Consider the following 55,344-nt stretch of genomic DNA (forward strand, 5'->3'; position numbering starts at 1 on the left):
TCTCCGACATCAAGGCCACGCAGCTCGCCCCCGACGTCGTCCATCTCACCTTCGAAACGGACCACAACGGCCGCCGCGCACGCCGCAGTTCGCTGTGGCGTCACACCGGTCAGGACTGGCTTCTCTACTTCCACCAGGGGACGCTGTTCGACCCGGACGAGGAGTGACCGGCCGGTGCGGGCCCGGGACCGCACACCCTTGAGCCCGCGCCCTCAGGCCCCCAGCCCCACCGCCGCCAGCGCCGGAGTCCGCGCCGCGTCGTACCGCTCCAGCAGGACCCGCGCCACCTCGGGGGCCGGGCCCAGCACGTCCGCCAGCACGTCCGCCGCCGCCGCGCCCCGCGCGATGCGGTCCGGGAGGAAGCCCGGGGCGAGCACGTACGGGGCGACGGCGACGCGCTCACAGCCGAGGGCGTGCAGCTCCCGCACCGCGTCCTCGGTGCGGGGGAAGCCCGCGGGAGAACCGGCGGAGGCGAACGCGGGCCGCACGGCGCACCAACCGGTGTGCCGCCACTCCCGCGCGATTGCTGCGATCACCGCGATCGCCTCCGGGTCGGTGGACCCCGCCGAGGCCAGGACGACCCCGGTCGAGGACTTGTCGGCGGGGTTGAGACCCGCCTCGTACAGCCGGCGTTCCAGCGCGGCGAGGAGCAGGGGGGACGGGCCCAGGACGTCCGCCTGACGGACGCGCAGCCGGGCGGGCGCCTCCGCGAGGACCGCCGGGATGTCCGTCTTGGCGTGGAAGGCGCGGGTCAGCAGCAGGGGGAGGGCCACCACGTCGCGCACCCCCTCCGCCGCGAGGGACTCCAGCACCCCCGGCACGGAGGGGATGTTGAAGTCGAGGAAGCCGGTCTCCACCCGCAGCCCCGGCCGCAGCGACCGCACCCGCCGTACCAGGGCGTGCACGGTCGCGGCATGCCGCGGATCGCGGCTGCCGTGGGCGATGACGAGAAGTACCGGTCGGCGCATGGTCGGCTCAGTCCTTCGCCAGCAGGCCGCGGCTGCGCAGGACCCACCGCTCCAACGGGCTGAAGATCAGCAGGTCGATGGCGATCCCCACGGTCAGGATCAGCAGGATCGCCTCGAACACCATGGCCATGTCGCTGGCGTTGCGGCCGTTCTCCAGCAGCTGCCCGAGGCCGATGCCGAGGTCCGGGAACGACGCGATGATCTCCGCGGCCATCAGCGAGCGCCAGGAGAACGCCCAGCCCTGCTTCAGGCCCGCCACATAGCCGGGCAGCGCGGCCGGCAGCACGATGTGCCAGGTGCCCTTCAGCCCCGTCGCGCCGAGCGTGCGGCCGGCCCGCACGAACAGGGGGGACACCTGGTCGACGCCGGAGACCAGGCCGTTGGCGATGGAGGGGACCGCGCCGAGCAGGATCACCGCGTACATCATCTGGTTGTTCAGGCCCAGCCAGATCACGGCCGGCGGCACCCACGCCACCGACGGCAGGGACTGCAGCCCGGACAGGATCGGGCCGAGCGCCGCGCGCACGAATTTCACCCGCGCCACCAGCAGGCCCAGCGGGGTGCCGATCAGCAGCGCGAAGAAGAAGCCGAGCAGTCCGCGCGAGACGCTGGTCCAGATGTAGCCGAGCAGTTCGCCCTCGAGCCACGCCTGCCGCAGGACGTCCCACACGGCGCCCGGCGAGGGCAGCTTGGTGGGATCGTCGACGATCCTGAACGAGACCAGCGCCTGCCACACCGCCAGCACCAGGGCGACGGCGAGGACCGGCGGCAGGATCTTCTCGACGAACGTCCGACGCCACGGTGTGCGGCCCCGCTGCACCGTCTCCAGTGCGTCGAGCCCCGCCTCCAGACCGGCGAGGTCGCCGCCGTCCTTGGTGGTCGTCTCAGTGCTTGCCATGACGGCGGATCTCCCCACGGAGTTCTTCGGTGATCTCGACGGACAGTTCCGCCACCGCGGTGTCCTCGATACGGCGCGGGTGCTCGATGTCCACCGTCCACTGGCGGGCGATCCGGCCCGGCCGGGACGACAGCAGCACCACCCGCCCGGCGAGCCGGACGGCCTCGCGCACGTTGTGCGTGACGAACAGGACGGACAGCCCGCCCGCGGCGGAGCCGCTGGTGTTCGCAGTGCGCCAGACCCGGGTCAGCTCGTCGTGCAGCACGTCCCGCGTGATGGCGTCCAGCGCCGCGAACGGCTCGTCCATCAGCAGCAGCCTGCTCTCCTGGGCGAGCGCCCGCGCCAGCGCCACCCGCTGGCGCATACCGCCGGACAGCTCGTGCACCCGCTTGCCGTGGGAGCCCCCCAGCCGGACCAGTTCCAGCAGCTCCTCGACCCGGCCGCGGCGCTCGGACTTCGGCACGCCCCTCAGCTTCAGGGCGAGTTCGATGTTCTTGCCCGCGGTCAGCCAGGGGAACAACGCGTGCTCCTGGAACATCAGCGCCGGGCGGCCGTCCGTGCTGATCGTGCCGGCGCTGGGCCGGTCGAGGCCCGCGACCAGGTTGAGCAGCGTGGACTTGCCGCAGCCCGAGGCGCCCAGCAGGGTGACGAACTCGCCGGGTGCGACATCGAGGCTGATGTCGTCCAGCACGAGCTGCTGTCCGCCGGGCGTGCCCGGCGCTGGGAAGGACTTCGAGACGTGCTCGATCCGGGCGGCGTGGGTGGCTGCCGTCTCGGTGCCGTCGGCGGCCTTGGCGAGGGTCGTGGCCATGGTCGTCACCTCCTGGGACGTTTCTTCGGGATCAGGGGTCAGCCGGCGCCGAGACCGGCGTCGTCGAAGGCGGGTGCGCCCTCGGCCGCGAGGACCTTGTTGAGGAGCGTGAGGTCGTAGACGCCGTTCAGGCCGGGCTTCTCCAACAGGCCCGCCGCGACGGCGTGTTCCGCCTGGGCCTCGAGGGTGGCGGCCAGCGGGTCGTCGGTGAACCGGATCGACTTCCACGCCGGGTCCAGTACGTCGGCGGGCAGGGCCTTGCCGGAGTCGGCCGCCAGCTGCTCGTTGGCGGCGGCCCTGGCCTCGTCCGGGTGGGCGTTGATCCACCGGTTGGTCTCGACCGACGCCCTGAGCACCGCCTCGACGGCCTTCGGGTGCTTCTCCAGGAACTCCTGGCGCACGACGATGTTCGTGATGACGAACTCCTCCCCGGGCCACAGCGAGGCCTCGTCCAGCAGCACCTTCCCGCCCTCGGCGACCAGTTTCGACGCGGTGGGCTCCGGCACCCACGCCCCGTCGACCGACCCGGCCGCGAAGGCGTCCGGGGTCACCTTGTTGTCGCTGCGGACGACCGTCACATCGCCTTTGCCGCTCTGCGGATCGACCGTCCAGCCCTGTTCGGAGGCCCAGTTGAGGAACGCCACGTCCTGCGTGTTGCCGAGCTGCGGTGTCGCGATCCGCTTGCCCTCGACCTCCTCGAGGGACTTCACCCGGTCCGGGTTCACCACCAGCTTCACCCCGCCGGACGCCGAACCGCCGATGATCCGCAGGTTCTTGCCGCGCGACTTGACATAGCCGTTGATCGCCGGGGAGGGGCCGATCCAACCGATGTCGATGGAACCGGAGTTGAGCGCCTCGATCTCGGACGGCCCCGCGTTGAAGACCGCGTACCGGGCCTCGGTGGCACCGAGCTCCTTCTGGAAGAAGCCCTTCCGGTTGCCCACCAGCGCGGTCCCGTGGGTGAGGTTGCCGAAGTAGCCGATCCTGACCGAGTCGAGGCCGTCGGTCTTCCGCGCCCCGGCGGCGATGTCGGCCGCGCCCTTGTCCTTGGCCTGGGAGCCGTAGCCGCACCCGGTGAGGGCGAGCAGTACCAGCGTGGCCGTCACGGCGAACGCGCGGCGCGGGGCGGATGTGGCAGGCACGACAGGTGTTCCTCTCGGAGGCCCGGCGGTCACGGACTCTCAGGTCGCGGCCGGGCGGTCGGCGGGTTTTCGCCTACGGCGACGGGTGCTGAGGGCGCGGGGGCGGTGCGCGCACGTCATCGCGCACATCGGGCCACCCCGCCCTGCCCGCTCCCCGGAGCCCCACTCCCGACACGTCCGCCCTCCTTGGCGAACGTGACGTGGAAACCGGTGGAGTTCATGTTCAGAAGTCCCATCCCTCGTCCTCGTCCGCGCCCTTGACGGGCTCGGGAGCGGCGAAGGACTCGCCGGCCATGCCCGCGGTGAGCGTGGTGCCGTCGTTCGGATCGATGAGGATGAACGAACCGGTGCGCCGCGAGTTCGCGTACGAGTCGGCCGGCAGCGGCTCGGCGGTACGGATCTTCACCCGGCCGATGTCGTTGGCGACGAGCTGCCCGGGGTGCGGGTGCAGGGACAGGTCGTCCAGCGTCAGCCGGGCCGGGATGTCCTTCACGATCGCCTTGACCGTGCGGGTGCCGTGCTTGAGCAGCACCCGGTGGCCGACGGTCAGCGGCTGGTCGGCGACATGGCACACGGTGGCCTCGACGTCCTGGGTGGTGGCCGGCGCGTCCTTGCTCGGGACCAGCAGGTCACCGCGGGAGATGTCGATGTCGTCCGCCAGCAGCAGCGTCACCGACTGCGGTGTCCAGGCCGCCTCGACGGGCTTGCCCAGCAGGTCGATCCCGGTGATCGTCGTCGTCCGGCCGGACGGCAGCACGGTCACCTCGTCGCCGGTGCGGAACGTCCCCGCGGCGATCTGACCGGCGTACCCCCGGTAGTCCGGGTGCTCGGCGCTCTGCGGCCGGATCACGTACTGCACGGGCAGCCGGGCGTGGCAGTGCGCCAGGTCGTGGCTGACCGGCACCGTCTCCAGGTGCTCCAGCACCGTCGGGCCGCCGTACCAGTCCATGTGCGCCGACGGCTCCACGACGTTGTCGCCGACGAGCGCCGAGATCGGGATCGCGGTGACCTCCGGCACGCCCAGCTCGGTCGCGTACGCCGTGAACTCCTCGGCGATCCGCGCGAACACCGCCTCCTCGTAGCCGGTCAGGTCCATCTTGTTGACGGCGAGGACGACATGGGGCACGCGCAGCAGGGCGGCGATGGCGGCGTGCCGCCGGGTCTGCTCGACGACGCCGTTGCGGGCGTCGACCAGGATGACGGTCAGCTCCGCGGTGGAGGCACCGGTGACCATGTTGCGGGTGTACTGCACATGGCCCGGGGTGTCGGCGAGGATGAACCGGCGCCGCGGCGTGGCGAAGTAACGGTACGCCACGTCGATGGTGATGCCCTGTTCCCGCTCGGCCCGCAGCCCGTCGGTGAGCAGGGCGAGGTCGGGGGCCTCCTGGCCCCGGCTCACCGATACCCGCTCCACGGCCTCCAGCTGGTCGGTGAGGACCGACTTGGAGTCGTGCAGCAGCCGGCCCACCAGGGTGGACTTGCCGTCGTCCACGGAACCGGCGGTGGCGAACCGCAGCAGGGTCGTCTCCGTGAGCGCCTCACTCGTGATCGTGCTCATGTTTAGAAGTACCCCTCGCGCTTGCGGTCTTCCATCGCTGCCTCGGAGAGCTTGTCGTCGGCGCGGGTGGCCCCGCGCTCGGTGAGGCGCGAGGCGGCGATCTCGGTGATGACCTTCTCGATGGTGTCGGCCCCGGAGTCGACCGCGCCGGTGCAGGACATGTCGCCCACCGTCCGGTAGCGGACGAGCCGCTTCTCGACATGCTCGCCGTCCTTCGGGCCGCCCCAGTCGCCGGCGGTCAGCCACATGCCGCCCCGCCGGAACACCTCGCGCTGGTGGGCGTAGTAGATCTGCGGGAGTTCGATCCCCTCGCGGGCGATGTACTGCCACACGTCCAGCTCGGTCCAGTTGGACAGCGGGAACACCCGGACGTGCTCCCCGGGCGCGTGCCGGCCGTTGTAGAGGTTCCACAGTTCGGGCCGCTGGCGGCGGGGGTCCCACTGGGAGAACTCGTCACGCAGGGAGAACACCCGCTCCTTGGCGCGGGCCTTCTCCTCGTCGCGGCGGCCACCGCCGAACACGGCGTCGAACTTCTCGGCGGCGATCTTCTCGGTGAGCGGCAGCGTCTGGAGCGGGTTGCGGGTGCCGTCGGGGCGTTCGCGCAGCACTCCGCGGTCGATGTAGTCCTGCACGGAGGCGACGTGCAGCCGCAGCCCGTGCCGCGCGACCGTGCGGTCGCGGTAGTCGAGGACCTCGGGGAAGTTGTGCCCGGTGTCGACGTGCAGCAGCGAGAAGGGGATGGGCGCCGGAGCGAAGGCCTTCAGCGCCAGGTGCAGCATCAGGATGGAGTCCTTGCCGCCGGAGAAGAGGATCACCGGGTTCTCGAACTCGCCCGCGACCTCGCGGAAGATGTGCACCGCCTCCGACTCGAGGGCGTCGAGGTGGGAGAGGGTGTACGGCTCGGCCGCACCGCCGGTGCCCTCGCCGCCCGTCTCGACCGTGGCCACGGTTGTCATGCCAGTCCCCTTTCGCTCAGCAGGGCGTGCACCGCCGCGGCGGATTCCTGGACGGTCTGGTGCTGCGACTCGATGCGCAGATCGGGCGAGACGGGAGCCTCGTACGGGTCGTCCACCCCGGTCAGCCCAGTGAGCTCACCCGCGGCCTGCTTGGCGTACAGACCCTTCACGTCGCGTGCGGAGCACACCTCGACCGGGGTCGCCACATGCACCTCGAGGTACGACGTGCCGTTCGTCTCGTGACGCTTCCGGACCGAGTCCCGGCTGTCGGCGTACGGCGCGATCACCGGGACCAGCGCGGTGACGCCGTTGCGGGCGAGCAGTTCGGCGACGAAGCCGATGCGCTGCACGTTGGTGTGCCGGTCCTCGCGGCTGAAGCCGAGGCCCGCGGAGAGGAACTCGCGGATCTCGTCGCCGTCGAGCAGTTCGACACGTCGGCCCTCCGCGCGCAGCCGTCCGGCCAGTTCGTGGGCGATGGTGGTCTTGCCTGCGCTCGGCAGACCAGTGAGCCAGACGGTGGCTCCGGTCGTCACGTCGGTCTCCTGGTTCGTGGCGGTCGTGAGGGACGTCGGGGGCGCTGAGGGCGTGGTCATGGTCAGCCGTGCAGTCCGCACTCGGTCTTGGCGCGGCCCGCCCAGCGTCCGGCGCGGGCGTCCTCGCCCTCCAGCACGCGGCGGGTGCAGGGGGCGCAGCCCACCGAGGCGTAGCCGTCCGTCAGCAGCGGGTTGGTGAGCACGCCGTGCTCGGCGACGTAGGCGTCCACGTCGTCCTGGGTCCAGCGGGCGATGGGGGAGATCTTGACCTTCCGCCGCTTCTCGTCCCAGCCGACGACCGGGGTGTCCGCCCGGGACGGGGACTCGTCGCGGCGCAGCCCGGTCGCCCAGGACAGGTAGTCCCGCAGACCCTCCTCCAGCGGCCGCACCTTGCGCAGCGCGCAGCACAGGTCGGGGTCGCGGTCGTGCAGCTTCGGCCCGTACTCGGCGTCCTGCTCCGCGACCGTCTGCCGCGGGGTGAGCGTGATGACGTTGACGTCCATCACGGCCTCCACCGCGTCCCGGGTGCCGATGGTCTCCTCGAAGTGGTAGCCGGTGTCGAGGAACACCACGTCGACGCCGGGCAGGGCGCGGGAGGCGAGATGGGCGACCACCGCGTCCTCCATCGAGGAGGTCACGCAGAACCGCGGACCGAAGGTCTCGGCGGCCCACGTCAGGATCTCCAGTGCGGAGGCGTCCTCCAGGTCGCGGCCCGCCTGCTCGGCCAGCGCCCTCAAGTCGTCGGCGGAGCACTCTTCCTGAGCCACCGTCATATCCGGTCCCCTCCTGTGTCGGGTCCTGTGTCGGGTCGCTCGAGTCCGCGGGCGAGCAGCCCGAGGAACTTCAGCCGAAAGCCCCGATTGCACGCCCCGCACTCCCAGGCCCCCGGTCCCTCCTCGCCGGGACGCAGGTCCTCGTCACCGCAGTAGGGGCAGTAGAAGGGCGCGGCCCGCTCACTCACGACAGCGCCTCCGCATCGGCGCGGGCCGCCCAGACGGCGAACCGTTCGCCCTCCTCGCGCTCCGCCTGGAAGCGCTTCAGCACCCGCTCGATGTAGTCCGGCAGCTCGTCCGAGGTGACCTTCAGACCGCGCACCTTGCGGCCGAACGCGGGGTCCAGGCCGAGGGCGCCGCCCAGGTGCACCTGGTAGCCGCTGACCTGCCGGCCCTCGGCGTCGGTGACCAGCTGCCCCTTGAGGCCGATGTCCGCGGTCTGGATACGGGCGCAGGCGTTCGGGCAGCCGTTGATGTTGATGGTGAGCGGCTCGCCGAAGTCGGGCAGCCGGCGCTCCAGCTCGTCGATGAGCTCGCTGCCGCGTTCCTTGGTCTCCACGATGGCGAGCTTGCAGAACTCGATGCCCGTGCAGGCCATCGTGCCGCGCCGGAAGGGCGACGGCTCGACCCGCAGGTCCAGCGACTCCAGGGCGTCCACGAGCGAGTCCACCCGGTCCTGCGGCACGTCCAGGACGATCATCTTCTGCTCGGCCGTGGTGGAGACCCGCCCCGAGCCGTGCTCCTCGGCCAGCGCGGCGACCTTGGTGAGCAGCGAGCCGTCCATCCGGCCCACCCGCGGTGCGAAGCCGACGTAGAACCGGCCGTCCTTCTGGCGGTGCACCCCGATGTGGTCGCGCCACTGCTGCGCGGGCATCTCGGGCGCCGGACCGTCGATCAGCCTGCGGCCCAGGTAGTCGTCCTCCAGCACCTGGCGGAACTTCTCCGGCCCCCAGTCGGCGACCAGGAACTTCAGTCGCGCCCGGTTGCGCAGCCGCCGGTAGCCGTGGTCGCGGAAGATGGAGATGACGCCTTCCCACACGTCGGGCACGTCCGCCTCGGGCACCCAGGCGCCCAGCCGCACCCCGAACTTGGGGTTGGTCGACAGACCGCCGCCGACCCACAGGTCGAAGCCGGGACCGTGCTCGGGATGGACGACGCCGACGAAGGACACGTCGTTGATCTCGTGGGCGACGTCCAGCAGCGGGGAGCCGGAGACGGCCGTCTTGAACTTGCGCGGCAGGTTGGAGAAGCGCGGGTCGCCGATGTAGCGGCGGGCGATCTCGTCCAGCGCCGCCGAGCCGTCGATGATCTCGTCCTCGGCGACACCGGCGACGGGGGAGCCGAGCATGCCGCGCGGGGTGTCGCCGCAGGCCTCCGTGGTGGACAGGCCGACCGCCTCGAGCCGCTCCCAGATCGCGGGCACGTCCTCGATGCGGATCCAGTGGTACTGGATGTTCTGCCGGTCGGTGATGTCGGCGGTGCCGCGGGCGTAGGTCTCGGCGATCTCACCGATCACGCGCAGCTGCTCCGTGGTGAGCCGTCCGCCGGTGATGCGGACCCGCATCATGAAGTACTTGTCCTCGAGTTCCTCGGGCTCCAGCACGCCGGTACGGCCGCCGTCGATCCCGGGGCGGCGCTGCGTGTACAGGCCCCACCAGCGCAGGCGGCCGCGCAGGTCGTTGGGGTCGATCGAGTCGAAGCCCCGCTTGGAGTAGATCGTCTCAACACGTGTCCGAACGTTGAGACCGTCGTCGTCCTTCTTGAACTGCTCGTTGCCGTTGAGCGGGGTGAAGTGACCCGCGGCCCACTGACCCTCTCCGCGGTGACGGCTCACCTTGCGGCGGGGGGTCGCGGCGGCAGGATTCTGCGGGCTGGCGGCCATGGCTGATACGTCCTTCGGGACAGGCGGGAGACGGCTCTGACCTGCGCATGACGACACAGGCACAAGTGCGCGTCATCACGCGGGAGTTCAGTCGAGGAGAAGCGGGGTGGAACGGAGGGAGGAAGGGCTGTCGGGTACTGCTGAACGTGCTCTCAGCGCGCCGGACAGATGGCGCTGGACATACGGCCGAGGTCGACGTGACGCCGACTCACCAAGGCGATTTCCGTTCCAGGCATGACGGAAGCGTGGCACGGAGATCTGGACACAGTCCAGCTTCATCCATGATGCGGACGTGCCTGTCTCGGAATGAGAGACGCGGGTGTCCTTGGTCCCAGGAGGCCCGGGCGCTCTCGTCCACGCGGTCCACGTGGGGTGGGCGGCGCCGCCCGGGTGGGGCGGGCGCGCCGTCGAGGGGGATGAACGTGCTGCTCAGGCGGGGTGGGCTCCCGGCCACGGGCCCGGTGTGGCGACCTCGGGCTCTTCCTCGACCTTGGTGTCGAACAGCCTGAAGCCCCGGCGCCGGTAGTTGTCCATGGCGTACTCGCCGTCCTTGCTGCACGTGTGCAGCCAGACCCGCCTGGTGGGCTTCAGACCGGGCCGGCGCTCCGCCAGGTCCCAGGCCCGCGCGACGCCGTACGACAGCAGGTGCCCGCCGATGCGCCGGCCCCGGAAGGCGGAGATCAGCCCGAAGTAGACGATCTCCACGACCCCGTCGTCCTGTGCCTCCAGCTCCACGTACCCCGCGGGCGTCCCCCGGTCGTAGGCCACCCAGGTCTCCACGCCGGGCCGGTCCAGGTGCTCCAGCCACTGCGCGTACGTCCACCCCAGCCGGTCGGTCCAGCGGATGTCACCGCCGACCGAGGCGTACAGGAAGCGGCTGAACTCGGGGGAGGGCACCTCGGAACGGGCGATCCGCACATCCCCCTCGGGCACGGCGGCCGGCAGGAGATCGGTGGGCGCGGTCTGCTCCAGGGACCAGGTGGTCACGGCGATGGTCGTCATGCCGGAAAGGGAACCATCCGGCACGGACATCTGTCGAACGCCTGATGGACGAGGTGGAGGGCCCAAGGGAGTGGTCGGGCCGGACCGGGCCCTAGTCGAGGGAGCGGTCGACGGAGTCCAGGGGCAGTGCGAAGAGCATGCGGCCGGACTGGGACCACACCTCGCCGGTCTCCTGCCAGTAGGAGAGGGACGCCGCCGGCCCGCTCCAGCAGCGGTGCGTCTCGTCCGCCCCGCACCGGGTGGGCCGCGCCCCCTTCCCGTCCTGCCGCCACAGCGTCCCGCGCTCCTCCGGAGTCCCGGTCATCCGGCCCAGATACCAGCCCGACCCGTACGACAGCACGCTGCGCACATCCGTCAGTTCCGTCTCGTACGCCGCGACCACGTCCGCCTGCCCCACCGAGTCCGTGGCCAGCAGACCCCCGCGGGAACGGTCGTCGTCGAACGCGTACCGCCACAGCCGGGTCGGCCCGTCGTGCTCCTTCGGCACCGCCTCGTGCGCGACCAGGCTGTCCGGCGCCGTGCTGCGGTCCAGCGAGATACCGCCCGGCTGCGGGGCGTTCACGTCGGCCGTCCGGTACGAGGCGACGGCCGGCAGTACGTACCGCGCCCCGGCCGCCGACCAGCCGCCGGGCACCCGCCCGACCGTCGCACCGTCCACGGTGGCCCGCTGGACGCGGTCCACGTCGTACACGTACAGCGCGCTGCCGTCCCCCCGGCCGGCGGTGACCAGCAGCTTGTCCTGGTACCAGACCATGCCGGACACGGGGGAGACCAGCCCCCGGTAGTCGTGGCCGTCGTCCACCGGGACGGCGAGCTGCGCCCAGGTGTAGCGGAGGTCGTCGGGGTCGCCGGCGTCGATGAACGCGACGCGCGCGAGACCCTGACCCGGGCCGGCGGCCGCGGGGCCCTCCTCCGGGGTGCCGTCCGCCGAGGTGCCGCCCTGACTCCAGCCGGAGAGCACCACACGGCTCGGACCCCAGCGGCCGTCGTCGTCGGCGTCCCCGGACGTGGTGACGGCGCCGGAACGCCAGCCCTCGACGTCGGCGCCGTCCCAGCAGTACGCGCGCGTGGCGGCCGGTTCGACGGGCAGCGCCCGCCTGTCGTCCTCCGGACAGGCCGCCGCGTCCCGCAGGAAACCGTCGGAGTCGTCGAGCACGGCCCGGACGCCGACGGGCCGGCCCATCTCCGCGGAGAGCCGGTCGAGCCACTCCGGGGGCACACTGCCCTCGGTCAGCCGCAGCGGCGCGGTCTCGGCGGACGCGGTCAGCGGCTTCAACGCCCCGGGGTCGTCGGCATCGGTGGCCTGTGACGTGCTGATCATGGTGGCCGCCGCGGTGAGCGCGAGCGCGGTCCCGGCCAGCGTGGCCCGCAGCGCCCTGCCCCGCCTGCGACGGCGATGTCTGCCGCGATGCTTCATAACGTCCTCCCGAGGCAAGCCAACTGCGTCCGGTGGTCCGACCGTTGACCGTGGAGCAGGTGGGGTGGCCCGTAGAGGGATGCTACGGCAGGGGGACCCGCCGAGGGACGAAGACCCTGCAAATACGCGGAACACGTGACCCCGGCGGCCCGGACACGCCCCGGAGCCGCCCCCGGGACGGGGTGACGGGCCGGCAACACCACTCAGGTCTCAGGTCTCAGAGCACAGGCTTCAGGACTCCGGGTGCCGGCGCCCGCCCAGCGCCGGAGCCGTCGAGTGCGGGAGGAGGTCACGCGGGTCGTCCGGAAGGAGGACGTCCACCTCGGCATCCTCCACGAACCGGTACGGGCGGTGTTCCAGCAGACCGCCGAGATAGCGCCGTACCCGGGACATCTCCGCGCGCACCGTCACCGTACGGCCCGGGTCCCCGAACAGGTCCTCGGCCAGACCCGCGGCGCTGCGGCCGGTCCGCCGCACGGCCAGCAGATACAGCAGCTCGGCGTGGCGGGGGCTCAGCCTCCGGGACCAGGAGCCCGCCCCGCCGGACACCTCCACCGACCCGCCGCGCGGCCCCCGGAGGTCCAGCACGATCCGGCTCGCCGCGCGGGTCACCGGCTCGTCCGCCACCCGCACCAGCCAGCCCCCGGCCAGCGGCTCCAGCGAGCACCGGCCCAGCGCCGGCAGCCACCGCGTCCCGGCCGACACCGGTCCGGGCAGCGTCAGCCGTCTCTCGTACGGCATCCCGGTCACCGCGGCCGTCCACCCGTACCGGTCCACCACCAGGGCCCGCCCGCCGACCCGGGCCAGTACCGGCGCCGCGATCGCCCGCAGCCGCTCCAGCGACAGCAGATGGTGCTCCCGCAGCCGGGCCTCGGCGAGCTTGGCCACCGCCTCGACCCAGGCCAGCGTGGCCGGATGCATCGTCTCCAGCGGCCCGCTCACATCCACCACACCGATCGGCCGCCCGTCCCGGGGATCGGTCAGGGGCGCCCCCGCACACGTCCAGGAGGCCTGCGACCGGGCGAAATGCTCGGCGGCGGAGACCTGCACCGGCCGCCCGGCCACCGCGGGGGTGCCCACACCGTTGGTGCCGACGACGTCCTCACGCCAGTCCGCGCCCACCGCCAGACCGATGCCGTCCGCCTTGCGCAGCACCGTCGGACTGCCCTCCCGCCACAGCACCCGGCCGTCCGCGTCGGCCACCACCATGATGTGGCAGGCGACGTCCGTGAACGGCAGCAGCCCCTCCCGCAGCACCGGCAGCACATGCCGCAGCGCCGAACCCTCCCGCCGCCGCTGCACCTCGGCGCGGGACAGCAGCCCGGCCCGGGCGTCGTGGTCCGGGTCGACGCCGCTGCGCAGCATCCGCTCCCAGGACCGGGCGATCACCGGGCGGGGCGCCATGGGTGCGCGCCGCCCGGCGAGCGTCGCGCTGCGGACCTCGTTCAGCATCCGGGCCGTGAGCGTCGTGTCGACGCCGGTCAGTTGCGTCACGTCCGTCGGCGAGAGCACCACTAATCCTCCCGGGCAAGGGCTCGGAGGGCAGCCGCACCCACGGCCCGCGGCCGCGCCCCCGAGATCCGTTCTGACTGTCCGTCCCATAGTGCCGTGTGCCCCCGGCGAGGGCTGCAGTACCGGCACGGACAGCGGCAAGTTGCAACCCTCTGCAACCCTGGTGAAGCGCCCCGCACTGTTTGAAACTTGAGCGACGCCGTCCCGAGCGGCGTCCACGGCTCCACGGGGCCTGTGCGGCGGGGGTGGTGCCGTGTCGGCGCAGCACCACCCCCGCGTCACGCCGGCTCCGGCCGGGCCCGTGCCACGACCGCCGCGAGGTCGAGGGTGTGCGGCAGCGTCCCGAACGACGCGCCCCCGTCACCGCCCAGCCGGGCCGCGCAGAACGCGTCGGCGACCTGCGGCGGCGCGTACCGCACCAGCAGCGAGCCCTGGAGCACCAGCGCGAGCCGCTCCACCAGCCGCCGCGCCCGCCCCTCGACACCCTCCAGATCGGCCAGCTCGGTCAGCAGGCCCCGGATCGCGCCGTCCAACCGGTGATCGGCCCCGCGCGCCTGCCCGACCTCCCGCAGATACGCGTCCAGCGCCCCCGGCTCCCGGCGCAGCGCCCGCAGCACGTCCAGCGCCTGGACGTTGCCCGCGCCCTCCCACACCGAGTTCAGCGGCGACTCGCGCACCAGCCGGGGCATCCCCGACTCCTCCACGTACCCGTTGCCGCCCAGGCACTCCGCCGCCTCCACGACGAGGGGCGCGCACCGCTTCGTCACCCAGTACTTGGCCGCCGGCACCGCGATCCGCAGCAGTGCCCGCTCCTGCTCGCCCCCGTCGTCACAGGCCGCGGCCAGCCGCAGCGCCAGCGTGGTGGCCGCCTCCGACTCCAGGGCGAGATCGGCCAGCACGTTGCGCATCAGCGGCTGGTCGACCAGCTTTCCGCCGAACGCCTCCCGGTGCGCGCAGTGGTGCACCGCCTGCGCGACGGCCTGCCGCATCAGCCCCGCCGAGCCCAGCACGCAGTCCAGCCGGGTCGCCGCCACCATCCCGATGATGGTGTGCACTCCGCGCCCCTCGTCCCCGACCCGCCGCGCCCAGGTCCCCGCGAACTCGACCTCGGCGGACGCGTTGGACCGGTTGCCCAGCTTGTCCTTGAGCCGCTGGAGGAGGAACACGTTGCGCGAGCCGTCCGCGAGCACGCGCGGCACCAGGAAGCACGTGAGGCCGCCGGGTGCCTGCGCCAGCACCAGGAACGCGTCCGACATGGGCGCCGAGCAGAACCACTTGTGCCCGGTCAGTTCGTACGCGCCGTCCTCGGCCAGCGGCCGCGCGGACGTCGTGTTCGCGCGGACGTCGCTGCCGCCCTGCTTCTCCGTCATGCCCATCCCGAAGAGCACGCCGGCCTTCTCGTGGGCCGGCCGCAGGCCCCGGTCGTACACCGGCGACGCCAGCCGCGGCTCCCACTCGGCGGCCAGCGCCGGGTCCGCGCGCAGGGCGGGCACGGCCGCGTGCGTCATCGACAGCGGGCAGCAGGTGCCGGCCTCGACCTGCGTCCACACCACGAACGCCGCCGCCCGCCGCACATGCCCGCCCGGCTGCCCCCACGCGCCCGTCAGCCCCGCCGAGACCCCCTTGCCGAGCAGCCGGTGCCAGGCCGGATGGAAGTCGACCTCGTCGATCCGGTGCCCGTACCGGTCGTGGCTGCGCAGCCGCGGCGGGTTCTCGTCGGCCAGCACCCCCCACTCCTGCACCTGCGCGGAACCGGAGGTCCGGCCGAGCGCCGACAGTTCGGACCGGCCCTCGTCCAGCACCGCCGGGTCCAGATGCCGCTCGACCGCCTCCGTCAGCGCCCGGTCGGCGGCGAACACGTCGTACTGCGTCAGCGGCGGTGCCTGGTTGGTCACGGTGTGGGTGCTCCCTGCCATGACGACGAACCTACCCGCCGCCCCCGCCACCGTCTCACCTCGTGACCCTTCGGGTGAGGACGGCCAGACACGGCGGATACCTTTGGGTCGTGCAGCCAGCAAGCGAACCCCCCGACGCGCCCTCCGGTCGACTTCACAGGGCCCGCGCCCTGTATCGCAATGTCTCCAAACGCAAGACCGTCTGGCTGCTGCTCAAGGACACCGTCAACTCCTGCATGGAGTACCGCATCCTGGGCCTGGCCGCCGAGGCGGCCTTCTTCACCCTGCTGTCGGTGCCCCCGCTGCTGCTCAGCATCATCGGTCTGCTCGGCTACGTCGACTCCTGGACCGGCGCCGACACCATCCAGAGCCTGCAGACCAACCTCCTCGAGGCGTCCCGCACCGTGCTGTCCGACCGGGGAGTGAAGCAGATCGCCGAGCCGATCCTGCACGACGTCACGAAAGGCGGCAGACCCGACGTCATCTCCATCGGCTTCCTGTTCGCCGTGTGGTCGGGCTCCCGCGCGGTGAACGTCTTCATCGACACCATCACCGTGATGTACGGCCTCGACGGGGTGCGCGGCATCGTCAAGACCCGCCTGGTGGCCTTCCTGCTGTTCATCGCGGCCCTGCTGATCGGCTCGGTCGCACTGCCCCTGATGGTGGCGGGCCCGGACGCCGTCGTCCGCGTCGTCCCCTGGTCGACGACGCTCGTGCAGATCCTGTACTGGCCGGTGGTGATCCTGCTGTCGGTCGCCTTCCTGACCACGCTCTACCACGTCTCCGTACCCGTGCGGTCCCCGTGGATCGAGGACGTGCCCGGCGCGCTGGTCGCCCTCGCCATGTGGGTGATCGGCAGCATCCTGCTGAGGATCTACCTGACCAACACCGTCGAGGGCCCCACCATCTACGGCTCCCTCGCGGCCCCCGTCGCCGTCCTGCTGTGGATCGGCGTGTCCGCCTTCGCCGTGCTCGTGGGGGCCGCGGTCAACGCCGCCATCGACCGGGTCTGGCCGGCCGCCGCGACGGCCGCCGCCCGCGAGGCCAACGAGCGGCTGCGGCAGGAGCAGGTCGCCGAGTACGTCGCCCGCACCTCCGCCGCGGCCGCCACCGACGACGACGCCGACCCGGACATGCCCGCCGAGTTCCCCGAACGCTGGTCCCGCTTCCTGCCCCCCGAGGACGTCACGGCCCGCCTGCGCACCCACATGAAGAACAGCCACCACCCGAAAAACGGCGAGGAGCAGACGGGGCCGTCGGACGACGAGAAGTGAGGCCGAACGTCCGGCGGCGACGAATCCCACCAGGAATCCCCAGATCCCGGTTTGGTCACGGAGAACGGACAGAGTTGCTTCTTAGGTAAGGCAAACCTTAAATAGGCCTGACCCTCACCTTGGAAAGGCTTTGTCATGAGACGTCCCTCCCTCCGCGCGATCGGAACCCTCGCCGCCTCAGCCCTGCTCGTCCCCCTGGCGACCGCCTGCGGTTCGGGCAACTCGGACGACAAGGGAGCAGGCTCCGGTACCGAAGCCGGGGGGAAGAGCGAGGGAGGGACGCTCGTCGTCTACTCCGGCCGCAACGAAGATCTCGTCGCGCCGCTCATCGAGAAGCTGGAGAAGGCCACCGGCTCCAAGGTCGAGGTGCGCTACGGGGACAGTGCCGAACTCGCCGCCCAGCTCCTCGAGGAGGGCGACAGGACCGACGCGGACCTCTTCTTCTCGCAGGACGCCGGCGCACTCGGCGCCCTGGGCAAGGAGGGCCGTCTCGCGGCGCTGCCGCAGAAGTCCCTCGACACCGTCGACAAGGCGTTCCGCGCGGAGAACGGCGACTGGGTCGGTGTGTCGGGGCGGGTCCGCGTCATCGCCTACCACGGCGACAAGGTCGCCGAGGCACCGGACAGCGTGCACGAGCTGACCGAGCCGGAATGGAAGGGGAAGGTCGGCTACGCGCCCACCAACGCCTCGTTCCAGGCCTTCGTGACCGGCATGCGGGTCCTCGAGGGCGACGACGCCACGCGCAAGTGGCTGAAGGACTTCCAGGCCAACGACCCCCAGGTGTACGAGAAGAACGGCGCGGTCCTCGACGCCGTCGACGACGGCAAGGCCGAACTCGGTCTGATCAACCACTACTACTGGTACGAGAAGGCCGCCGAGGTGGGCGCGGACAAGCTCAAGGCCAAGCTGCACTTCCCGACGAAGGGCGACCCGGGCGCGCTCGTCAACGTCGCGGGCGTCGGGATCGTCAAGGGCAGCGACCAGAGCGCCGCCGCGCAGAAGGCCGTCGACTTCTTCCTGGCGAAGGAGGCGCAGACCTACTTCGCCGACGAGACCCACGAGTACCCGCTGGCCGCCGGAGTCACCGGCGGGGACGACCTTCCGCCGCTCGACTCCATCGACGCGCCGGAGATCGACCTGAGCCGGCTGGAGTCCCTCCAGGTCACGCTGGAGATGCTCCAGGAAGCCGGGATGGTCTGAGCGGCATGAGGAGTTCGGGTACCCAGGGCCACCAGGCCCCGCCGGCACCCGCCCGTTCCGCCCCGGGCCCGGACGACGCCCCCGCGCCGTCCGGGCCCGGGCGCGCCGGGCGCAGACCGCCGGTCCTCCTGCTGGCCCTGGCTTCGGCAGCCGCGGCCCTGGCCCTGCTCCCGCTGGTCTACCTGGCCGTACGGGCCATGGAGCGAGGCCCCGCGTACGCGTGGAACGTCGTCGCGACCGACCGCACGCTGGAACTGCTCGCCCGGAGCGTAGGTCTGGCCGCCGTGGTGGTGACCGCCTGCCTCGTCCTGGGCGTCTCCCTCGCCTGGCTGACCGTCCGCACCGCGCTGCCCGGCCGGCGCGCGTGGTCGGTGCTGGCCACGCTGCCGCTCGCCGTGCCCAGCTATGTCGCGGCCTTCGCCTGGATCTCGGCGCGCCCCGATCTCGCCGGGTTCAGCGGTGCCGCCTTCGCGCTCACCCTGGTCAGCTACCCGTACGTGTATCTGCCGGTGGCCGCCGCGCTGCGCGGTATCGACCCCGCCCAGGAGGAAGCCTCGCGCGCCCTGGGGCACGGGCCCTGGAGCACGTTCCGCCGGGTCACCCTGCCGCAGCTCCGCCCGGCCGCGGCCGGTGGCGGGCTGCTCGTGGCGCTGTACGTCCTCTCCGACTTCGGGGCCGTGTCGATCATGCGGTACGAGACCTTCACCCGGGCCGTCCACACGTCGTACAAGGCGAGCTTCGACCGTACGCCCGCAGCCGCCCTCAGTGTGGTGCTCGTCCTGATGACGGTGCTGCTGGTCGCCGCCGAGGCGCGCACCCGCGGCCGTGCGGGCCATGCCCGGACCGGCGGGGGCACGGCCAGGCCCGCGCCCCCGATCCCGCTCGGCCGGCTGAGGTGGCCCGCACTCGGCTGGTGCTCGGCCGTCGCCGCGGCCGGGGTCGCCTTCCCGGCCGGGACCCTCGGGTACTGGCTGGCGGTCGGCAACTCCCGCACCTGGGATCCGCGGGGACTGCTGGAGACCGGGGGGATCACACTGCTCGTGGCGGCCCTCGGCGCCGTGCTCACCACGTGTCTGGCCCTCCCCGTCGGCGTGCTCGCCGCCCGTCATCGGGGCCGCGCCGCGCATCTGCTGGAGCAGGCCGCGTACGCGGGCCATGCCGTGCCCGGGATCACCGTGGGCCTCGCGATGGTCTTCCTCGCGGTGCGGTTCGCCTATCCGCTGTACCAGGAGCTGCCCCTGCTCGTCGCCGCCTACGCGGTGCTGTTCCTCCCGGTCGCCGTGGGCGCCACCCGGGCAGCGGTCCTCCAGTCGCCACCCGTGCTGGAGGACGTCGCCCGTTCTCTCGGGCGGGGGCCTCTGGGCGTTCTGCGTGAGGTGACGGTCCCGCTCGCCGCTCCCGGTATCGCCGCGGGCGCCGCCCTGACCTTCGTGGTCTGCATGAAGGAACTCCCGGCGACCCTGCTGCTCCGGCCCACCGGCATGGACACCCTCGCGACCCGCCTGTGGACCGAGACCGGAACCGGCTCGTACGCCGCCGCCGCTCCGTACGCGGCCGTCCTCATCCTGATCGCCGCCGTTCCCTCGTACCTCCTCGGAAGGCACCGCGCATGACCGACCTGCGGATCACCGGGCTCACCAAGTCCTACGGGCCCGGCGCCCCCGTCCTGAACGGGATCGACCTCTCCGTCCCCGCGGGGCGGCTGGCCGCCGTCCTCGGGCCCTCGGGCTGCGGCAAGACGACCATGCTGCGCATCGTGGCCGGCTTTCTGCGGGCGGACGCGGGAACGGTCGAGATCGGCGGGCGGACCGTCACCGGACCCGGCACCCACCTGCCCCCGGAACGACGGCGCATCGGCATCGTGCCGCAGGAGGGCGCCTTGTTCCCGCACCTGAGCGTGGCGCGCAACGTCGCCTTCGGGCTGGCGGGCTCCTCCCCGGCCGAACGCCGTCGGCGCACCGGGGACATGCTCGACCTCGTCGGCCTGCCCGGCCACGGCGACCGGATGCCCCACGAACTCTCCGGCGGCCAGCAGCAACGCGTCTCGCTGGCGCGGGCGCTCGCCCCCGAACCCGCGATCGTCCTGCTCGACGAACCGTTCAACGCGCTCGACAGCGGACTGCGGGCAGGCGTACGGGCCGATGTGCGCGCGGCGCTCAGGTCCACCGGGGCGACGGGCGTCCTCATCACCCACGACCAGCAGGAGGCACTCTCCACGGCAGACCTCGTGGCGGTCGTCAGAGCGGGCAGGGTGGCCCAGTGCGGAACCCCGCAGGACGTCTACCACAGGCCGGAGGACCCCTGGGTGGCTGCTTTCGTCGGGGGCGTCGTCCTGCTTCCGGGCACCGCCAGGGGCAGGACCGCGGACACCGCCCTGGGGCGCATCCCGTTGGCGACCCCGGTGGAGGACGGTGCCGGAACGGTCGTGCTGCGCCCCGAACAGCTCACCCTCGGCGCCCTGTCCGACCAGGCCCCCCACGGCACGGTGGCGGACGTCTCCTTCCACGGACCGGACACCCTGGTGACGGTGGCGGTGACCGGACTGGACTCACCGGTGCACGTCCGTGTTCCCGGGCCGGTCGCTCACCGCCCCGGCGATCCGGTGAGCCCGGCCGTCACCGGCACGGCGACCCTCCACCTCCCCCGGCGGGACGGCAACGAGTGCGTGGCGGACGAGTACAGCCCCGCGGCCACCGCCTGACCGGCGCGGGAGGTCGAGCGGTGCGCGGGGGCACGCCCGCCCCGCGCCTACGCTGGCCCCATGGACGCTCTCACCGGCCTGCTGGAAGGCCCCCGCGCCCGTGGGGCGTTCATGATCGGGGCGTGCTTCGACCCGCCCTGGTCGGTCCGGATCGAGGACCGCGCCCCGCTGACCGTGATGCTGCTCGTCCGCGGTGACGCCTGGATCGTGCCGGACCGCGGCGAACGGCTGCGGCTGCGCCCCGGCGATCTCGCCATCGCGCGCGGCCCCGACCCGTACACCTGCGCCGACGACCCCGGCACCGCGCCGCAGGCGCTGATCCTGCCGGGCGGCGAGTGCCACCACCCCGACGGACGCCCCCTGAACGGTGTCATGGGCCTCGGCGTCCGCACCTGGGGCGACCGGCCCGACGGTGAGACGGTCATGCTGATCGGCACCTGTCGGATGCGGGGCGAGACCGGCGGCCGACTCCTCGACGCGCTGCCGCCGCTGCTCTTCCTCACCACCGACGACTGGCACTGCCCGCTCACCCCGCTCCTCACGGCGGAGATCGTGCGGGACGGACCCGGCCAGGAGGTCGTCCTCGACCGGCTGCTCGACCTGTTGGCCATCGCCGCCCTGCGGGCCTGGTTCGCCCGCCCCGAGGCGGCGCCGCCCGCCTGGTACGAGGCCCTCGGGGACCCCGTCGTCGGCCCGGTGCTGCGCCTCCTCCAGGACGACCCCGCCCACCCCTGGACGGTCGCCGCGCTCGCCGCGGAGGCCGGCGTCTCGCGCGCCGCGCTGGCCCGCCGCTTCACCGAACGCGTCGGCGAACCCCCGATGACGTACCTCACCGGCTGGCGCCTCGCCCTCGCCGCGGACCGCCTCCGCGACACCGACGACACGATCGGCGCGATCGCCCGCCACATCGGCTACGGCAGTGCCTTCGCGCTGTCGACCGCCTTCAAACGGGAGTACGGGGTCAGCCCGCAGGAATGGCGGACGCGGGCCGCGTAGCGTGGGTGACGTGTACAGCGAGCGTGCGTCACGGCTGCCGGGCGCGGTCGTGTGGACCAACACCCCGGTCGGCACCGGAGCGGGCCGGGTACTGCCCGACGGCTGCATGGACCTGCTCTGGCACGACGGCCGCCTGCTGGTCGCGGGCCCCGACACCCACGCCCACCTCACCGAGGGCGACGCGACCCGCCCCTGGGCGGGCATCCGCTTCCACCCCGGCACCGCCCCCGCCCTGCTGGGCGTCCCCGCGCACGAACTGCGCGACCGGCGCCCCGACCTGGCGGACCTGTGGCCGGCGGCGCGGGTACGCCGCCTGACCGCCCGGGTGAACGCGGCGGCCGACCCGGCACGCGGCCTGGAGGACCTGGCCCTGCGACGGGCCGCCGAGGCCGCGCCCCCCGACCCGGTGCTGCTGCGGCTCGTGGCCGCCCTGGACGCGGGCCGTCCGGTCGCCACGACCGCCGACGAACTCGGCCTGAGCGCACGTCAGTTGCACCGCCGCTCGCTCACCGCGTTCGGCTACGGCCCCAAGACCCTGGCCCGCATCCTCCGCCTCCACCGAGCCCTCGCCCTGGCCCGCACGGGCACCCCCTTCGCGGAAACCGCCACCCGCACCGGCTACGCCGACCAGGCCCACCTCTCCCGCGACGTACGGAACTTGGCGGGCCTGCCCCTCACCGAGCTACTGGCCGCCCGCAGTCAGAGCAGGCCCTGTGTGCCGCCCACACGCGAAGAGGTCGCATGTGACGGTTTCGACAACGACGTTCATCCGTCGAGTCGGGATGCCGGGCTGCCTTCCAGGATCGCGGTGTAGGCGGCCTCGGCAGCGCGGCCGGGGGCGGCGCCGTGCGGGGTGTGAGCCAGGAAGGCCCGGGTCTCGCCGGTGTGGAGGATGCGACCGTCGTACAGCACGGTGACCTGGTCCGCCTCCTCGGCGAGGTCGGCGACGTCATGGGTGGACATCAGCACCCTGACCGTCGGGGTGAGTTCGGCGAGGATGTCCCGGAAGACGCGGCGTTGGCGCGGGTCCATGCCCGCGGTCGGCTCGTCCAGGAGCAGGACGCGTGCTCCGTGGACGAGGGCGCAGGCGACGCCGACCCGGCGCAGCTGTCCGCCGGAGAGCCGGCTCGTCTTCGTATCGGCCTGGCCGGACAGTTCGACCTTGGCGAGGGCCTGCGGCGCTTGCTCCCAGGCGTCACGCCGGTTCATGCCCTTGAGCCAGCCGACGTAGGCGACGTACTCGCGGGCGGTGAGCGAGCGCATGGGGGTGATGTTCTGCGGCATCCAGGCCACGGCCTGCCGGTACTGCGTGCTGCCCGCGTCCAGTCCGTCGAAGGCCACCGTGCCCCTGCGGGGCCGTGTCACCGACGCCGCCAGCTTCAGCAGCGTCGACTTGCCTGCTCCGTTGGGGCCGAGCAGGACGGTCAGGCCGTCCGGCAGGCGGTAGCTGAAGTCTTTCAGGATGGGGGGCCTGCGGCGGCCGTAGCCGTAGGTACAGGAGACCAGCTCCAGGGTCATGAAACTCTCCGTGCGGTGAAGAACTGGGCGGCAAGGCCGACGAGGAACAGCAGAGCGGCACCGGTCGTGGCGTACCAGGTGCCGGAGGCTTCGGGGATGACGGTCCAGGGGTACGGGTCCCGGGGGCTTCTGAAGCCGACCATGGTGACGGCCGCGGCCCACAGGACGGGGAGCATGGCCGCAGGCTGGCCCCACAGGGCCCGGCCGCACAGCATCAGGCCGACGAGGAAGGCGGTGTTGCGGCCGAGCTGTTCGGGATGCACCGTGCCGTACCAGTGGCCGACGGACGAGCCGACGGCCTGTGCCACAGCCACGGTGCCCACGCTGAGGGCGAGGTCGAGGACAGCGATCCTGCGCGTTCCGGTCAGTTCGGCTTCCATGAGCCGGGACTCCAGACACACCATCAGACCCGCCAGCAGCGGTATCGGTACGAACAGCATGAGGGGCAGCTTGTTCTCACCGGTCAGACTGAAACTGGGCAGGACGACGTGCAGGTCCTGAACAACGGTGACCAGGACGAGCAGCGCGAACACGGCGACCGGGAGACAGGTGTGAGCCTGCCTCGCCTTGAACCACCAGCTCATGTCCGCCCCGCACAGGCCGCCACGAGGTTCTGTTCGTACCAGTCCTTCTGGGCGCTCGTGCTCCTGGTGAGGATCTCGCCGACCTGGCTCCGCAACTGCTTCTTCTTGCGGCCGGTGAAGCCGCCCTCGGTCTCCAGACGTCGTATGTAGGCGTCCTCCGTGCCGGTCTTCGTCGCGGCCCAGTAGTAGACCTGCCGGGAGATCGTGGTGTTGGGTTCCGCACAGGGGTGGCGGACGGCTGCGCGCGTGATGAGGTACGTGATTTTTCCGTGGTCCGCGCCCTTCGTCAGGGGGACCCGCCAGGTGCTGTCGGTGGAGCGGTGGCCGTAGCGGCCGTCGGCGATGCTGTCGACGACGGTGCGGGGCGTGGCGATGACGTCGGCCGACTCCAGGGCTGCGAAAGCGGCCGTCATGTCACGTCTGACCGCCGGCAGTCTGCTCGCCGTGTCGGCGGGCATGCACACCTTCGGCGACTCACCCTGGCAGTTCCAGGCCACGTTGCCGGTGGAGATGGGCGGGTTGTAGTTCCAGTCCTTCACCCAGTGGTGGGCACTGCCCGTGGTCGCCGCCACCAGGACGCAGGCCACGAGCGACCGCAGCGTCCAGTGTCCCCATGAGGCCCAGAGCAGCGCCAGTGCCAGAGCCACACCGCAGGCGGGCAGTAGATGAGGAATCAGCGTGCTGGGCACGATCTGCTCCCCGTACATCATCATCTCCGGGTACTGGCCGAGGATGTGCCGGACCCAGAAGCTGTCGGTGGAGGCGGAGAACCCGACCAGCAGGTAGACGCCGAGGGCGGTCAGCGGTGCGGCGAACAGTGGCCGCAGCAGCTGTCCCACCGCGAACCCGATCACCGTGTATGCCGCGCTCACGGGCAGGCTCATGACAAGAGGGAGCAGGCTTGCCGCGGTCGGCAACGCGGCGCCGCGTACGAGTGCGACAGTGACGGGGAGCAGCAGCATCAGCCACACGGTGCCCAGTACGGGGGTGAGTGCCAGCGCTGCGATCCGGAAGCGGGAGCGCGCGGGGGCCAGTTCCCACACGGCTGCCTGCCGCAGCCGGCCGGCCTCCCACGCGCCGAGGCACGCCGCCGTGGCGTAGGTGAATGCGTAGATCGGCCGCAGGGCGCTGCTGACCAGTGCCGGCGCGTAGCCGTAGGCGCCGTCACCGATGACGACACGCGTGAAGATCACGTAGTACAGGACGGTGAGCGCGATGACGAACGGCAGAGCCCATCGGGCGCTGCTGCTGCGCAGGGAGGTGCGGAGTCTCAAGTGTGGACCTCGGAGTGAGGGGGTGGCGAGGGCGGAGCGGCTGTGAGGGAGCTCTGCCCGATCGGTGGCGGCCGCTGCTCGGCTGTCGGCCTTGGTGGTGTCCACTCGGTGCGGCTCTCGTCGTCCCGGGAGCGGGACGCCTGTCCGTCGTTCCAGGGCGCGATGCAACTCCGCTAGTCAGTCGAAGAGTCGGTGCCGGACGCCGACATCGCCGTTGCCGCAAGACCGGCAACGGCGCCCCTGCGCCTTTTGCCGAGCCCGAACTTCACGCATCCTCCCCCGTGGCGTGCAGCGTCCTTGATCATTTGTGAGAGATCAAGCTAGGGGATGTGTGATGGTGCGTCAATCAGAAGGTGGATGCAGAGTGAAGCCCGCGTGACCGCACCGCACCAGGGGTCACGGCTTCGCCGAGGTCAACGGCGCCGTCGGCGGGACCCCCGAGGTGCGGCTGCCAAGGCGGTGGGTCGCCTGGGTGCGAGCGCCGTGAACGCGGCGGTGCCCAGGCCGGGCTCATTCGTCCAGCGGGGCGAACAGGTCGACGCCGTTGCCGTCCGGGTCGAGCACCACGGCGTACCGCTGCCCCCACACGGCGTCCCACGGTTTCAGCTCGCTGCCGCACCCACTCGCGACCAACTCCTCGTACAGGGAGTCCACTTCCTCCGGACTGTCGCAGCGCAGCGCGAGCGAGGCCCGCCCTCCGCCCGAAGGCGGCTCCCATCCGGCGTGGAACGACCGGACCACCTCCTCGGTGTCCAGCAACAACCGCAGCCCGCCCGGCAACCCGGCCTCGGCGTGCCCCTGTTCCTCGGCGCCTTCGGGGAACGCGAACCCGAGCCGCCGATAGAAGGCGACGGAGGCGCCCATGTCGGAGACGACCAACCCGATGGCATCAAATCGTGCACTCATACGGCCACCGTAGGTCGGCCCGGTCGGCCGGTCTTGAAGAAAACGGACGCGCTCGTGTGGGGGTCAACCGCATGGCGGTGCCGTGCTCGCGCGTTCCACCAGGCGGGTGGACAGCTCGGTGCGGGTGCTCTCCGGGCGGTGGCCGTCCATGATGCGCAGCAGGAGGCGCAGGGCCGTCGCCGCCATCTCGGACAGGGGCTGGCGGACGGTGGTCAGCGCCGGGGTGAGCCAGCGGGCCTCGGGGAGGTCGTCGAAGCCGACCACGCTCATGTCCTCCGGCACCCGCAGGCCCCGTGCGGCCAGGGCCTCGTACACCCCGAGCGCCATCCGGTCCGAGCAGACGAAGACGGCCGTGGGCGGCTCGGGCAGATCGAGGAGTTCGCGCATGCGCCGGTGGGCCGCCGCCTCGTCGGAACCGGCGTGGCGCACGTACTCGGCGCGGTGCCGGACGCCCGCCGAGGCCAGGGCCGAGCGGTAGCCGGCGACCCGGGCACCGCTGGACACGGTGTGCCGGTGGCCCGCGACCACGGCGATGCGTTCGTGCCCCAGGGACAGCAGATGCTCGGTGGCCGTCACCCCGCCCTGCCAGTTCGCCGCGCCCACCGACACGACGCCCGGCGGGGGTTCGCTCACCGGGTCGATCATCACGAAGGGGATGCGGTGCTGCTCCAGCCAGGCGTACTGGGACATGCCCAGTTCGGCCAGGTTGAACAGGACCCCCGACGACCCACGGGTCACCAGCTTGTCCAGCCAGCCCCGCTCCGCGCGGCCACAGCGGCCTCGGGTCAGGGCCGCCGAGACCACGACCTCCAGACCCGCGTCGTGCGCCGCCTCCTCCGCGCCGTGCAGGACCGCGCCCGAGCCGGAACCCTCCAGCGAGTGCACCACGAGATCCACCAGGCGCGGCGCCCTCGCCCCGTCGAACCGGGGCCTTCTCACATAGCCGAGCCGGTCCAGGGCCTCCGTGACCCGGCGGCGGGTCTCGGGAGCCACGTCCTCGCGGCCGTTGACCACCTTGGACGCGGTCGGCACCGACACCCCCGCCTCGCGGGCCACGACCGCCAGCGTCGGCCCGGCCGCCACGCCCGCACTTCCCGCACTTCCCGCACTCCCCGTACGGACCATCGGGACCCCACCTCTCCGGCCCGCCCGAGGGCCCTGGAAAGTTCCGACCAGCGCTGCTCTCCGGCAGTCCGGGACACGACCGGATAGAAAGCGCTTCCTATCCTAGGTGCGGGGCAACGCGGCGGGAAGGGCGTGGAGATCGCCGGAGAGGGCGGCACGCATGCGGGAGGGTGCATGCCGGGCAATCCGCCGGATCCCGCACACAGGACTTCGCCGACGGCCGCGAAGCCCCTCGTACGTCTACGGGTTCGCCTGGCCATCCAACCGCCCCGGCGTGGGCGCCTGCCACGCCCTGGAACTCGGCTTCGTCTTCGACGGCGGCGACGAGCCCGACGCACGCGGACTCGCGGGCGAGGGCGCGCCCCGGGCCCTGTCCGACGCGGTGCACGGCGTCTGGGCGCGCTTCGTCTCCGACGGGGAGCCGGGATGGGAACGCTGGGACGCGAGCCACCCGGTCCGCGTCTTCGACGAGGCCCCTCCGGCCACCGTGTACGGCCCCCGGGACCGCGAACTGGCCCTGTGGACCACACCTCCGCCCCCACCCCTGCGGAACTCCGCTCGGTCATCAGCCGCCTGCGCCGCGGTGGTGTGCTCCGACGGCACTGAGGGGGCGGGATCCCGACGAACGGGGCTCAGGAGCACTTGCCTGCCGGTCACGGCGCTCCGGCCTCGGCTCCGTTCCTGCACGAGGCCGGTTCTTCCCCGGTGGCATCACGAGGGAATGCGAGGCTTGACCTCCCGCACGGCGTGCCGAGGAGGAGCAGAGAACCATGCGTGAAGTGAGCCGGGCCGATGTGGTGCTCTCCGGATACGGTCCGGTCGGCCAGGCCTTCGTCGAGTACCTGGCCCGGCAGCGGGACGAGCTTGCCCGTCGGCACGGTGTCCGGGTGAACGTCGGTGCCGTCCGGGCGAGTTCCGGACAGTGCCGACTCCGCGAGGGCGAACCCGTGCCGCCCCGCTCGGCGTGGAGCCCGCTGGTCTCGTTGGAGGAGACGCTCGACCGGACCGCTGCCCGCGTGTTCGTCCAGGCGATCCCGTCCTCACCCCGACTCCGCCGGCACGCCGCGGAGGAGGCCATGATCGCCCTGCGCAGAGGGGTCCATGTGGTCACGGCCACCAAGAGCCACCTGCTCAGCCACTGGCGGGACCTCGACGAAGCGGCCCGTGCAGCCGCCGTCATGATCAGGATCTCCGGGGCGACGGGAGCCGCTCTGCCGGCGGGGGACCTGTCCAGGACCTCGTTGCGAGGCTTGGGCTGCACGACGATTCGGGCCTGCCCGAACGGCACCGCCACTTTCGTCCTCGACCGCCTCGCCGCGGGCGACTCGCTGGGTGAGGCGGTTCGGGAGGCTCAGCGCCGCGGGACCGCGGAAGCGGATCCCTCGTCCGACCTGTCCGGTGAGGACGCCGCCACGAAGGTGCGGCTGCTGGCGGCGCTGGCCTGGGGATGGGACCCGGCATCCGTACAGGTGCGGGCGGAGCCGGTGGACGAGAGCACCTCCCGGGCGGCACTGGACGCGGTCTCCCGAGCACGCCGCCTGCGGGCCGTGGCAAGCGTATCCGTGGACACACCCCGCCTGGTCCGCGTCCGACTGGAGGAGACGGAGCCCGGTGACCCCCTGCACGCGCTCGTCGGACCGGAGAAGGCTGTGGTGTTCGGCTGCCCCGATGCCGGCGACGTGATCGTCAGCGGGGGACGCTCGAGTCCCCTGGGCGCCGCGCTCGCCCTGGTGAAGGACACCATCGAGGTCACGGCTCCCCGAGCCGGGTTCCTCTGACACGCGATACGCGGAGGACCTGACGCGGAGGACCTGCGCTGCGGGAGGGGCAGAGCGGGCCGGACGGTCAGCTCTTGACGATCCTGCTCTCGACACCGGGAATCCCCTTGTCCCACCAGTGCCCGTAACGCCGGTAGACGGCGGGATCACGGTCGGCGAGCAGTACGGACAGCTTCTCCGCCTCCTCGGTCAGACCGTGCCACGCGGCCTTCGTGAGGGTGCGGAAGGCGGTCAGTTCCAGCCCGCCGTCAGTTGCGCGCCACACTCCGGCGACCTGCCCGTCAACGAGCAGGCAGGGCAGCATGTCGCCGTTGCGCCGCACGACCGACGGCCGGTACTCCTGCGGCAGGAGCCGCCCGGGGACGGCGTGGGCCAGCATCGTGCTGTCCCACATCGGCAGCAGTCTCGGCGGTGCCGGGGTGTCCTCGGCGGGCACGGTGGCGTCCGCCAGGTCGAACAGCGGGGCGCGGCCCGGACCCGCCACCCGCACCACCCGGTCGCCGAGCTCCCGCAGCGCCTGGGTGACCACGGGGCGCCCCAGCAGGGTGAACCGGGCGAAGTCCTGGGCCGACGCGGGCCCGAACGCCCGTAGGTGGGCGAGCAACAGCCGCCGCACCCCGGCCACCGCGTCCTGGGGCGCGTACCCGGAGGCCGCGAGGTAGGCGTTCCGCTGGGTGAACGACCACGGGCCGCCGGTCGGCGCATGGTGTATCGGAGCGTACGTCCGCAGCGCCCACCACACACGGTGCGCGTGCTCGCCGAACCGCCCCGTGACCTCCTCCTCCACCTCGGCGCCGGTGCGGGGCCGTGCCAGGAACCCGGCAAGTTCCGGCAGCAGAGCGTCGGCGCCGGCGGGGGTCAGCGCTGTCGAGGTGAAGCGGCGGTCGTACAGCCGCGACGCCCGCAGAGTGCTCAGCATGGCGGCGTGGTGGTGCGCGTAGTCCTCGGCGTGGACGGCGTGCAGCGTGATCCGCATGAGGGTCGCCTTGACGATCCGGCGGTCCGCGAACGCCGCGTCGAGATCCTCGGGCGCGAAGTCCTGCAGGCGGTTCCACAGCGCAAGGTACGGTGACGCCGGCGTCTGCGCCTGGATGGCGCAGACCCGCCGGACCGCCTCCGCCACATCGAGACGCCGGCGTTCGAGCAGGAGCTGACGGTCCAGAGTGGCCAGGACGAGCTGCCGCGGGGTGAGGGTCACACCCGGATCATGCCGCGCCCCAGGCCGTCCAGGAAGCCGGTCCTGCCGGATCGCCACGAGCACCTGGGTCCCAGAGGTGACACACCTACCCGAAAAACCGTGAGCACTTCGCCCACCACTGTCCGTACGCTGCTCATTCGAGCGCTCAAGTGACATTCGCCTGCTGACTGTTCACGCTGTTCACGCTTTTTACCGAGGCGTCGGCCATCCTCCGTTGCGCAGGTCCCGTACAGACCCGGCCCCGGCGTGCGCGGCCGAGCCGTCCGCCGGCGCGACGCCGAGCGACTGTACGTCGTTCCTGGCTTCGCCGGGCTGCTCCAGTACCGACACCGACCTCGCGTGCACCACCGGCGGTTCCGGCCTGCCCGCCGACCAGTTGCTGTGCCGCGTGCTGCTGATGAGCGTGTCCTCGGTCCCGCCGGCGACCGCCGACACCGCCCGCCGCCAGGCCGCCGCGTAACCGGTCCTGCATCTCCGCTGTGCCCTTGGAAGGCGCTGTCACCTCCTCCTGAGAAGCCGGGCGCCGGGCAGGACCAGGGGGTCGGGCGGTCAGGGAAGACGCGTCCTTCAATGCGGCCCCCGGGCCTCTGAGATGATCATCGCTGGAGTGATCAAGGGGGGCGCGTGTCCACGTTCTTTCTGGTGGTCGGTTCGGTGATGGCGTTGGTGCTCGGGACGGCGGGGGCGGTGGCGCTGGTGACCGGCCGGATCGTACTGCCCTGGTTCCAGGGCAGTGTGAGCCGTCCCGGACTGTGGGGTGTCGGCGCGCTCCTGCTGGCCGGAGGGCTCGCGGCCACGCGCCGCATGCCTTTCGGGGGCAACATGCCGCTCGTTCTGGTCGGGCTCTCCCTGATGACGGCGTCGCAGCTCCTCGAGGAGCCCCGGCGGACACGCTCCGGCCGGACCGTGGGGTCCGCGAATCGTTCGAAATGATTTCCGAGGATGCCGATGTCGCGCGACTTCACCGAATCCGTGATCCGCATGCTGGGGGAGGCCGGGAATGCTCCCGCTTCCGCTGCGGCATGGGACGACCTGGAAAGGGAACTGGGTGTTCGGCTGCTCGACGACTACAAGGAGATTGTCGGCAGGTACGCCCCGGTTCAGCTGAACTGTCATCCTTTTCTGAAGCATCCGTCCACCGACCGGTGGAACCTGGGGCGATGGATGCAGGAGACGGTCCAGGCGTTCATGTCTCACAGTGACCTGACGGACGTAGAGCGCCAGGGCTTCACCGACCCGCCCTTCGGGGCTCCTTCTGGCCTCATCCCGCTGCTCAACACCGATCGTGGGGAGGATCTGTTCGGGGCGGTCGAGGCGGATACGGGGGAATGGCGGCTGTTCGCCTGTAACGGCGAGGAGGCGCTGTATCACGAGTACCGAATGCCGTTCGCCGAGTGGCTCCACCGGTATCTGGTCGGTGAGGACATGTTCGGTCCGGGCAGTGGCGTCTTCTACCCCGGTCCGATCGTCTTCGAGAGCATGCCGATGAGCGAAACGGACCCCGTGGTCAGCTGGGAAGGCCCTGACCGCGGCATGTGAGGGGCCGGTGTTCGAGCAGAAGCTGACGGTCCGGGGGCCGGGGCGAGCTGCCGCGCGGTGAGGGGCACGCCCGGGTCATGCCGCGCCCCGGCCGCCCATGAAACCGTCCCGACCCTGCCGGATCACCGCGAGCGCCTGCGCCCCAGAGGAGAAGCATCCACCCGCAAAGCGTGAGCACTTCGCCCGCTACCACGATGACACCACCGCCCGTCTCGCCGCCGAGACCGGAGAGACCTGGCACCACTACACCCCAGGCCACCACACAGTGACCGTTGATATCCGACCCGTCCCACCGGCACCCGTGGCGGTCAGGGCGTCAGCGGGCCGGCGAGAACTGCTGCGCCCGCCGCGCGGTCCCCCGACCACGAGATCGACGCAGCGTCAGTGGGCAGCCGACCCCAGAGCATGAGCAGTAGTCGCTCCGCCGTTCCGGAGATCTCGGCCACAGGCTCGCCTGGACCGTAAGTCCAGGACTGGCCGATGTCCGTGACCCGCAGCCGGAGCGCATGGCGTGGCGGTTCGGCCCGTCCGCGCGCAATCTGACGCGGTGCCATCGTGTCGAAGACCTCCGCCACGCCGTCCGCCGCGAACTCCGGGCCGAAGGGGAGAGCACGCCCGAGCGCGTTCTGCGCGTCCCAGCGGTGGATCAGCGTCTCCTGGGCGCGCCGCCGCTGCCAGAAGCCCACGGTGTGCGGCGGGGAGAAGGTCCACGCCTCGATGGCCGGATCAGTGTCCAGCACGGCCAGCAACTCGTCCACCGAGGCGTCGAACCAGCCCTGCACCTCGGCGCCCGCCTGCGGTGCGGGCGGTGCCTCGTAGTCGCCACGTTTGTCGGTGATCGCAGCGGCGGCCCAGCGGTTACCCCGGCCCATGTGCTCGGCAAGGTCGCGCAGCGTCCATTCCCCGCAGTGGGGGACGGGTGTGCTGAGGTCGTGCCCGAGGCAGGCGCTGAACGCAGTGGACTCCTGGCGCAGCAGCTGGAGGTAGGGAAGCGAAGTCACTGCGCTGACCCTACCCACCCTCAGCCCACGACCCTGCGCCTGCCACGTCGATGCCCGCGGCCCCCACCCGGCTCGCCGGCACCCGATCCCAGGCCCAGCACGCGGCAGCCGGCTGATCTTCTCCGACGTTGCTGCACGGCCTCAAGTTCCACGTGAGAATCTCGATCCGGATCGTCAACGGAAAAGGATGAGGCCGTGCAGCCCACCCTCAATCTCTGGCGCCGGCAGCTCGGGGAGGTGCCCGAGTCTGTCTGGCAGTGCACCGAGCTTCGAGTGCTGATCCTGGCAGACAACGGCCTCACGGCCCTCTCACCGAAGATCGGACAACTGGGCCGTCTGACCACTTTGGACCTCGGCCACAACAAGCTCACGTCGCTTCCCGACGCTCTGGGCGACCTGGTCGAGCTCAGCGACTGCCTCTACCTCCACGACAACAACTTGTCCCGACTCCCGGACACACTGGGCAACCTGACGCGGCTGCGCTACCTCAACGTCGGCGAGAACCCTCTCACCGCCTTGCCCGAAACCGTCGGCCGGATGACGGAACTGATCGAGCTGCGAGCCCAGCACAACCGGCTGACCGGATTGCCCGGCAGCATCGGCCACCTCCGCAAGTTGCGCGAGCTCTGGCTGCGGGGGAACGGACTCAGAACTCTGCCCTCCACGATGACTGATCTGCATGAACTACGGCACCTGGACCTCCGGGAGAACGACCTCACCGAACTGCCCGAGTCCCTGGTCGGCCTTCCCCGGCTTCGGCAACTCGACCTCCGCAGCAACCACATCGTCCAGATTCCGGACTGGGTGGTGCAGATGCCCGCCCTGGAGAAGCTGGATCTTCGTTGGAACACCTGCACGCTCCCCCGCCGCGTGCTGACGGGGCTGGAGGAACGCGGGTGCGTCGTCCTGCTGTGAATCGCCGGCAAAGCACTCCGACGCGAAGCCGCCGTCATTTCTCGGGTTCTGGCTCGACTTCTGTGCAGGGTGACGCTCTGTCAAGCCTGGACATCGAAGAGAGCGAAGGAAGGTGGGGGCGGGGCGAGTACTGCGCGAAGGCGGCTGAGCATCGTCCGCCATCGCTTCCAGTCCTGCGGATCGACCCAGTTCGAGGCCGGCCCCGCCTCGTCGTCGGCGATGCGGGCGAGGGCTTCGTCAGCGAGCGTCCGAAGGTCGGTGGGAAGCGCGGGCATGGGTGTTTCCGGGCCGTAGGGCGTGTCGACGGGGTCGCCTCCGGGGCATTGCGCCGCGATCAGTGCGGCGGCGGCCACCGCTTCTTCCGCTTCCGCGAGGTAGCCCGTGGCGTCGATCGTCCGGATGAGGACGCCTCGGATCAGGGCTTCGCGTGCACCGGGTTCGGCGTCGTCGAGAGTGTTGGCGAAGTCCGCAGCTGTGTCGTTGTCGAAGGGGCCGGTGTCCCAGGTGCCCATGCTGATCTCCTTGCGTTGCTTCGGCGGGATCCTCGCATCAGGCACCGACAACACGACTATGAGGCGAGCAGGACTTGTTTGCGCAGGCTTCGCCCTTCTGCGGAAGCGAGTTCTGCCGGCGTGATGTCGGGCCCGGTGGGGTCCACTCAGAACTCCGGTCGTGAGTCACGCATGCGGCTGCCGTCTGCGCCGCCTCTTACCCCACTGGTTCGGCCCGTCGGCTTCGGGCGCTCCGGCGGCGCCTGTCGAAGCGACTGGACGAGCCGCTCACGTCCTGATCACCAGAACCAGAACGGCCGGTGGCCGTGACTGCCGGGGTGGGACGGGGCCGGCCGGATTCGAACCGGCGTCCTCCCCCATGCGGTGAAGGCGCGACACCCCCTGCGCTACGATCCCCATCCCGCCGGGGATCGTACGAGCCCCCTGCACTCCGCCGCTCTTGAACCGTCGAGACGACGACGGATCACGATGGTGCCCCGCAAGGTGGCGCAGGGGGATCTCCGCGGTCCCTGCGCTGCGGGACCGGAGACGGGTGCTGTGCCGAAAACCGTGAGCAGTCGGCGGGCATGTGTCACTCAAGCGCTCAAACGAGCGGCATCAGGACAGTGGCGGCCGAAGTGCTCACGACTTTGGGACAAGATGTCCTCCCCGGGGCCGTGGGCGGGTGTCCGGGCACCGCCACGTCGAGGCCGTCGTCCCACCGGGCGGTCGCGGAACACCCCGCACGAGCAGCCGACCGCCCTGGCAAGGCCCGATGCGCCGTCACTCGATTCCCGCCCACCGGGCAGCACGACCGGCCCCGACCCGCGACGCCACCTTCAGATCCCTTGCACCACCCGCAGGGACACCATCCGGCCTGGCCATGCGAACCGACAAACTCGCCATCGCCCACCAGGCCGCACTCCACCTCGCCGCCATCCTCATCCGGGCCCGGCGATACGCTCGGCGATCGACCACGAGGCCCCTTACGGGCGCGGTCCAGCCGCAGTCAGTTCTCCCCCGGACAGGAACGCGGCCCAGGTCTTCGGGGTGACGGTGAGGTGGGAGGCGTCGGGGGTCTTGGAGTCGCGGATGTGGATGGCGGTGGGGTGGGCGGCGGCTTCGAGGCAGGCGCCGCCCTTGCTGCCGCTGTAGCTGGACTTGAACCATTCAAGTGCGGTGCCGCTCATTGCTCTCCCGGGAGACGGTCCAACATGGCCCTCATGTCCTCAGTGTTGAGGGCCTGCGTTCGCGGCATCGCATATTTCTGGGTCAGGATCCCCACCCCCTCGGGATCGGCGATCAGTTGGCTGCCACGCTGAGTCTCCATGTAAGCCAACCGCTGGTGCTCGGGGGTCTCCAGGAGAATGAACGGACCGTCGAGCCCGGCATGTGAAGTGCGGCCGAGCGGCAGGATCTGCAGGGTGACTGCTGGGACATCGGCGTCTCGCGCAGCTTCTGCAACTGCTCTACCTGTACGGCTGTCCCGCCCAGCTGGTCGCGTAGCGCAGCCTCCCAGATGACGAAGCTTGTGGTGGGTGGCAGCCTGCGGTGAAGGATCTCCTGACGTTCGACGCGGGCAGTCACCAACTGCTCGGTTTCGTCATCGTCGTACACCGGCACGCGGCTGTGGAAGACAGCACGTGCATACGCCTCGGTTTGGAGTAGACCGGGCACCGCGAAACCCTCATACCAAGAGATCACAATGGCCTCCCGCTCCCGGTCCAGATACTCCTCCGCCCACAGCGGGACCAGGTCCACCTCCGGCATATGAGCCAGCGCAGCCGTCAGCGCGCCTTTGGTGTCCAGGAGGTCGTCCAGTTGGTCGGCGAGGTCCGGTTTCAGGGGGCGCCTGCCCTGTTCGATGGAGGCGATCTGCTGCTCGCTCACGACGGACTGTTCGCCCAAGGAGCGTTGGGTGTGCCCCGCCGCCTCCCGGAAGGCGGCGGGCAGGGCGCCCACCATCTTCATCGCGGACGCGTTCCTGCGTGACCGGGACCGTGGTCTTGCCGTGGTGCTCATAGGGTCGAACTCCCCACCCGCGCGTGTACGTTCACCGTCGCGCATGCGTACATTCGGGACGTATGGGTGCGCGGACTGTTTCATCATGGGTACGGAGCGTCACTCTCTTCCTGTGGATCAGGAAACTTCACCCCTGTCCCAAGGCCAAGCCCCACGTGAGCGGTTCTTCCGGCGTGAACGGCGATCCGTGCCGGACGCGCGGGCGTTCGCGCGGCGGGTGCTCGCGGAGTGGGGTGCGTGCGGGCGTGAGGACGATGTGCCGCCGTGCGTCAGCGAACTCGCCACCAACGCGCTGGTGCACGGTGTGCCGCCCGGCCGTGGGTTTCTGCTGAGGATGCTGCCGTACGGCGACGGTGGCGTACGGGTCGAGGTGCACGACAGCGGGGGCGGTGTGCCGGCCGTACCGCAGACGGAAGTACGGGAGCCGGGGGAGGGCGGGCGCGGGCTGTTGCTGGTGGGGGAGTCGGCGGACAAGTGGGGCGTGGGGGAGCGGGGCCCGGGGAAGGTCGTGTGGTGCGAGTTCGCTAGGGCTCCCGCACCACACGGGCGACCGCCGCGATCGTCTCCGGTCCCACCCGGCAGCACCCCCCGATCAGCCGCGCCCCGGACTCCCGCCAGCCCGTGACCTGCCCGGCCGTGAAGGTCGGCCGACCGGTCCATGCCCGTGCCCCGGCGTCCCAGGTCTCGCCGCTGTTGGGGTAGACGACGACGGGTTTGCCGGTGACGCGGGCCGCGAGGGCGACGGCGTGGTCGGCGTCCTCGGGGGTGCAGCAGTTGACGCCGACGGCGATCACCTCGTCCGCCCGCGCGGCGAGCGCGAAGGCGTCCGACAGGGGCTGGCCTGCGCGGGTGCGGTCACCGGCCGCCGAGTACGACAGCCAGGCCGGGACGCCGAGCCCCCGCAGCGCCCGGAGCAGGGCCTTCGCCTCGTCGGTGTCCGGGATCGTCTCCAGGGCGAGCACGTCGGGGCCGGCGGCGGCCAGGACCTCCATGCGGGGGCGGTGGAAGCGTTCCAGCTCGGACACGGCGAGCCCGTACCGGCCCCGGTACTCGGACCCGTCGGCGAGCATCGCGCCGTACGGGCCGACGGAGGCCGCCACCCAGAGGGGGCGGGGCGTCCGGGCCCGGCGGGCCGCCTCGCGGGCACACCTGACGCTCAGAGCGAGCAGGCCGGCCGCCTCCTCCCGTCCGATACCGCGCCGGGCGAAGCCCTCGAACGTCGCCTGGTAGCTGGCGGTGATCGCCACGTCCGCGCCGGCCTCGAAGTAGCCGAGGTGCGCCTCGGTGACCGCCCCGGGGGCCTCGGCGAGCAGCCGCGCCGACCACAGTTCGTCGCTCAGGTCGTGCCCGGCCGCCGCGAGCTGGTTGGACATGCCGCCGTCGAGGACGACCGTGCCGCCCGCGAGGGCGTCGGTGAGAGCGGGGACGGCGGCGGTGCTCATACCCCCCGACGGTAGTCGAGGCGGCCTCCGACCTGCCTCGCGGCCTCACAGCGCGCCCCTGCGGCAGGGCTGGGATCCTGAGGGGGAGACGACCCCGCGGTCGGGAAGGCGGTGGACGATGTGTCGTTGGCTGGCCTACTCAGGTACCCCCATCCTGCTCGACAGCATCCTTTACAAGCCGAATCCCTCACTGATCGATCAGAGCCTGCACGCCAAGCTGGGCGTCGAGACGACCAACGGTGACGGGTTCGGCGTCGGCTGGTACGGGTCCCACACCGACACCCCGGCGGTCGTCCGGGAGATCGGCCCGGCCTGGAGCAGCCGCAATCTGCACGAGATCGCCCGTCACGTCCGCTCCTCCCTGTTCTTCGCCCATATCCGGGCCTCGACCGGATCAGCGGTGCAGGAGACCAACTGCCACCCGTTCCGTCACGGCCGCTGGATGTGGATGCACAACGGTGCGATCGAGGGTTTCCACCGCATGCGGCGCGATCTCGCCCTGACCGTCGACCCGGGACTCTTTCTCTCCGTCGAGGGGTCGACGGATTCCGAGCTGATGTTCTACCTGGCGCTCACCTTCGGCCTGGAGCAGGATCCGCCCGGCGCGGTCGCGCGGATGGCGGGCCTGGTGGAGCGGGTCGGGCGCGAGCACGGTGTGGAGTACCCACTGCAGATGACGGTGGCGGTGACCGACGGGCGACGGCTGTGGGCGTTCCGCTACTCGACGCAGAAGGCGTCCCGTTCGCTCTTCTACAGCACGAGGGTCGAGACGCTGCGCTCTCTCCACCCGGACATGGCGTTCCTGCGTGAGGCGTCCGACGATACCCGCCTCATCGTGTCGGAGCCCCTCGGGGACCTGCCCGGCATGTGGAACGAGGTCCCCGAGGGCAGTTACGGCGTCGTCCAGCCCGAGGGGGACGAGATGGCTCGCTTCACCCCTCAGCCGGTGTAGGGGCGAGTCCTCGGTGAGAGGGGCGGGCGACTTCGTCCTGCCGGGCCGGGGCAGCGGGGGCGCGGACGTTTCGGCCGGTACCGAAGTGTTCCGCCTCTAGCGTTGCCCCATGCCCCAGAGGACCTTCGCCGATCTCCACCACGCCGACGAGCCCCTTCTGCTGCCCAACGCCTGGGACCACGCCTCAGCGACCGCTCTCGCCGCCCAGGGGTTCCGGGCGATCGGCACCACCAGCCTGGCCGTCGCGGCGGCGGTCGGGCTGCCCGACGGGGCGGCGGCGACCCGGGAACAGACCCTGCGACTCGCCCTCACCCTCGGCTCCGAGCCGTTCCACCTGTCCGTGGACGCGGAGGGCGGATTCAGTGACGACCCGGACGGGGTGGCCGAGTTCGCCCGCGAACTGCACGCCGCGGGCGCCGTCGGCATCAACCTGGAGGACGGGCTCGGGCCCGTCGACCGGCACGCCGCGAAGATCGCCGCCGTCCGGGCCGCGGCTCCCGGCCTCTTCGTCAACGCCCGCACCGACACCCACTGGCTCGGTGGCGGCGAGGGCACGATCCAGCGGCTCGACGCCTACCGACAGGCGGGCGCGCACGGCGTGTTCGTTCCCGGACTCACCGACGCCCGGGAGATCGCCGCCCTGGTACGGCACTTGGGCGAGGTTCCCCTCAACGTCCTCTATTCGCCGACCGGTCCTTCCGTCCCTCATCTCGCCGACCTCGGCGTACGCCGGATCAGCCTCGGCTCGCTGCTGTACCGGAGGGCGCTGGGGGCGGCGGTGGAGGCGGCGACCGGCATCCGGGCGGGCCGTGCGCCCGGCGGCCCGGCACCCACGTACGAGGAGATCCGGGCACTGAGCCGGGACACCGGCGGTGCGGCCGACGCCACGGCTTCCTTCGGGTGACCCTGGTACGGTGGCGGCTTTCGCGGGTATCAGAACCTTTGGACTCATCTCCGGCGAGGAACCGAGGAACCATCCATGGACATGGACATCCCCGGCGACAAACGGCTGGCGGCAGCGGTCGTGATGGACGACGAGGGGCGTGTGCTCCTGGTGCGTCGCAGCGAGACCGAGAGGTTCCTGCCCCGGGTGTGGGGCGTGCCGTGCGGCAAGCTCGATCCCGGGGAGAGCGCCCGGGACGGTGCGTTGCGCGAGCTGAAGGAGGAGACCGGCCTGCTCGGCGAGATCGTGCGCAAGGTCGGCGAGTCGTCCTTCCTCAGCGAGTACGCGGGGCACGAGGTCAAGAACTGGCAGGAGAACTTCCTGGTCCGCCCGCTGTCTTGGGAGGTCACGCTGCCCAGTCCGGATCAGGACCACGCCTGGCTCCGTCCGTCCGAGCTGACCGGTGTCGACATCGACGCCTACAACCTGGACGTCGTACGGCAGGCGCTCACGGACTCCTGAGCAGCTCCGCCAGCGTGCCCAGCGCGTCCAGGTAGGCCGGCACGTTCAGCGGTACCTTCGGCATCGCCGCCGGACGCGGGCCCGCCGCCGTGAACACATCGGTGTGCCGCCGTCGTCGCCCGCCCGTCTCCAGGAACAGCGTCACCGTCGGCGCGTCCGTGTCGCACCAGGCGCGGTGCAGGGTGTGCGCCGGCAGGGCGTATGTGCTGCCCGCCGCGTACCGGCCCAGGTGTGTCAGGCGCAGCCGCGCCGGACCCGCCGGTGCCAGCAGCCAGTCGGCCGATCCCTCGGCCAGCGTCTCCTCGAACCGGGTCGTCCTGATCCCGGCGCCGCCCCGTGCCCCGGGCCCCGTCTCGGGCATCTCCTCGTACAACTCCGTGCACAGGCGCCCCCGGACGACGTGGGAGGCCAGCGCCGAGCGGTGGTTGTGGATGTCCTCCCGGCCGGTGCCGTCCGCACCCGCGTGCCACACGTGTACGCGCAGCATGTGCAGCGGGCCCGCGTCGACCAGCAGCAGCTTGTCGAAACCGAGGACGTGCCGGTACGACAGCCTGGCGCAGGCCTCCGGATCACCCGCTCCGGAGGCGAGTTCGGCGACCAGCTCCAACAGGGCTGCCGGGGTTCCGAGTTCGGCGACGGCCGCATGAGCCGCGGCCACCTGGTCCCGTTCGGACAACGTGCCGTCCAGGGTCCTCACCAGCAGCCGCCGCGCCGCCAGAACCCGCTGACCGCCCATGCGCTCCGTCCTCCGTCCTCCGGCGCCCGCTCACCGCGCGGGCGCCGCCTCGTCGGGCCGATAGGTCCACACCGCGTGGGCGCGCAGCGCCGTCACACCCTGGTACGTCATCCACATCGGGCGCCGCAGCTCCGTGCTGTCGCCCCGCTCCCAGGACCAGATGCCGTCCTGCTGCCCTGCCCGCACCGAGGCGGCCGCACCGTCCAGCAGCTCCCGCCAGGTGTCCTCCAGGCCGTCCTGCCGGGCCACCTCCAGCGCGCCCGGGGACAGCAGGGCGCGCACGATCCAGGACGCGGTGAAGTGCCGTACGTTCAGCACCTCGTGGTGTGCGGGGTCGTCGGGGCGCGGGCGCCGTACCTCCTCGCGCCGGTACTCCAGGTCCAGGCAGGCGTGGTGCGGCGCGTCGGGGCAGGACAGCAGCCAGCGCACCCCGTCCTCGCGGGCGGCCCGCACCGCCGCGCTCTCGCCCAGGACACGGGCCGCGCGGTCGAGGGCGAGCACCGCCTGCGCGGTGTGCACCGGGGACGGCGGTCCGTACGGCGCATCGAGCCGGTAGCCCCAGCAGCGCAGATGGTCCCGGCCCGGATCGCTGATCGAACCGTCGACGAGGGCCTCCCGCAGCACCGGCAGGGCGTCGCAGCCGGGCGCGGCGCGCAGCAGCCCGCGCAGCACCGTCGTCATCACATGGGTCGACTCGCGTCCGGCCCGGTCGGCCTCACGGGTGAAGGCCGCCGTGCAGAGGTCCACCTCCCGCGCCAGCTGCCCGCCCCGGGTCGAGCCCGCGCGGGCCAGGGCGCCCAGCACCAGCGCGGTCACCTCGGGACGGGCCCGCGCGCCCTGCGACCGCGCCGACCAGCCGCCGTCGGGCAGCCGCAACCGCCACAGCGTGTCGGCCAGTTCGCCCGGCGTGAGGCGCCCGTCGGGCATGCCCAGGTCGAGCATGATCTGCAACCCGTACGCCGTACCGACCGAGGTGGGGCGGGACGGGGTGCTCTCACCCAGGGCGTGCGACCAGCCGACGAGCCGTCCGCGCTCCGGGTCGTCGACGACGGACACCTCGTCGACGAGGGTGTCGTGGGTGGCCGCGAACAGGCGAGGGAGCGGGCCGGGCGCCGGGCCGGCGGTGGGCGCGGGAGGCGGCAGGGGCCGCTGGTCCACGGCCGTGGCGCGGGCCCGTACCAGGGCTGCGGCGAGCCAGGCGGCGAGCGCCGTGCCGAGGCCGCTCACCGACGCGATCAGGTACTTCGCGGCCTCCCCGTCGACGGAGTCGGGCAGCACCTCGAAGAGGAACTGGAACACGGCGTATCCGGCGGCCACGCAACCGAACCCGCCCAGCCAGCCCACGAAACGGGTCGGCCGGGAGGCCGCGTCGTCCCCTCCGGTGAGGGTGCGGTCGTCCGGACGGGTGGGGCGCAAGGGGCCGCGGCCGAGCTGCTGTGGGGACAAGGCGCGCTTCATCCCCTCCCGTTGGGCGGCGTATGACGTCCGCGTTCACGCCATCTTAGGAAAACGGCTCCGACTCAACGTCCGTACCGCTGTTTTCGCCGTCTCACACCCGGCACCGCCGTCCGATGCGTGACCGTGGCACACACGCCCCCTTCCGGTTTCGTCTCCTGCCTTCCCGGGGCCGGTTCGTCAGGGTGATGTGCGGGGCCTCGACCGCCTTGTCCCAGGAGGCGTCGACGTCGCGCGGGGCGCCGGGGCCGCGCGAGGCCGCCAGTGCGCAGCAGCCGTGGAACGTACTGCGCTGCCGGGCCGGCCCGGGCCGCTCGGCGCTCGGGGCCCCGGCCGCACGTCCGTTTCAGTCGCCCAGGACGTCCCGGACGAACGTGTTGGTGAACTTCCCTCCGGGGTCCAGGGACCGGGCCAGGGTCCGGAAGTCGTCCAGCCGCGGGTAGCGGGCGCGCAGGTCGGCCGCCGGAGTGGTGAACACCTTCCCCCAGTGCGGTCGTGCCTCGAAGGGCGCCAGCGCCTCCTCCAGCCGCCGCACCACGGGCAGCACGGCCGAGGTGTCCTCCACCCAGGTGAAGTGGGCGGCCACGGTGTCCCGGCCGTAGCAGGGGCTGAGCCACTGGCTGTCGGCGGCCACCGTCCGCACCTCGCAGGTCTGCAGCACGGGGACGAGGGTCTCCCGGATCCCGTCGATCGCGTGCAGCATGTCGAGGGCGAACCGGCGCGGCAGCAGATACTCCGACTGCAGCTCCGACCCGCTGCTCGGGGTGAACTCCGCGCGGAAGTGCGGCAGCCGCTCGTGCCAGGGCCCCGGTACCCCGAACTGCTCCGTGCAGTTCACCGCCGGCATGCCGGGCACGGGGTGCAGTTTCTCGGTCGCGGGCGCCGCCCAGGGGAAGTCCGGCAGCGGCTGGTCCGTACGCCGCTTCACCCACACCTGCCGGAAGCCCGGTGCGCCCCAGTCGGTGAACAGGCTCACGCTGTACGCGGCCGACATCACCTTCTCGAAGGTGGCGGCATCCAGCCCGGCCTGCGGGAGCTCGGTGAACAGATGCTGCTCGACGTCGTAGGAGGGCGTCAGGTCCAGGGTGAGGGCGGTGACCACGCCGAGCGCCCCGAGCGAGGTGACCGCCCCGCCGAACCGCGCCTCGTCCCCGCGGTCGATCCGTGCCGTCGAACCGTCCGCCGTGACCAGTTCCACCGTACGCACGGACGAGGCGAGCGGGCCGTTGCCGACGCCGGAGCCGTGCGTGCCGGTGGCGACCGAGCCGGCCACCGAGATGTGCGGGAGCGACGCCATGTTCGCCAGCGCCAGCCCGTGCCGGTGCACCCGCCGGGCCAGCTCGGCGTACCGCACGCCGCCGCCGACCCGGACCGTCCCGGTAGTCGTGTCCACGTCGATCTGCGGGGGCAGCGCGTCGAGGGAGACCAGGACGCCGTCCGCACCGGCCTCGGCGATCTCGTTGAAGGAGTGCCCGCTGCCCAGGACCCGCACCCGGGAGTTCCCGGCGACCAGCGCGCGCAGCGCGTCCAGGGTGGGCGGGCGGTGCAGCTCCTCGGCGGCGTACGTGATGTTGCCGGCCCAGTTGGTCACGGTCCCGGTCATGCGGCGGCCCCTCCCCGAGTCGTCGAGCGTGTCGGGGACATCACATCACCGCGCCGACCGGCGCCGATGCCAGGGGCCGCCGGTCCGTTCGCCGGACCCGGTTGCACACCCGAGGGGGGCGGGGGCATACCGTGAGGAGTCGTACGTCCGAGCCGGGAGTCGTACGTCCGAGCCGGAAGGAGACACGGGATGGGCAGCGGCAGCCGTACCGCGCTGGTCGAGGATCTGATGGAGCGGTTCCCGCATGTGCCGCGCGAGGCCGTTTTCAAGGAGGACCTGCTCCGGGGCGGGGTCGCCTTCGACTCGTCCGCGCTCAGCGACAACGAGAAGGGCGAGGTCAAGCCGAAGTCGTACTTCATCTTCTCCTTCGACCACGGCACGCTGCCCGAGCTGGGCGAGGCCGCGCTGCGGCGCCCGCCCGAGGAGATCATCCTCACCGGCGGCCCCTACGACCTGCGCCGGACGGTCGTCTCCGTCCGGGTGAACCCGGCGTCCCCGTACCGGGTCGCCGCGAACGAGGACGGCGTGCTCGGCCTCTACCTCGACGGGAAGCGCATCGCCGACGTCGGCGTGCCGCCGATGCCCGAGTACTACCGGCACACCCTCGCCAACGGGAAGTCCGTCATGGAGGTGGCCCCGACCATCCAGTGGGGCTACCTGATCTACCTGACCGTCTTCCGGGTCTGCCAGTACTTCGGCGCCAAGGAGGAGTGCCAGTACTGCGACATCAATCACAACTGGCGCCAGCACAAGGCGGCCGGCCGCCCCTACACCGGGGTCAAGGACGTCGAGGAGGTCCTCGAGGCCCTGGAGATCATCGACCGGTACGACACGGCGAAGGCGTCCACCGCCTACACCCTCACCGGCGGCGCGATCACCAAGACGGTCGCCGGCCGTGACGAGGCCGACTTCTACGGGCACTACGCCAAGGCCATCGAGGAGCGATTCCCCGGCCGCTGGATCGGCAAGGTCGTCGCCCAGGCGCTGCCCAAGGACGACGTGCAGCGCTTCAAGGACTACGGCGTGCAGATCTACCACCCCAACTACGAGGTGTGGGACCGCCGTCTGTTCGAGCTGTACTGCCCGGGCAAGGAGCGCTACGTCGGCCGCGACGAGTGGCACAAGCGCATCCTGGACTCCGCGGACGTCTTCGGCGCGCGCAACGTCATCCCCAACTTCGTGGCGGGCGTGGAGATGTCCGAGCCGTTCGGCTTCACCACCGTCGACGAGGCCATCGCCTCGACCACCGAGGGCCTGCGCTTCTTCATGTCGCACGGCATCACGCCCCGCTTCACCACCTGGTGCCCCGAACCGACGACCCCGCTCGGCAAGGCCAACCCGCAGGGAGCGCCGCTGGAGTACCACATCCGGCTGCTCGAGGCGTACCGCGCCACGATGGACGAGTTCGGTCTCGCCTCGCCCCCCGGCTACGGCCCGCCCGGACCCGGCCGCGCGGTGTTCTCCGTCAGCTCCTTCATGGACAGCCTCCCGGAGCAGGAGCCCGTCGAGGCGTGAGAACTCCCGGGCCCCCGGGGGCTCTTGAGCAGGGCTGAGAGGGCCGGAACCGAGACGGTTCCGGCCCTTCTTGCGTATGGTGCCCGAGGGGGCGTGCACGGGCGTGCGCGGGCGCCGTGGCGCGCGAAGCGGAGACAGCGCTTGTCAGTTGTGTCGACAGCGTGAAAAGCTCGTCCATCGCCCCCGCGGTTTCCCCCAACTGCGTTGTCAATGTCACGAGTTGACCTCGTTCGTGGATGCAGGAGACTCATGCCCGACCTGCCGGCCCCCCAGGACGCCACCGAGGCGGCACTGTTCTCCGAGTGCTGGGACGCGGTGCTCTCCTACGCCGACCTGTGCACGGCCGGCTCCACCGCCGCCGCGCAACTGGCGCGCGAGGCGTTCGCCCAGGGCATACGCGAGGTGCGCGAAGCGGAGGCGACCACCGTACGCGCGGCCGGCCGCCGCTCGTCCAGGCTGCCCCGAATACCCCTGCTGCTGACCGCCGTTCGCACCACCGCGGCGGCCTGGGAGGAGAGCGGACAGGGACACCGGCTCGATCCCGACCTGCGGCTGTGGCTCCACTCCGAGAACGCCGCCCGCTTCACCGGCCCGCCGCTGTCGCGCCCGGTCGCCCTGCGCGGACTGCGCGATCTGCAGCAGGCCGACGCCGAACTGCTGTGGCTGGCCGAGGCGGAGTCCCTCCCACTGCCCCTGGTGGCCCGCCGGCTGGGCCTCGACGCCGCCACCGCCGCCGACGAACTCGCCCAGGTCCGCGGCTTCTTCCGGGACCGGTGCCACCGCAACCACCTCGACTCCCCGATGGACGCGGAGTGCCGCAGCTACGCCCGGCTGCTGGACGCCGTCACCCGCTCGCCCGCCGCCGACACCCCCGGCGACCTGTCCAAACACCTCGCCACCTGTGTGCGGTGCGCCGAGGCCGCGGCCTGTCTTCGGCTGCACGACGGCGGGCTGTCCGGCGCCCTCACCGGCGGGGTCCTCGGCTGGGGCGGTCTGGCCTATCTGGAGCGCCGCCGCCGCGCGGCCGAGGCGCGGCTCGGCCCCGGCCGCCCCGACGACCCCGACGCGGGCGGCGACCCGGCTGACGGAACCGGACGGGCACGCGCCACCCGCAACGGGCTGCTGGTCGCCGCCGTCCTGGTGTCCGGTCTAGCCCTCGCCGTCTCCCTGATGCCGTTCGGCGGCACGGACGCCGACAGCGCGATCCGCACCGGTGCCGAGCCCGGACCGGTGGCCGACCCGGGCCTGTACCCGCCCACGGCCCCCGCCCCCACCGCCTCCGCCGCTGCCACTGCCACTGCCACTGCCAATGGCCTCGCCCCCTCCGACACCCCGCGGCCGCCCTCCGAAGGCGCCCCGGACCCGGCGAAACCCGACCCCGACCCCGAACCCCAGGGCAGCACCACCGCCACCGCCCCCACCGCGCCCCGGACCACCGCGCCCAGCAGGCCGGCCGTCTGCCACGCCGCGTACGACCTGGTCAACCAGTGGCCCGTCGGCTTCCAGGCCACCGTCACCGTCGTCACGACGGATCCCCTCGACTCCTGGCGCGTGGCCTTCACCTTCGAGGACGGCCAGCGCGTCACCCAGATGTGGGACGCCGACGTCAGCCAGAACGGGTCCCGCGTCACCGCCGCCGCCACCGACTACAACAAGACCGTCCCCGCCGGCGGGAAGCTCGCCTTCGGCTTCATCGCCTCCTGGAACGACACGAACTCCCCGCCCTCCGACATCACCCTCAACGGCCACTCCTGCACGACCGCGTGACGCGACCCGGCCCGAAACCCCCGGGCATCCGGGGCGCCCGTTAAATCGGTGGCGCCCCGGGCCGACGGTTCCCTACAGTGAGGGCCGCAGCACACAAGCGGCGCGCGCATGCGCCGTGGTCCGCTGCCGCCGGATCGAACGAGGGATGGGAGGTGTGACCGATGGCTGTCTTCGTGATGGGCGCTGCCCGCATCCAGGAATCCATCCGTTTCATCTCCGTGGCCACCGGCTGACCTCACCTTTCCGTTCCGCGCGTCTTCGCGCGGCCGCCGGGGCCACCCTCGCGAAGGGTCACCCCTTGAGTTCCACCTCTTCCTTCTCCACCTCTTCCGTCTCCCTCTCCGCGTCGCGGTCCTCCGCGCTGGCCGCCTACGGCTGGGACGGGACGTGGGCCGACGCGTTCGCCCCGTACGAGGCCGAAGGGTTGCTGGCCGGGCGCGTGGTGCGGGTCGACCGCGGGCAGTGCGACGTGGTCACCGCCGACGGGACCGTACGGGCCGACACCGCGTTCGTCACCCCGCGCGACCCCCTGCGGGTCGTGTGCACCGGGGACTGGGTCGCCGTCGAACCGGAGGGCCACACCCCGCGCTACGTACGGGCGTACCTGCCGCGGCGTACCGCCTTCGTGCGCTCCACCTCCTCCGAGCGGTCCGAGGGGCAGATCCTCGCCGCCAACGTCGACCACGCCGTCATCGCCGTCTCGCTCGCCGACGAGCTGGACCTGGCACGGATCGAACGGTTCCTCGCCCTCGCCTGGGAGTCCGGGGCGCAGCCGGTGATCGTGCTCACCAAGGCCGACCTCGTGCCGGACGCGGTGACCCGGGCCCATCTGGTCCAGGACGTGGAGACCACCGCGCCCGGCGTGCCGGTGCTCGCCGTCAGCGCCCAGGAGGCCGGGAGCACCTCCCTGCTCATGGGGGTCCCCCCTGTTCGAGCAGAGCCGAGAACTCGGGGGAGAGGCCGAGAGCTTGGGGGAGGGCTGGACGTCCTCGCCGCGGTCGTCTCCGGCGGTACGTCGGTACTGATCGGCGTGTCGGGCGCGGGCAAGTCCACCCTGGCCAACGTGCTCCTCGGCGAGGACGTGATGGACGTCCGGGCGGCCCGGGAGGTCGACGGCAAGGGCCGCCACACCACCACCACCCGCAACCTGCTCGCCCTGCCCGGCGGGGGAGTCCTCATCGACACCCCGGGCCTGCGGGGCGTCGGGCTCTGGGACGCCGGCAGCGGCGTCAGCCAGGTGTTCTCGGAGATCGAGGAGCTCGCCGGGGGCTGCCGCTTCCACGACTGCGCGCACGAGAGCGAACCGGGGTGCGCGGTCCTCGAGGCCATCGAGACGGGCGCCCTGCCGGAACGCCGCCTCGAGAGCTACCGCAAGCTGCTGCGGGAGAACCAGCGCATCGTCGCCAAGACCGACGCGCGGCTGCGCGCGGAGATTCGCAAGGAGTGGAAGCGGAAGGGGGCGGTGGGCAAGGCGGCGATGGAGGCGAAGCGGGGCCGCCTGCGCTGACCCGTCGGCGCACCCCTCGCCCCACGGCACCTCCCTGTCCGATTTCCGCCAGCCGACCTCCCCCGGCCGGCGGAGACTGGACGGTGTGATGGACGAGGACAGCAGGTACGAGGCGGTGCGCAGCCGGGACGGACGGTTCGACGGCGCGTTCTTCTTCGCCGTCGGGACGACCGGGATCTACTGCCGTCCCAGCTGCCCCGCCGTCACACCGAAACGACGCAACGTGCGGTTCTTCGCGACCGCCGCCGCCGCGCAGGGCGCCGGATTCCGGGCCTGCCGGCGGTGCCGTCCGGACGCCGTCCCCGGCTCCGCCGAGTGGAACGTGCGCGCCGACGTGGTGGGCCGGGCCATGCGGCTGATCGCCGACGGCGTGGTCGACCGCGAGGGCGTCGCCGGACTGGCCGCCCGGCTCGGCTACAGCGCCCGCCAGGTGCAGCGCCAGCTCACCGGCGAACTGGGCGCCGGGCCCGTCGCCCTCGCCCGCGCGCAGCGCGCGCACACCGCGCGCGTGCTGCTGCAGACCACCGGGCTCCCGATCACCGAGATCGCCTTCGCCGCCGGGTTCGCCAGCGTGCGGCAGTTCAACGACACCGTCCGGTCCGTGTACGCGATGACCCCCACCGCACTGCGCGCCGCCGCACCCGGCGGAGGCCGGGCCGCCACCCGCCGTACGGCCACCCCCACGGCGGGCATCCCCGTGCGGCTCGCCCACCGCGGTCCGTACCAGCCCCGCCCCGTCTTCGACCTGCTGGAACGCGAGGCCGTCCCAGGGGTCGAGGACGTCACCGGAACCCCGGGCACCCGCACCTACCGGCGCACCCTGCGCCTCCCGTACGGCATCGGCGTCACCGCCGTCGACGAACGTCCCGGGACCACGCGCACCGGATCCGCCGCCCGCCCCGGCGGCTGGCTCGACGCCCGTGTCCACCTGACCGACCTCCGGGACCTGACCACCGCCGTACAGCGGCTGCGCCGCCTCTTCGACCTGGACGCGGACCCGTACGCCGTGGACGAACGGCTCGGCGCCGACGCGCGGCTCGCCCCGCTGGTCGCCGCCCGGCCCGGACTGCGCTCGCCGGGCACCGCCGACCCGGAGGAACCCGCGGTACGGGCCCTGGTGGGCCGCGAGGAGGCCGCGCGGCTGGTCCAGCGGTACGGCAAGAGGCTCGACGCCCCCTGCGGCGGCCTCACCCACCTCTTCCCCGAACCGGCCGTCCTCGCCGAGGCCGAACCCGGCGGCACCCTGGGCGCGCTCACCGCCGCCCTCGCGGACGGCACCGTGCGCCTCGACCCCGGCGCCGACCGGGACGACACAGCGGACGCCCTGCGCGCCGTTCCCGGCCTGGACGCCCGTACCATCGCCGAGATCCGCACCCGTGCCCTCGGCGACCCGGACGTGGCCCCGCCCGGTCCGGAGCTGCCCGACAGCTGGCGCCCCTGGCGCTCATACGCACTGAACCACCTGCGCGCGGCAGGGGAGTTGGAGTACCGATGACCACGACGAACGCGACGACCACGACGAACGCGATGAACGCGATGAACGCGATGACCGCGACGAACGCGATGACCGCGACGAACAAGGCGGACAAGGCGAACACGACGCCGAGCGCCCCGCACACGTACTGGACGAGCGTGCAGAGCCCGCTCGGGCCGTTGCTCCTCACCGCCGGACCGGCCGGGGAGCTGACCTCGCTCTCCGTGCCCGGTCAGAAGGGCGGTCGCGGTGTGCCGGAAGGCGGGCGGCAGGACCCGGGGCCGTTCCGCGCGGCGGAGGAACAGCTCGCCGCGTACTTCGCCGGTGAGCTGAGGGATTTCCGGCTGCCCCTGCACACCGCCGGCACCCCCTTCCGGGAGAAGGTCTGGGCCGCGCTCGACGACGTCCCCTACGGGTCGACCGTGTCGTACGGCGAGATCGCCGCCCGGATCGGTGCCTCCCGGGCCGCCGTACGGGCCGTCGGCGGCGCGATCGGTGCCAATCCTCTGCTGATCGTGCGCCCCTGCCATCGGGTGATCGGCGCCGACGGGGCGCTGACCGGATACGCGGGCGGCCTGGACCGCAAGGTGCGGCTGCTCACCCACGAAGGAGTGCTTCGCCCGTAGCCGGGGGCCGTTTTGTTCGGGGCGTTCAGCCCCAGAACACCGCGCCGAGCCAGGCCGCCGCGATCAGTTGGCAGGTGAACAGTTCGGTCAGCAGGCTCCAGCCGCCCGCGCGCATCGCCGTACGCGTCGCCGCGGCCGCTTCGCCGTGGCGGCCCAGGCGGATCCGCTCGCCGACGTAGATCCCGGCCACGAAGCCCGGGACGGCGCCCAGCACGGGCACCAGGACGAAGCCGAGGAACGAGCCCGCGCCGGCGTACGCCCGCACTCGCCCCTCGATCCCGTCGGCCCGTAGCCGGCGGGGCGGCAGCGTCCAGCGGACCACCTGGGAGAGGAGCAGGGCGACGGTCGACCCGACGAGCACCCACCACGCCGCGGGCCGCGGGTCCTTCAGGGCCCACCAGAGGATCCCGGCCCACACCAGCCACGACCCCGGCACCCCGGGCAGCAGTACTCCGCACAGGCCGAGCAGGATCACCAGTCCGGCCAGCAGGAGGTCCCACACTCCCATCTGTCCAGGGTGCCGGAGGACGGCAAAAGACGCAGACCAGGTGCGCCGGGCCCGCACCGACCACTCCTGTCGAACGGAGGTTCCCAGCGGTGGGTGGCGTGCCGTCGCCGCCCGGCACCGGGGACGGATTTCCTGATGCCCCGTTTCCCTCGGGCCCTCACGGTGGAGAATTGAGGGTATGAGTGAGCAGGGGGGCGGGTCCGCCGGTCACCAGGACGACTGGTGGGGGCAGTTGTACGGCGCCGACGACGATGCCGGCGACACGGGCTCCGCGACCGCGGCCGACTCCCTCGACGACCGCTTCGACTCCGCGGCCGGCACGGTGAACGAGAGGCCGACCGCGCCCGCTGCCGAAGCCACGCCCACCCTCGCCGACCCCCGTGTCCCGCGTCGCGTCCGCCCCGCCGAAGCGCCGCCGGTGCCGCGCGGCCATGTGGGCCCCCGGCCGCCCACCTACGACGCCGAACCCACCGCGCTGCCCGCCGCCGACCCCCACGAACTGGACGACCTGGTCCCGGACACCGTGTTGGACGGCGCCCGGTACGGGGCCTGCACCCTGCGGGCCGCGTCCGTACGGGGCGACTCCGCGCGGTACCGGGGCGAACCGCGGCGGGACGCCCTGCTGACCGCCCGGTTCGGCAGCGGGGACCGGGCACTGGTGCTGGTGGCGGTCGCGACCGGCGCACGGACCACCCCCGGCGCGCACCGCGCGGCCGCCGAGGCCTGCCGGTGGATGGGCAAGGCGGTGGGCCTCAGCCATTCCCGCCTCGCCGAGGACATCAGGGCCGCCCGGCGCGGCGAACTCAAGTCCGGACTGCACCGCCTCACCGACCGCACCCTCGGCAGGCTCCGCGCGGGCGCCGCCGAGCAGGGCCTCGAACCCGAGGCGTACGGGGCCACCCTGCGCTGCCTCCTGCTGCCCGCCGACCCCGAATGCCGTACCCGGGTGTTCTTCGGCGTCGGCACCGGCGGCCTGTTCCGGCTGCGGGACGGCGCGTGGCAGGACATCGAGCCGGAGGCCGGCGAGGCCAGGGGAGGGGCCGTGATGGGTTTCGGCTCGCCGCCCTCCGAGACCCCCGAGGGCGACCGGCTCACCATGGACCTCGGCATCCCGACGCCCCCGAGCCCCTACGAGCCCGCCCCCGGCCCCCCGCGCGAACCCTTCCGCTTCCGTACTTCCATAGCCCGGGAGGGTGACACCCTCCTGCTGTGCAGTACGGGCCTCGCCGATCCGCTGCGCGGAGAGCGAGAACTCCGGACCCACCTGGCCGAGCGGTGGTCCCGCCCCGAACCGCCGGGTCTCGCCGCGTTCCTCGCCGACACCCAGGTACGGGTCAAGGGGTACGCGGACGACCGTACGGCCGTCGCCGTCTGGGAGGCGTGAGCGCGACGGGTGTGAATTCATGGAACCCGGAGGGAGATCCAGAAGCCCGCAAGCCCAGGGGATTCACGGACACCGAAGGGGCACACGAGAGTCATGGCCAAACAGAACGTCGCGGAACAGTTCGTCGACATCCTGACCCGCGCGGGAGTCAAGCGCCTCTACGGCGTCGTCGGCGACAGCCTCAACCCCGTGGTCGACGCCGTGCGCCGCAACTCCGCCATCGACTGGGTCCACGTCCGGCACGAGGAGACCGCCGCCTTCGCCGCCGGTGCCGAGGCCCAGATCACCGGCCGGCTCGCCGCCTGTGCCGGCTCCTGCGGGCCCGGCAACCTCCACCTCATCAACGGGCTGTACGACGCCCACCGGTCCATGGCCCCGGTCCTCGCCCTCGCCTCGCACATCCCGTCCAGCGAGATCGGCCTCGGCTACTTCCAGGAGACCCACCCCGACCAGCTGTTCCGCGAGTGCAGCCACTACAGCGAGATGATCTCCAGCCCCCAGCAGATGCCCCGGCTGCTGCACACCGCCATCCAGAACGCGGTGGGCCGCTCCGGGGTCAGCGTCGTCACCCTGCCCGGTGACATCGCCGACCACGCCGCCCCGGAGAAGGCCGTCGAGACCGCCCTGGTCACCTCCCGGCCCACGGTCCGGCCCGGCGACGCCGAGATCGACCGGCTCGTCGACATGATCGACGCGGCCGGAAAGGTCACCCTCTTCTGCGGTGCCGGCACGCAGGGCGCGCACGCCGAGGTCATGGAGTTCGCCCAGAAGATCAAGTCCCCGGTCGGGCACGCCCTGCGCGGCAAGGAGTGGATCCAGTACGACAACCCGTACGACGTCGGCATGAGCGGGATGCTCGGATACGGCGCCGCCTACGAGGCCACCCACGAGTGCGATCTGCTGATCCTGCTCGGCACCGACTTCCCGTACAACGCCTTCCTCCCCGACGACGTGAAGATCGTCCAGGTCGATGTGCGGCCCGAGAACCTCGGCCGCCGCTCGAAACTGGACCTCGCGGTGTGGGGCGACGTACGGGAGACGCTGCGCTGTCTGACCCCGAGGGTCAAGGCCAAGGACGACCGCAGGTTCCTCGACCGGATGCTGAAGAAGCACGCGGACGCGCTGGAGGGAGTGGTGAAGGCGTACACGCGGAAGGTCGAGAAGCACGTGCCGATCCACCCCGAGTACGTGGCCTCCGTGCTGGACGAACTCGCCGACGACGACGCGGTGTTCACCGTGGACACCGGGATGTGCAACGTCTGGGCGGCCCGCTACATCTCGCCCAACGGCCGCCGTCGGGTCATCGGTTCGTTCTCCCACGGCTCGATGGCGAACGCGCTGCCGATGGCGATCGGGGCGCAGTTCGTCGACCGGGGCCGACAGGTCGTGTCGATGTCCGGGGACGGCGGATTCACCATGCTCATGGGTGACTTCCTCACCCTCGTCCAGTACGACCTTCCGGTGAAGGTCGTACTCTTCAACAACTCCTCGCTCAGCATGGTCGAGTTGGAGATGCTGGTCGCCGGGCTGCCCTCGCACGGAACCGCCATGAAGAACCCCGACTTCGCCGCCGTCGCCCGCGCGTGCGGCGCGCACGGGGTGCGGGTGGAGAAGCCGAAGGACCTCGCCGGGGCCCTCAAGTCGGCGTTCAAGCACAAGGGGCCGGCCCTCGTCGACGTCGTCACCGACCCCAACGCGCTGTCCATCCCGCCGAAGATCAGCGCCGAGATGGTGAGCGGCTTCGCGCTGTCCGCGTCGAAGATGGTGCTGGACGGCGGGGTCGGCCGGATGCTCCAGATGGCGCGTTCCAACCTGCGCAACGTGCCCCGGCCGTAACGGGATTCAGCCGGCCCGGGGCGTCCACAGGAACGACCGTCCTCTCACCACGGATGTCGGGAGGACGGCCCCGCACACGTGTGTGGCCGTTGAAGTTCGGCCAATAACCGGCCTTGACCATGCCACATGACTTGGCGCGCGGGTGACGGGGCATGGATTCCCATGGACATGTTCGAGCCGCAGGAGGAATCGACACCGGAACGCGGGCGGGGGCCATGAGAAGGCAGGCACGAGGGGGTGGCCCCGGCATGGCCGGGACGACCCGGGTGATGACCGTGGAGGAGACGGCCGACGGCGACGGGGAGCGGGCCCCGGTGGCACAGCTGAGACGCCGACTGGGACGCGCGGACCTGCGGGCGGTGCCCGAGTCCCGCCACGACCTGCGAGAACTGCTCAGGCACTGGGGCAGGCCCGGACAGTCGGAGACGGCCGAGCTGCTCACCACCGAGCTCGTCACCAACGCGCTGGTCCACACCGACCGGGCGGCGGTCCTCACCGCCACCGTCGGACTCCGTGGACTACGGGTCGAGGTGCGGGACTTCGTGAACCACGAGCCCCGGCCGCGGGTACCGGACGCAGGTGACGGTACGCACGGCCGGGGGCTGGTGCTGGTCGAGTCCCTCGCCGACGCGTGGGGGGTCAGGGCGCACGCGGTGGGCAAGGCGGTCTGGTTCGAACTCGACGCGGACGCCGCCTGACACGCCGTCGCCCGTCAGCCGAACTGCTGCTCCAGGTCCTTGAGCTTGCGCTCCAGGGAGTCCAGGCGCGGCAGTGCCTGGGTGTCGTCCTCCGCGGTGAGGTCGACGGTCACCGGGTCGGAACCGCCGCGTACCGGCTGGAGGGAGGGACGCGCGCGCATCGGCAGGGCCTCCGGCGCCGGTATGACGGGCTCCGCGGGAACCATGTCGTCGGCCCGCTCCACCGTCGGAGCCTCCACCGGGTGGCCGGCGCCCCGGCCCAGCACGCCGCGGTGGCCGCGGCTGATCGCCTTCAGCCGTGCCCGCTCCACCCGCTCGTGCTCGCGCCTGCGCCGTCGCGTCTCGTCCTTCTGACGCTGGTCCTCGCGCACCTCCTCGACCGCCTCGTCCAGGCTGCGCACGCCCTCCAGGAGCATCAGCGACCAGGCACGGTACGTCTCGCGGGGGGCCCGCAGCCAGCGGACGATACGGATCTGCGGCAACGGGCGCGGCACCAGGCCCTGTTCGCGCAGGGCGGCCCGGCGGGTCTGCTTCAGCGCGCGGTCGAACAGCACGGCCGCCGACAGG

At 72.1% G+C, this 55,344-nt stretch carries 53 protein-coding genes, 1 tRNA gene and 3 pseudogenes (2 of these 57 cut by a window edge); 25 read left to right on the forward strand and 32 right to left on the reverse strand.

From position 1 onward, the window contains the following. A protein-coding gene (locus tag ACVW19_RS27485) for a nuclear transport factor 2 family protein (RefSeq protein ID WP_457462634.1) crosses the window boundary here: on the forward strand, positions 1-167 show its end. 208 nt of this gene lie to the left of the window's left edge; 167 of the gene's 375 nt are visible here — the last part of the coding sequence; its start codon lies off the left edge, out of view; the stop codon is at positions 165-167. Between the two features lie 45 nt (positions 168-212). Here ACVW19_RS27485 and ACVW19_RS27490 read toward each other — a convergent pair whose 3' ends face one another. The 15 genes from ACVW19_RS27490 to ACVW19_RS27560 all read right to left on the reverse strand — a co-directional run bounded on the left by ACVW19_RS27490 (position 213) and on the right by ACVW19_RS27560 (position 15,368). Beyond that, complete coding sequence (locus ACVW19_RS27490; protein ID WP_457462636.1) at positions 213-968, reverse strand: sirohydrochlorin chelatase; 756 nt, start codon at positions 966-968, stop codon at positions 213-215. A gap of 7 nt (positions 969-975) precedes the next feature. Then, positions 976-1,866 carry an ABC transporter permease gene (locus ACVW19_RS27495; RefSeq protein WP_457462638.1) on the reverse strand — a complete coding sequence of 297 codons (891 nt, stop codon included), beginning with the start codon at positions 1,864-1,866 and terminating at the stop codon, positions 976-978. Further along, complete coding sequence (locus ACVW19_RS27500; RefSeq protein ID WP_457462640.1) at positions 1,853-2,677, reverse strand: ABC transporter ATP-binding protein; 825 nt, start codon at positions 2,675-2,677, stop codon at positions 1,853-1,855. The genes ACVW19_RS27495 and ACVW19_RS27500 overlap by 14 nt, the downstream gene beginning before the upstream one ends. 38 nt (positions 2,678-2,715) lie before the next feature. Beyond that, positions 2,716-3,819, reverse strand: a complete 1,104-nt coding sequence (locus ACVW19_RS27505; RefSeq protein WP_457462642.1) for an aliphatic sulfonate ABC transporter substrate-binding protein — start codon at positions 3,817-3,819, stop codon at positions 2,716-2,718. Between the two features lie 223 nt (positions 3,820-4,042). Further along, positions 4,043-5,377, reverse strand: a complete 1,335-nt coding sequence (locus ACVW19_RS27510) for a sulfate adenylyltransferase subunit 1 (protein WP_457462644.1) — start codon at positions 5,375-5,377, stop codon at positions 4,043-4,045. Positions 5,378-5,379: 2 nt separating this feature from the next. Continuing rightward, positions 5,380-6,333 (reverse strand): sulfate adenylyltransferase subunit CysD, encoded by a 954-nt coding sequence (cysD, locus tag ACVW19_RS27515; RefSeq protein ID WP_457462646.1) that lies wholly within the window; start codon positions 6,331-6,333, stop codon positions 5,380-5,382. Then, the gene (gene cysC / locus ACVW19_RS27520; RefSeq protein WP_457462648.1) at positions 6,330-6,926 is read right to left on the reverse strand and encodes an adenylyl-sulfate kinase; all 597 of its coding nucleotides are present in this window, start codon (positions 6,924-6,926) and stop codon (positions 6,330-6,332) included. Before cysC ends, cysD begins: the two co-directional genes overlap by 4 nt. 2 nt (positions 6,927-6,928) lie before the next feature. Then, positions 6,929-7,639: a phosphoadenylyl-sulfate reductase gene (locus tag ACVW19_RS27525; RefSeq protein WP_457462650.1), complete on the reverse strand. Its 711-nt coding sequence runs from the start codon at positions 7,637-7,639 to the stop codon at positions 6,929-6,931. Further along, positions 7,636-7,827 (reverse strand): hypothetical protein, encoded by a 192-nt coding sequence (locus tag ACVW19_RS27530; RefSeq protein WP_457462652.1) that lies wholly within the window; start codon positions 7,825-7,827, stop codon positions 7,636-7,638. Before ACVW19_RS27530 ends, ACVW19_RS27525 begins: the two co-directional genes overlap by 4 nt. Continuing rightward, positions 7,824-9,521, reverse strand: coding sequence for a nitrite/sulfite reductase (locus ACVW19_RS27535; RefSeq protein WP_457462654.1), 1,698 nt, complete (start codon positions 9,519-9,521; stop codon positions 7,824-7,826). The genes ACVW19_RS27530 and ACVW19_RS27535 overlap by 4 nt, the downstream gene beginning before the upstream one ends. A 152-nt stretch (positions 9,522-9,673) precedes the next feature. Further along, the gene (locus ACVW19_RS27540; protein WP_457464806.1) at positions 9,674-9,757 is read right to left on the reverse strand and encodes a putative leader peptide; all 84 of its coding nucleotides are present in this window, start codon (positions 9,755-9,757) and stop codon (positions 9,674-9,676) included. Between the two features lie 193 nt (positions 9,758-9,950). Then, positions 9,951-10,523, reverse strand: a complete 573-nt coding sequence (locus tag ACVW19_RS27545) for a GNAT family N-acetyltransferase (protein WP_457462656.1) — start codon at positions 10,521-10,523, stop codon at positions 9,951-9,953. A gap of 91 nt (positions 10,524-10,614) precedes the next feature. Next, a complete protein-coding gene (locus tag ACVW19_RS27550) occupies positions 10,615-11,940 on the reverse strand; it encodes a hypothetical protein (protein ID WP_457462658.1) in 1,326 nt (441 codons plus the stop codon). 231 nt (positions 11,941-12,171) lie between these two features. Next, positions 12,172-13,455, reverse strand: coding sequence for a GAF domain-containing protein (locus ACVW19_RS27555; protein WP_457462659.1), 1,284 nt, complete (start codon positions 13,453-13,455; stop codon positions 12,172-12,174). Positions 13,456-13,730: 275 nt separating this feature from the next. Further along, complete coding sequence (locus ACVW19_RS27560) at positions 13,731-15,368, reverse strand: acyl-CoA dehydrogenase family protein (protein WP_457462661.1); 1,638 nt, start codon at positions 15,366-15,368, stop codon at positions 13,731-13,733. Between the two features lie 89 nt (positions 15,369-15,457). On the opposite strand from ACVW19_RS27560, the gene ACVW19_RS27565 reads away from it, so the two are divergent. From ACVW19_RS27565 to ACVW19_RS27590, 6 genes and pseudogenes are all read left to right on the forward strand, one after another. Next, complete coding sequence (locus tag ACVW19_RS27565; RefSeq protein ID WP_457462663.1) at positions 15,458-16,621, forward strand: YihY/virulence factor BrkB family protein; 1,164 nt, start codon at positions 15,458-15,460, stop codon at positions 16,619-16,621. 135 nt (positions 16,622-16,756) lie between these two features. Next, positions 16,757-17,821, forward strand: a complete 1,065-nt coding sequence (locus ACVW19_RS27570) for an iron ABC transporter substrate-binding protein (protein ID WP_457462665.1) — start codon at positions 16,757-16,759, stop codon at positions 17,819-17,821. 5 nt (positions 17,822-17,826) lie between these two features. Next, positions 17,827-19,434, forward strand: coding sequence for an ABC transporter permease (locus tag ACVW19_RS27575; protein ID WP_457462667.1), 1,608 nt, complete (start codon positions 17,827-17,829; stop codon positions 19,432-19,434). Further along, the gene (locus ACVW19_RS27580) at positions 19,431-20,522 is read left to right on the forward strand and encodes an ABC transporter ATP-binding protein (protein WP_457462669.1); all 1,092 of its coding nucleotides are present in this window, start codon (positions 19,431-19,433) and stop codon (positions 20,520-20,522) included. Before ACVW19_RS27575 ends, ACVW19_RS27580 begins: the two co-directional genes overlap by 4 nt. A gap of 60 nt (positions 20,523-20,582) precedes the next feature. Continuing rightward, positions 20,583-21,518: an AraC family transcriptional regulator gene (locus ACVW19_RS27585; protein WP_457462671.1), complete on the forward strand. Its 936-nt coding sequence runs from the start codon at positions 20,583-20,585 to the stop codon at positions 21,516-21,518. Between the two features lie 10 nt (positions 21,519-21,528). Then, positions 21,529-22,209: pseudogene (locus tag ACVW19_RS27590) on the forward strand (helix-turn-helix domain-containing protein); the annotation flags it as partial. A 74-nt stretch (positions 22,210-22,283) separates the two neighbouring features. Here ACVW19_RS27590 and ACVW19_RS27595 read toward each other — a convergent pair. From ACVW19_RS27595 to ACVW19_RS27615, 5 genes are all read right to left on the reverse strand, one after another. After that, the gene (locus ACVW19_RS27595) at positions 22,284-23,036 is read right to left on the reverse strand and encodes an ATP-binding cassette domain-containing protein (RefSeq protein ID WP_457462673.1); all 753 of its coding nucleotides are present in this window, start codon (positions 23,034-23,036) and stop codon (positions 22,284-22,286) included. Then, complete coding sequence (locus tag ACVW19_RS27600) at positions 23,033-23,620, reverse strand: hypothetical protein (protein WP_457462675.1); 588 nt, start codon at positions 23,618-23,620, stop codon at positions 23,033-23,035. The genes ACVW19_RS27595 and ACVW19_RS27600 overlap by 4 nt, the downstream gene beginning before the upstream one ends. Beyond that, the gene (locus ACVW19_RS27605; RefSeq protein ID WP_457462677.1) at positions 23,617-24,894 is read right to left on the reverse strand and encodes a DUF7224 domain-containing protein; all 1,278 of its coding nucleotides are present in this window, start codon (positions 24,892-24,894) and stop codon (positions 23,617-23,619) included. Before ACVW19_RS27605 ends, ACVW19_RS27600 begins: the two co-directional genes overlap by 4 nt. A 510-nt stretch (positions 24,895-25,404) precedes the next feature. Then, the gene (locus ACVW19_RS27610) at positions 25,405-25,800 is read right to left on the reverse strand and encodes a VOC family protein (protein WP_457462679.1); all 396 of its coding nucleotides are present in this window, start codon (positions 25,798-25,800) and stop codon (positions 25,405-25,407) included. A 63-nt stretch (positions 25,801-25,863) separates the two neighbouring features. Beyond that, positions 25,864-26,925, reverse strand: coding sequence for a LacI family DNA-binding transcriptional regulator (locus ACVW19_RS27615; protein WP_457462680.1), 1,062 nt, complete (start codon positions 26,923-26,925; stop codon positions 25,864-25,866). Positions 26,926-27,115: 190 nt separating this feature from the next. Between ACVW19_RS27615 and ACVW19_RS27620 the strand changes: the two are divergent. After that, a pseudogene (locus ACVW19_RS27620) lies at positions 27,116-27,531 on the forward strand (carboxylesterase/lipase family protein); the annotation flags it as partial. A gap of 164 nt (positions 27,532-27,695) precedes the next feature. Next, positions 27,696-28,703, forward strand: a complete 1,008-nt coding sequence (locus tag ACVW19_RS27625; protein ID WP_457462681.1) for a homoserine dehydrogenase — start codon at positions 27,696-27,698, stop codon at positions 28,701-28,703. A gap of 67 nt (positions 28,704-28,770) precedes the next feature. On the opposite strand, the gene ACVW19_RS27630 is transcribed toward ACVW19_RS27625, so the two are convergent. Further along, positions 28,771-29,901, reverse strand: a complete 1,131-nt coding sequence (locus ACVW19_RS27630; RefSeq protein ID WP_457462683.1) for a winged helix DNA-binding domain-containing protein — start codon at positions 29,899-29,901, stop codon at positions 28,771-28,773. 214 nt (positions 29,902-30,115) lie between these two features. Between ACVW19_RS27630 and ACVW19_RS27635 the strand changes: the two genes are divergently transcribed. The 3 genes from ACVW19_RS27635 (at position 30,116) to ACVW19_RS27645 (ending at position 31,440) form a co-directional block, all read left to right on the forward strand. After that, positions 30,116-30,361 carry a hypothetical protein gene (locus tag ACVW19_RS27635; RefSeq protein WP_457462684.1) on the forward strand — a complete coding sequence of 82 codons (246 nt, stop codon included), beginning with the start codon at positions 30,116-30,118 and terminating at the stop codon, positions 30,359-30,361. Between the two features lie 164 nt (positions 30,362-30,525). Beyond that, the gene (locus tag ACVW19_RS27640) at positions 30,526-30,834 is read left to right on the forward strand and encodes a hypothetical protein (RefSeq protein WP_457462686.1); all 309 of its coding nucleotides are present in this window, start codon (positions 30,526-30,528) and stop codon (positions 30,832-30,834) included. A gap of 15 nt (positions 30,835-30,849) precedes the next feature. Then, positions 30,850-31,440 (forward strand): SMI1/KNR4 family protein, encoded by a 591-nt coding sequence (locus tag ACVW19_RS27645; RefSeq protein ID WP_457462688.1) that lies wholly within the window; start codon positions 30,850-30,852, stop codon positions 31,438-31,440. A gap of 308 nt (positions 31,441-31,748) precedes the next feature. On the opposite strand, the gene ACVW19_RS27650 is transcribed toward ACVW19_RS27645, so the two are convergent. Further along, positions 31,749-32,441: a maleylpyruvate isomerase family mycothiol-dependent enzyme gene (locus ACVW19_RS27650; protein ID WP_457462689.1), complete on the reverse strand. Its 693-nt coding sequence runs from the start codon at positions 32,439-32,441 to the stop codon at positions 31,749-31,751. A 195-nt stretch (positions 32,442-32,636) separates the two neighbouring features. Between ACVW19_RS27650 and ACVW19_RS27655 the strand changes: the two genes are divergently transcribed. Continuing rightward, positions 32,637-33,356: a leucine-rich repeat domain-containing protein gene (locus tag ACVW19_RS27655; RefSeq protein WP_457462690.1), complete on the forward strand. Its 720-nt coding sequence runs from the start codon at positions 32,637-32,639 to the stop codon at positions 33,354-33,356. Positions 33,357-33,436: 80 nt separating this feature from the next. Here the strand turns inward: ACVW19_RS27655 and ACVW19_RS27660 are convergent, their stop codons facing one another. The 4 genes and pseudogenes from ACVW19_RS27660 to ACVW19_RS27675 all read right to left on the reverse strand — a co-directional run bounded on the left by ACVW19_RS27660 (position 33,437) and on the right by ACVW19_RS27675 (position 35,869). Further along, positions 33,437-33,868 (reverse strand): DUF4259 domain-containing protein, encoded by a 432-nt coding sequence (locus ACVW19_RS27660; RefSeq protein ID WP_457462691.1) that lies wholly within the window; start codon positions 33,866-33,868, stop codon positions 33,437-33,439. 323 nt (positions 33,869-34,191) lie between these two features. Next, positions 34,192-34,264, reverse strand: a tRNA-Ala gene (locus ACVW19_RS27665). Between the two features lie 569 nt (positions 34,265-34,833). Further along, entirely contained in the window at positions 34,834-35,037 is a 204-nt protein-coding gene (locus tag ACVW19_RS27670) for a DUF397 domain-containing protein (RefSeq protein ID WP_457462692.1), read from the reverse strand. Next, positions 35,034-35,869: pseudogene (locus ACVW19_RS27675) on the reverse strand (helix-turn-helix domain-containing protein). Before ACVW19_RS27675 ends, ACVW19_RS27670 begins: the two are co-directional and overlap by 4 nt. Positions 35,870-35,954: 85 nt before the next feature. Here ACVW19_RS27675 and ACVW19_RS27680 point away from each other — a divergent pair. Further along, the gene (locus tag ACVW19_RS27680) at positions 35,955-36,494 is read left to right on the forward strand and encodes an ATP-binding protein (RefSeq protein WP_457462693.1); all 540 of its coding nucleotides are present in this window, start codon (positions 35,955-35,957) and stop codon (positions 36,492-36,494) included. On the opposite strand, the gene mmuM is transcribed toward ACVW19_RS27680, so the two are convergent. Beyond that, positions 36,394-37,311 carry a homocysteine S-methyltransferase gene (mmuM, locus tag ACVW19_RS27685; RefSeq protein WP_457462694.1) on the reverse strand — a complete coding sequence of 306 codons (918 nt, stop codon included), beginning with the start codon at positions 37,309-37,311 and terminating at the stop codon, positions 36,394-36,396. The two genes, ACVW19_RS27680 and mmuM, sit on opposite strands and share 101 nt — an antisense overlap. A gap of 118 nt (positions 37,312-37,429) precedes the next feature. Here mmuM and ACVW19_RS27690 point away from each other — a divergent pair, with 118 nt between their 5' ends. From ACVW19_RS27690 to ACVW19_RS27700, 3 genes are all read left to right on the forward strand, one after another. Next, positions 37,430-38,263, forward strand: coding sequence for a class II glutamine amidotransferase (locus ACVW19_RS27690; RefSeq protein WP_457462696.1), 834 nt, complete (start codon positions 37,430-37,432; stop codon positions 38,261-38,263). A 109-nt stretch (positions 38,264-38,372) separates the two neighbouring features. Continuing rightward, positions 38,373-39,167 (forward strand): isocitrate lyase/PEP mutase family protein, encoded by a 795-nt coding sequence (locus ACVW19_RS27695; RefSeq protein ID WP_457462698.1) that lies wholly within the window; start codon positions 38,373-38,375, stop codon positions 39,165-39,167. Between the two features lie 75 nt (positions 39,168-39,242). After that, on the forward strand, positions 39,243-39,668 hold the full coding sequence (locus ACVW19_RS27700; RefSeq protein WP_457462700.1) for an NUDIX hydrolase: 426 nt from the start codon (positions 39,243-39,245) through the stop codon (positions 39,666-39,668). Here ACVW19_RS27700 and ACVW19_RS27705 read toward each other — a convergent pair. From ACVW19_RS27705 to ACVW19_RS27715, 3 genes are all read right to left on the reverse strand, one after another. Next, positions 39,655-40,404 carry a hypothetical protein gene (locus ACVW19_RS27705; RefSeq protein WP_457462702.1) on the reverse strand — a complete coding sequence of 250 codons (750 nt, stop codon included), beginning with the start codon at positions 40,402-40,404 and terminating at the stop codon, positions 39,655-39,657. The genes ACVW19_RS27700 and ACVW19_RS27705 overlap by 14 nt on opposite strands. Positions 40,405-40,434: 30 nt before the next feature. Then, positions 40,435-41,850, reverse strand: a complete 1,416-nt coding sequence (locus ACVW19_RS27710; RefSeq protein ID WP_457462704.1) for a hypothetical protein — start codon at positions 41,848-41,850, stop codon at positions 40,435-40,437. Between the two features lie 355 nt (positions 41,851-42,205). Then, positions 42,206-43,462: an FAD-binding protein gene (locus ACVW19_RS27715; RefSeq protein ID WP_457462706.1), complete on the reverse strand. Its 1,257-nt coding sequence runs from the start codon at positions 43,460-43,462 to the stop codon at positions 42,206-42,208. 189 nt (positions 43,463-43,651) lie between these two features. Here ACVW19_RS27715 and ACVW19_RS27720 point away from each other — a divergent pair, with 189 nt between their 5' ends. The 5 genes from ACVW19_RS27720 to ACVW19_RS27740 all read left to right on the forward strand — a co-directional run bounded on the left by ACVW19_RS27720 (position 43,652) and on the right by ACVW19_RS27740 (position 50,351). Next, a complete protein-coding gene (locus ACVW19_RS27720) occupies positions 43,652-44,977 on the forward strand; it encodes a radical SAM protein (protein WP_457462707.1) in 1,326 nt (441 codons plus the stop codon). Between the two features lie 249 nt (positions 44,978-45,226). Next, positions 45,227-46,744, forward strand: coding sequence for a cellulose binding domain-containing protein (locus ACVW19_RS27725; RefSeq protein ID WP_457462709.1), 1,518 nt, complete (start codon positions 45,227-45,229; stop codon positions 46,742-46,744). Between the two features lie 298 nt (positions 46,745-47,042). Beyond that, positions 47,043-48,251, forward strand: coding sequence for a ribosome small subunit-dependent GTPase A (gene rsgA / locus ACVW19_RS27730; RefSeq protein ID WP_457462710.1), 1,209 nt, complete (start codon positions 47,043-47,045; stop codon positions 48,249-48,251). 88 nt (positions 48,252-48,339) lie between these two features. Next, positions 48,340-49,746, forward strand: coding sequence for a DNA-3-methyladenine glycosylase 2 family protein (locus tag ACVW19_RS27735; protein ID WP_457462712.1), 1,407 nt, complete (start codon positions 48,340-48,342; stop codon positions 49,744-49,746). A 68-nt stretch (positions 49,747-49,814) separates the two neighbouring features. Further along, a complete protein-coding gene (locus ACVW19_RS27740) occupies positions 49,815-50,351 on the forward strand; it encodes a methylated-DNA--[protein]-cysteine S-methyltransferase (RefSeq protein WP_457464808.1) in 537 nt (178 codons plus the stop codon). A 25-nt stretch (positions 50,352-50,376) separates the two neighbouring features. On the opposite strand, the gene ACVW19_RS27745 is transcribed toward ACVW19_RS27740, so the two are convergent. Next, positions 50,377-50,859, reverse strand: coding sequence for a DUF456 domain-containing protein (locus ACVW19_RS27745; RefSeq protein ID WP_457462714.1), 483 nt, complete (start codon positions 50,857-50,859; stop codon positions 50,377-50,379). Positions 50,860-51,037: 178 nt separating this feature from the next. Here ACVW19_RS27745 and ACVW19_RS27750 point away from each other — a divergent pair, with 178 nt between their 5' ends. From ACVW19_RS27750 to ACVW19_RS27760, 3 genes are all read left to right on the forward strand, one after another. Next, a complete protein-coding gene (locus ACVW19_RS27750; RefSeq protein ID WP_457462716.1) occupies positions 51,038-52,243 on the forward strand; it encodes a protein phosphatase 2C domain-containing protein in 1,206 nt (401 codons plus the stop codon). Between the two features lie 93 nt (positions 52,244-52,336). Beyond that, entirely contained in the window at positions 52,337-54,079 is a 1,743-nt protein-coding gene (locus ACVW19_RS27755; RefSeq protein WP_457462718.1) for a pyruvate dehydrogenase, read from the forward strand. A gap of 248 nt (positions 54,080-54,327) precedes the next feature. Further along, the gene (locus ACVW19_RS27760) at positions 54,328-54,777 is read left to right on the forward strand and encodes an ATP-binding protein (protein ID WP_457462720.1); all 450 of its coding nucleotides are present in this window, start codon (positions 54,328-54,330) and stop codon (positions 54,775-54,777) included. 14 nt (positions 54,778-54,791) lie between these two features. On the opposite strand, the gene ACVW19_RS27765 is transcribed toward ACVW19_RS27760, so the two are convergent. After that, positions 54,792-55,344 carry the 3' portion of a DUF2637 domain-containing protein gene (locus ACVW19_RS27765; RefSeq protein WP_457462721.1) on the reverse strand. It continues 491 nt past the right edge of the window, so only the last 553 of its 1,044 coding nucleotides appear in the window; the start codon falls outside the window, past its right edge; its stop codon occupies positions 54,792-54,794.

This window comes from Streptomyces sp. TE5632, from assembly GCF_054061295.1.

What these genes read in the sequence shown, in the direction of transcription:
- ACVW19_RS27625 (WP_457462681.1), top strand. Translation starts at nt 27,696, where the DNA reads ATGCGTGAAGTGAGCCGGGCCGATGTGGTGCTCTCCGGATACGGTCCG.
- ACVW19_RS27550 (WP_457462658.1), bottom strand. Translation starts at nt 11,940, where the DNA reads ATGAAGCATCGCGGCAGACATCGCCGTCGCAGGCGGGGCAGGGCGCTG.
- ACVW19_RS27580 (WP_457462669.1), top strand. Translation starts at nt 19,431, where the DNA reads ATGACCGACCTGCGGATCACCGGGCTCACCAAGTCCTACGGGCCCGGC.
- cysC (WP_457462648.1), bottom strand. Translation starts at nt 6,926, where the DNA reads ATGACCACGCCCTCAGCGCCCCCGACGTCCCTCACGACCGCCACGAAC.
- ACVW19_RS27575 (WP_457462667.1), top strand. Translation starts at nt 17,827, where the DNA reads ATGAGGAGTTCGGGTACCCAGGGCCACCAGGCCCCGCCGGCACCCGCC.
- ACVW19_RS27540 (WP_457464806.1), bottom strand. Translation starts at nt 9,757, where the DNA reads ATGCCTGGAACGGAAATCGCCTTGGTGAGTCGGCGTCACGTCGACCTC.
- ACVW19_RS27570 (WP_457462665.1), top strand. Translation starts at nt 16,757, where the DNA reads ATGAGACGTCCCTCCCTCCGCGCGATCGGAACCCTCGCCGCCTCAGCC.
- ACVW19_RS27660 (WP_457462691.1), bottom strand. Translation starts at nt 33,868, where the DNA reads ATGGGCACCTGGGACACCGGCCCCTTCGACAACGACACAGCTGCGGAC.
- ACVW19_RS27525 (WP_457462650.1), bottom strand. Translation starts at nt 7,639, where the DNA reads ATGACGGTGGCTCAGGAAGAGTGCTCCGCCGACGACTTGAGGGCGCTG.
- ACVW19_RS27670 (WP_457462692.1), bottom strand. Translation starts at nt 35,037, where the DNA reads ATGAGCGGCACCGCACTTGAATGGTTCAAGTCCAGCTACAGCGGCAGC.
- ACVW19_RS27690 (WP_457462696.1), top strand. Translation starts at nt 37,430, where the DNA reads ATGTGTCGTTGGCTGGCCTACTCAGGTACCCCCATCCTGCTCGACAGC.
- ACVW19_RS27645 (WP_457462688.1), top strand. Translation starts at nt 30,850, where the DNA reads ATGTCGCGCGACTTCACCGAATCCGTGATCCGCATGCTGGGGGAGGCC.
- ACVW19_RS27715 (WP_457462706.1), bottom strand. Translation starts at nt 43,462, where the DNA reads ATGACCGGGACCGTGACCAACTGGGCCGGCAACATCACGTACGCCGCC.
- ACVW19_RS27490 (WP_457462636.1), bottom strand. Translation starts at nt 968, where the DNA reads ATGCGCCGACCGGTACTTCTCGTCATCGCCCACGGCAGCCGCGATCCG.
- ACVW19_RS27750 (WP_457462716.1), top strand. Translation starts at nt 51,038, where the DNA reads ATGAGTGAGCAGGGGGGCGGGTCCGCCGGTCACCAGGACGACTGGTGG.
- mmuM (WP_457462694.1), bottom strand. Translation starts at nt 37,311, where the DNA reads ATGAGCACCGCCGCCGTCCCCGCTCTCACCGACGCCCTCGCGGGCGGC.
- ACVW19_RS27680 (WP_457462693.1), top strand. Translation starts at nt 35,955, where the DNA reads ATGGGTACGGAGCGTCACTCTCTTCCTGTGGATCAGGAAACTTCACCC.
- ACVW19_RS27700 (WP_457462700.1), top strand. Translation starts at nt 39,243, where the DNA reads ATGGACATGGACATCCCCGGCGACAAACGGCTGGCGGCAGCGGTCGTG.
- ACVW19_RS27615 (WP_457462680.1), bottom strand. Translation starts at nt 26,925, where the DNA reads ATGGTCCGTACGGGGAGTGCGGGAAGTGCGGGAAGTGCGGGCGTGGCG.
- ACVW19_RS27545 (WP_457462656.1), bottom strand. Translation starts at nt 10,523, where the DNA reads ATGACGACCATCGCCGTGACCACCTGGTCCCTGGAGCAGACCGCGCCC.
- ACVW19_RS27585 (WP_457462671.1), top strand. Translation starts at nt 20,583, where the DNA reads ATGGACGCTCTCACCGGCCTGCTGGAAGGCCCCCGCGCCCGTGGGGCG.
- ACVW19_RS27745 (WP_457462714.1), bottom strand. Translation starts at nt 50,859, where the DNA reads ATGGGAGTGTGGGACCTCCTGCTGGCCGGACTGGTGATCCTGCTCGGC.
- cysD (WP_457462646.1), bottom strand. Translation starts at nt 6,333, where the DNA reads ATGACAACCGTGGCCACGGTCGAGACGGGCGGCGAGGGCACCGGCGGT.
- ACVW19_RS27535 (WP_457462654.1), bottom strand. Translation starts at nt 9,521, where the DNA reads ATGGCCGCCAGCCCGCAGAATCCTGCCGCCGCGACCCCCCGCCGCAAG.
- ACVW19_RS27705 (WP_457462702.1), bottom strand. Translation starts at nt 40,404, where the DNA reads ATGGGCGGTCAGCGGGTTCTGGCGGCGCGGCGGCTGCTGGTGAGGACC.
- ACVW19_RS27560 (WP_457462661.1), bottom strand. Translation starts at nt 15,368, where the DNA reads ATGGCAGGGAGCACCCACACCGTGACCAACCAGGCACCGCCGCTGACG.
- ACVW19_RS27735 (WP_457462712.1), top strand. Translation starts at nt 48,340, where the DNA reads ATGGACGAGGACAGCAGGTACGAGGCGGTGCGCAGCCGGGACGGACGG.
- ACVW19_RS27720 (WP_457462707.1), top strand. Translation starts at nt 43,652, where the DNA reads ATGGGCAGCGGCAGCCGTACCGCGCTGGTCGAGGATCTGATGGAGCGG.
- ACVW19_RS27600 (WP_457462675.1), bottom strand. Translation starts at nt 23,620, where the DNA reads ATGAGCTGGTGGTTCAAGGCGAGGCAGGCTCACACCTGTCTCCCGGTC.
- ACVW19_RS27725 (WP_457462709.1), top strand. Translation starts at nt 45,227, where the DNA reads ATGCCCGACCTGCCGGCCCCCCAGGACGCCACCGAGGCGGCACTGTTC.
- ACVW19_RS27610 (WP_457462679.1), bottom strand. Translation starts at nt 25,800, where the DNA reads ATGAGTGCACGATTTGATGCCATCGGGTTGGTCGTCTCCGACATGGGC.
- ACVW19_RS27740 (WP_457464808.1), top strand. Translation starts at nt 49,815, where the DNA reads ATGACCGCGACGAACAAGGCGGACAAGGCGAACACGACGCCGAGCGCC.
- ACVW19_RS27510 (WP_457462644.1), bottom strand. Translation starts at nt 5,377, where the DNA reads ATGAGCACGATCACGAGTGAGGCGCTCACGGAGACGACCCTGCTGCGG.
- ACVW19_RS27755 (WP_457462718.1), top strand. Translation starts at nt 52,337, where the DNA reads ATGGCCAAACAGAACGTCGCGGAACAGTTCGTCGACATCCTGACCCGC.
- ACVW19_RS27760 (WP_457462720.1), top strand. Translation starts at nt 54,328, where the DNA reads ATGGCCGGGACGACCCGGGTGATGACCGTGGAGGAGACGGCCGACGGC.
- ACVW19_RS27495 (WP_457462638.1), bottom strand. Translation starts at nt 1,866, where the DNA reads ATGGCAAGCACTGAGACGACCACCAAGGACGGCGGCGACCTCGCCGGT.
- ACVW19_RS27595 (WP_457462673.1), bottom strand. Translation starts at nt 23,036, where the DNA reads ATGACCCTGGAGCTGGTCTCCTGTACCTACGGCTACGGCCGCCGCAGG.
- ACVW19_RS27500 (WP_457462640.1), bottom strand. Translation starts at nt 2,677, where the DNA reads ATGGCCACGACCCTCGCCAAGGCCGCCGACGGCACCGAGACGGCAGCC.
- ACVW19_RS27695 (WP_457462698.1), top strand. Translation starts at nt 38,373, where the DNA reads ATGCCCCAGAGGACCTTCGCCGATCTCCACCACGCCGACGAGCCCCTT.